General features: G+C 70.4%; 62 protein-coding genes (2 of these 62 running past the window's edge). 45 read left to right on the forward strand and 17 right to left on the reverse strand.

All coding sequences use genetic code 11. The features are described from left to right. The 7 genes in view from gabT to EXE59_RS10385 are tightly spaced (at most 53 nt apart) and all read right to left on the reverse strand, a layout consistent with a single transcriptional unit that may run on beyond the window. On the reverse strand, nucleotides 1-1107 hold the 5' portion of the coding sequence (gene gabT / locus EXE59_RS10355) for a 4-aminobutyrate--2-oxoglutarate transaminase (protein WP_135838835.1). Its footprint begins 246 nt before the window's first position; the window shows 1107 of its 1353 coding nt (coding positions 1-1107); the start codon lies at nucleotides 1105-1107; its stop codon lies beyond the left edge, outside the window. Next, nucleotides 1104-2465 (reverse strand): saccharopine dehydrogenase family protein, encoded by a 1362-nt coding sequence (locus tag EXE59_RS10360; RefSeq protein WP_246056693.1) that lies wholly within the window; start codon nucleotides 2463-2465, stop codon nucleotides 1104-1106. The genes gabT and EXE59_RS10360 overlap by 4 nt, the downstream gene beginning before the upstream one ends. 53 nt (nucleotides 2466-2518) lie before the next feature. Then, nucleotides 2519-3394 carry an ABC transporter permease gene (locus EXE59_RS10365; RefSeq protein WP_135838836.1) on the reverse strand — a complete coding sequence of 292 codons (876 nt, stop codon included), beginning with the start codon at nucleotides 3392-3394 and terminating at the stop codon, nucleotides 2519-2521. A gap of 1 nt (nucleotide 3395) precedes the next feature. Continuing rightward, nucleotides 3396-4316 (reverse strand): ABC transporter permease, encoded by a 921-nt coding sequence (locus tag EXE59_RS10370; protein ID WP_135838837.1) that lies wholly within the window; start codon nucleotides 4314-4316, stop codon nucleotides 3396-3398. Beyond that, nucleotides 4313-5413: an ABC transporter ATP-binding protein gene (locus EXE59_RS10375; protein WP_135838838.1), complete on the reverse strand. Its 1101-nt coding sequence runs from the start codon at nucleotides 5411-5413 to the stop codon at nucleotides 4313-4315. Before EXE59_RS10375 ends, EXE59_RS10370 begins: the two co-directional genes overlap by 4 nt. Before the next feature lies 1 nt (nucleotide 5414). Next, a complete protein-coding gene (locus EXE59_RS10380) occupies nucleotides 5415-6668 on the reverse strand; it encodes an ABC transporter substrate-binding protein (protein WP_135838839.1) in 1254 nt (417 codons plus the stop codon). A 50-nt stretch (nucleotides 6669-6718) separates the two neighbouring features. Next, entirely contained in the window at nucleotides 6719-8164 is a 1446-nt protein-coding gene (locus tag EXE59_RS10385) for a gamma-aminobutyraldehyde dehydrogenase (RefSeq protein WP_135838840.1), read from the reverse strand. A gap of 171 nt (nucleotides 8165-8335) precedes the next feature. Here EXE59_RS10385 and EXE59_RS10390 point away from each other — a divergent pair, with 171 nt between their 5' ends. The 3 genes from EXE59_RS10390 to trmB are packed head-to-tail and all read left to right on the forward strand — an operon-like array spanning nucleotide 8336 to nucleotide 10975. Next, nucleotides 8336-8800 (forward strand): Lrp/AsnC family transcriptional regulator, encoded by a 465-nt coding sequence (locus EXE59_RS10390; RefSeq protein ID WP_135838841.1) that lies wholly within the window; start codon nucleotides 8336-8338, stop codon nucleotides 8798-8800. Next, on the forward strand, nucleotides 8797-10200 hold the full coding sequence (locus EXE59_RS10395) for an aspartate aminotransferase family protein (RefSeq protein ID WP_135838842.1): 1404 nt from the start codon (nucleotides 8797-8799) through the stop codon (nucleotides 10198-10200). The genes EXE59_RS10390 and EXE59_RS10395 overlap by 4 nt, the downstream gene beginning before the upstream one ends. Nucleotides 10201-10252: 52 nt before the next feature. Beyond that, on the forward strand, nucleotides 10253-10975 hold the full coding sequence (trmB, locus tag EXE59_RS10400; protein WP_246056695.1) for a tRNA (guanine(46)-N(7))-methyltransferase TrmB: 723 nt from the start codon (nucleotides 10253-10255) through the stop codon (nucleotides 10973-10975). Between the two features lie 129 nt (nucleotides 10976-11104). On the opposite strand, the gene EXE59_RS10405 is transcribed toward trmB, so the two are convergent. Further along, nucleotides 11105-11815 carry a tetratricopeptide repeat protein gene (locus EXE59_RS10405; protein WP_135838843.1) on the reverse strand — a complete coding sequence of 237 codons (711 nt, stop codon included), beginning with the start codon at nucleotides 11813-11815 and terminating at the stop codon, nucleotides 11105-11107. Nucleotides 11816-12242: 427 nt separating this feature from the next. Here EXE59_RS10405 and rpsJ point away from each other — a divergent pair, with 427 nt between their 5' ends. The 25 genes from rpsJ (at nucleotide 12243) to EXE59_RS10530 (ending at nucleotide 26222) form a co-directional block, all read left to right on the forward strand. Beyond that, nucleotides 12243-12551: a 30S ribosomal protein S10 gene (gene rpsJ / locus EXE59_RS10410; RefSeq protein WP_008360994.1), complete on the forward strand. Its 309-nt coding sequence runs from the start codon at nucleotides 12243-12245 to the stop codon at nucleotides 12549-12551. A gap of 9 nt (nucleotides 12552-12560) precedes the next feature. Next, a complete protein-coding gene (gene rplC / locus EXE59_RS10415; RefSeq protein ID WP_135838844.1) occupies nucleotides 12561-13226 on the forward strand; it encodes a 50S ribosomal protein L3 in 666 nt (221 codons plus the stop codon). A gap of 2 nt (nucleotides 13227-13228) precedes the next feature. Further along, nucleotides 13229-14104 carry a 50S ribosomal protein L4, sunset domain variant gene (gene rplD, locus EXE59_RS10420; protein WP_135838845.1) on the forward strand — a complete coding sequence of 292 codons (876 nt, stop codon included), beginning with the start codon at nucleotides 13229-13231 and terminating at the stop codon, nucleotides 14102-14104. Beyond that, nucleotides 14101-14406: a 50S ribosomal protein L23 gene (rplW, locus tag EXE59_RS10425; protein ID WP_135838846.1), complete on the forward strand. Its 306-nt coding sequence runs from the start codon at nucleotides 14101-14103 to the stop codon at nucleotides 14404-14406. Before rplD ends, rplW begins: the two co-directional genes overlap by 4 nt. Before the next feature lie 24 nt (nucleotides 14407-14430). Then, entirely contained in the window at nucleotides 14431-15267 is an 837-nt protein-coding gene (gene rplB / locus EXE59_RS10430) for a 50S ribosomal protein L2 (RefSeq protein ID WP_129453376.1), read from the forward strand. Between the two features lie 5 nt (nucleotides 15268-15272). Further along, complete coding sequence (gene rpsS, locus EXE59_RS10435) at nucleotides 15273-15554, forward strand: 30S ribosomal protein S19 (RefSeq protein WP_129453377.1); 282 nt, start codon at nucleotides 15273-15275, stop codon at nucleotides 15552-15554. Next, on the forward strand, nucleotides 15551-15985 hold the full coding sequence (gene rplV / locus EXE59_RS10440) for a 50S ribosomal protein L22 (RefSeq protein ID WP_135838847.1): 435 nt from the start codon (nucleotides 15551-15553) through the stop codon (nucleotides 15983-15985). The genes rpsS and rplV overlap by 4 nt, the downstream gene beginning before the upstream one ends. Next, nucleotides 15985-16803, forward strand: a complete 819-nt coding sequence (rpsC, locus tag EXE59_RS10445) for a 30S ribosomal protein S3 (protein ID WP_135838848.1) — start codon at nucleotides 15985-15987, stop codon at nucleotides 16801-16803. The genes rplV and rpsC overlap by 1 nt, the downstream gene beginning before the upstream one ends. Nucleotides 16804-16807: 4 nt before the next feature. Beyond that, entirely contained in the window at nucleotides 16808-17227 is a 420-nt protein-coding gene (gene rplP, locus EXE59_RS10450; RefSeq protein ID WP_135838849.1) for a 50S ribosomal protein L16, read from the forward strand. Further along, a complete protein-coding gene (gene rpmC, locus EXE59_RS10455; protein ID WP_129453381.1) occupies nucleotides 17227-17469 on the forward strand; it encodes a 50S ribosomal protein L29 in 243 nt (80 codons plus the stop codon). The genes rplP and rpmC overlap by 1 nt, the downstream gene beginning before the upstream one ends. Beyond that, nucleotides 17466-17750: a 30S ribosomal protein S17 gene (gene rpsQ / locus EXE59_RS10460; RefSeq protein WP_135838850.1), complete on the forward strand. Its 285-nt coding sequence runs from the start codon at nucleotides 17466-17468 to the stop codon at nucleotides 17748-17750. The genes rpmC and rpsQ overlap by 4 nt, the downstream gene beginning before the upstream one ends. A 103-nt stretch (nucleotides 17751-17853) precedes the next feature. Next, nucleotides 17854-18222, forward strand: coding sequence for a 50S ribosomal protein L14 (gene rplN / locus EXE59_RS10465; protein WP_056599693.1), 369 nt, complete (start codon nucleotides 17854-17856; stop codon nucleotides 18220-18222). 15 nt (nucleotides 18223-18237) lie between these two features. After that, entirely contained in the window at nucleotides 18238-18579 is a 342-nt protein-coding gene (rplX, locus tag EXE59_RS10470; RefSeq protein WP_135838851.1) for a 50S ribosomal protein L24, read from the forward strand. Between the two features lies 1 nt (nucleotide 18580). Then, nucleotides 18581-19147 carry a 50S ribosomal protein L5 gene (gene rplE, locus EXE59_RS10475; RefSeq protein WP_135838852.1) on the forward strand — a complete coding sequence of 189 codons (567 nt, stop codon included), beginning with the start codon at nucleotides 18581-18583 and terminating at the stop codon, nucleotides 19145-19147. A gap of 1 nt (nucleotide 19148) precedes the next feature. Beyond that, entirely contained in the window at nucleotides 19149-19334 is a 186-nt protein-coding gene (locus EXE59_RS10480; RefSeq protein WP_011757321.1) for a type Z 30S ribosomal protein S14, read from the forward strand. A gap of 69 nt (nucleotides 19335-19403) precedes the next feature. Then, nucleotides 19404-19823, forward strand: coding sequence for a 30S ribosomal protein S8 (gene rpsH, locus EXE59_RS10485; RefSeq protein ID WP_135838853.1), 420 nt, complete (start codon nucleotides 19404-19406; stop codon nucleotides 19821-19823). A 34-nt stretch (nucleotides 19824-19857) separates the two neighbouring features. Next, the gene (gene rplF, locus EXE59_RS10490; protein WP_129453386.1) at nucleotides 19858-20400 is read left to right on the forward strand and encodes a 50S ribosomal protein L6; all 543 of its coding nucleotides are present in this window, start codon (nucleotides 19858-19860) and stop codon (nucleotides 20398-20400) included. Between the two features lies 1 nt (nucleotide 20401). Then, entirely contained in the window at nucleotides 20402-20785 is a 384-nt protein-coding gene (gene rplR / locus EXE59_RS10495) for a 50S ribosomal protein L18 (RefSeq protein ID WP_129453387.1), read from the forward strand. Between the two features lie 41 nt (nucleotides 20786-20826). Next, nucleotides 20827-21450 (forward strand): 30S ribosomal protein S5, encoded by a 624-nt coding sequence (rpsE, locus tag EXE59_RS10500; RefSeq protein ID WP_129453388.1) that lies wholly within the window; start codon nucleotides 20827-20829, stop codon nucleotides 21448-21450. Next, nucleotides 21450-21632 carry a 50S ribosomal protein L30 gene (rpmD, locus tag EXE59_RS10505; RefSeq protein ID WP_056599717.1) on the forward strand — a complete coding sequence of 61 codons (183 nt, stop codon included), beginning with the start codon at nucleotides 21450-21452 and terminating at the stop codon, nucleotides 21630-21632. The genes rpsE and rpmD overlap by 1 nt, the downstream gene beginning before the upstream one ends. A gap of 1 nt (nucleotide 21633) precedes the next feature. Beyond that, nucleotides 21634-22074, forward strand: a complete 441-nt coding sequence (gene rplO, locus EXE59_RS10510; protein ID WP_135838854.1) for a 50S ribosomal protein L15 — start codon at nucleotides 21634-21636, stop codon at nucleotides 22072-22074. Between the two features lie 202 nt (nucleotides 22075-22276). After that, the gene (secY, locus tag EXE59_RS10515; protein ID WP_135838855.1) at nucleotides 22277-23572 is read left to right on the forward strand and encodes a preprotein translocase subunit SecY; all 1296 of its coding nucleotides are present in this window, start codon (nucleotides 22277-22279) and stop codon (nucleotides 23570-23572) included. Then, nucleotides 23573-24148, forward strand: coding sequence for an adenylate kinase (locus EXE59_RS10520; RefSeq protein WP_135838856.1), 576 nt, complete (start codon nucleotides 23573-23575; stop codon nucleotides 24146-24148). A gap of 8 nt (nucleotides 24149-24156) precedes the next feature. Continuing rightward, complete coding sequence (gene map / locus EXE59_RS10525) at nucleotides 24157-24981, forward strand: type I methionyl aminopeptidase (RefSeq protein ID WP_135838857.1); 825 nt, start codon at nucleotides 24157-24159, stop codon at nucleotides 24979-24981. 206 nt (nucleotides 24982-25187) lie between these two features. After that, entirely contained in the window at nucleotides 25188-26222 is a 1035-nt protein-coding gene (locus tag EXE59_RS10530; RefSeq protein WP_135838858.1) for a TerC family protein, read from the forward strand. Between the two features lie 33 nt (nucleotides 26223-26255). On the opposite strand, the gene EXE59_RS10535 is transcribed toward EXE59_RS10530, so the two are convergent. Further along, nucleotides 26256-27665, reverse strand: a complete 1410-nt coding sequence (locus EXE59_RS10535) for a serine/threonine-protein kinase (RefSeq protein ID WP_135838859.1) — start codon at nucleotides 27663-27665, stop codon at nucleotides 26256-26258. Then, nucleotides 27662-28810 carry an FHA domain-containing protein gene (locus EXE59_RS10540; protein WP_135838860.1) on the reverse strand — a complete coding sequence of 383 codons (1149 nt, stop codon included), beginning with the start codon at nucleotides 28808-28810 and terminating at the stop codon, nucleotides 27662-27664. Before EXE59_RS10540 ends, EXE59_RS10535 begins: the two co-directional genes overlap by 4 nt. Before the next feature lie 204 nt (nucleotides 28811-29014). On the opposite strand from EXE59_RS10540, the gene EXE59_RS10545 reads away from it, so the two are divergent. From EXE59_RS10545 to rplQ, 11 genes are all read left to right on the forward strand, one after another. Next, nucleotides 29015-35278 carry an Ig-like domain-containing protein gene (locus EXE59_RS10545; protein WP_135838861.1) on the forward strand — a complete coding sequence of 2088 codons (6264 nt, stop codon included), beginning with the start codon at nucleotides 29015-29017 and terminating at the stop codon, nucleotides 35276-35278. Between the two features lie 49 nt (nucleotides 35279-35327). Further along, nucleotides 35328-36299, forward strand: a complete 972-nt coding sequence (locus tag EXE59_RS10550; RefSeq protein WP_135838862.1) for an AAA family ATPase — start codon at nucleotides 35328-35330, stop codon at nucleotides 36297-36299. A gap of 20 nt (nucleotides 36300-36319) precedes the next feature. Next, nucleotides 36320-37489 carry a DUF58 domain-containing protein gene (locus EXE59_RS10555; protein ID WP_168218479.1) on the forward strand — a complete coding sequence of 390 codons (1170 nt, stop codon included), beginning with the start codon at nucleotides 36320-36322 and terminating at the stop codon, nucleotides 37487-37489. Further along, nucleotides 37486-39951: a transglutaminase-like domain-containing protein gene (locus EXE59_RS10560; protein WP_135838864.1), complete on the forward strand. Its 2466-nt coding sequence runs from the start codon at nucleotides 37486-37488 to the stop codon at nucleotides 39949-39951. Before EXE59_RS10555 ends, EXE59_RS10560 begins: the two co-directional genes overlap by 4 nt. A gap of 202 nt (nucleotides 39952-40153) precedes the next feature. After that, complete coding sequence (gene infA / locus EXE59_RS10565; RefSeq protein WP_056599768.1) at nucleotides 40154-40375, forward strand: translation initiation factor IF-1; 222 nt, start codon at nucleotides 40154-40156, stop codon at nucleotides 40373-40375. 30 nt (nucleotides 40376-40405) lie between these two features. Then, nucleotides 40406-40519, forward strand: a complete 114-nt coding sequence (rpmJ, locus tag EXE59_RS10570; protein WP_004008316.1) for a 50S ribosomal protein L36 — start codon at nucleotides 40406-40408, stop codon at nucleotides 40517-40519. 236 nt (nucleotides 40520-40755) lie between these two features. Then, the gene (gene rpsM, locus EXE59_RS10575) at nucleotides 40756-41130 is read left to right on the forward strand and encodes a 30S ribosomal protein S13 (RefSeq protein WP_056599771.1); all 375 of its coding nucleotides are present in this window, start codon (nucleotides 40756-40758) and stop codon (nucleotides 41128-41130) included. Nucleotides 41131-41200: 70 nt separating this feature from the next. Next, on the forward strand, nucleotides 41201-41596 hold the full coding sequence (rpsK, locus tag EXE59_RS10580; protein ID WP_010831742.1) for a 30S ribosomal protein S11: 396 nt from the start codon (nucleotides 41201-41203) through the stop codon (nucleotides 41594-41596). Between the two features lie 28 nt (nucleotides 41597-41624). Next, nucleotides 41625-42233, forward strand: a complete 609-nt coding sequence (gene rpsD / locus EXE59_RS10585; RefSeq protein ID WP_135838865.1) for a 30S ribosomal protein S4 — start codon at nucleotides 41625-41627, stop codon at nucleotides 42231-42233. Between the two features lie 115 nt (nucleotides 42234-42348). Then, entirely contained in the window at nucleotides 42349-43365 is a 1017-nt protein-coding gene (locus EXE59_RS10590) for a DNA-directed RNA polymerase subunit alpha (RefSeq protein ID WP_121141540.1), read from the forward strand. Nucleotides 43366-43431: 66 nt separating this feature from the next. Then, nucleotides 43432-44034 carry a 50S ribosomal protein L17 gene (rplQ, locus tag EXE59_RS10595; protein WP_135838866.1) on the forward strand — a complete coding sequence of 201 codons (603 nt, stop codon included), beginning with the start codon at nucleotides 43432-43434 and terminating at the stop codon, nucleotides 44032-44034. Nucleotides 44035-44289: 255 nt separating this feature from the next. On the opposite strand, the gene EXE59_RS10600 is transcribed toward rplQ, so the two are convergent. The 5 genes from EXE59_RS10600 to EXE59_RS10620 are packed head-to-tail and all read right to left on the reverse strand — an operon-like array spanning nucleotide 44290 to nucleotide 47363. After that, nucleotides 44290-45255 carry a ketopantoate reductase family protein gene (locus EXE59_RS10600; RefSeq protein ID WP_135838867.1) on the reverse strand — a complete coding sequence of 322 codons (966 nt, stop codon included), beginning with the start codon at nucleotides 45253-45255 and terminating at the stop codon, nucleotides 44290-44292. A gap of 44 nt (nucleotides 45256-45299) precedes the next feature. Next, entirely contained in the window at nucleotides 45300-45899 is a 600-nt protein-coding gene (locus EXE59_RS10605; RefSeq protein WP_135838868.1) for a dihydrofolate reductase family protein, read from the reverse strand. Beyond that, nucleotides 45896-46474 (reverse strand): TIGR03086 family metal-binding protein, encoded by a 579-nt coding sequence (locus EXE59_RS10610; RefSeq protein WP_135838869.1) that lies wholly within the window; start codon nucleotides 46472-46474, stop codon nucleotides 45896-45898. Before EXE59_RS10610 ends, EXE59_RS10605 begins: the two co-directional genes overlap by 4 nt. Then, entirely contained in the window at nucleotides 46474-46995 is a 522-nt protein-coding gene (locus EXE59_RS10615) for an SRPBCC domain-containing protein (RefSeq protein ID WP_135838870.1), read from the reverse strand. Before EXE59_RS10615 ends, EXE59_RS10610 begins: the two co-directional genes overlap by 1 nt. Beyond that, nucleotides 46992-47363 (reverse strand): ArsR/SmtB family transcription factor, encoded by a 372-nt coding sequence (locus tag EXE59_RS10620; protein ID WP_135838871.1) that lies wholly within the window; start codon nucleotides 47361-47363, stop codon nucleotides 46992-46994. Before EXE59_RS10620 ends, EXE59_RS10615 begins: the two co-directional genes overlap by 4 nt. A 109-nt stretch (nucleotides 47364-47472) precedes the next feature. Here EXE59_RS10620 and truA point away from each other — a divergent pair, with 109 nt between their 5' ends. From truA to EXE59_RS10640, 4 genes are all read left to right on the forward strand, one after another. Continuing rightward, on the forward strand, nucleotides 47473-48309 hold the full coding sequence (gene truA / locus EXE59_RS10625) for a tRNA pseudouridine(38-40) synthase TruA (protein ID WP_135838872.1): 837 nt from the start codon (nucleotides 47473-47475) through the stop codon (nucleotides 48307-48309). After that, nucleotides 48302-48898, forward strand: a complete 597-nt coding sequence (locus EXE59_RS10630; RefSeq protein WP_135838873.1) for a class I SAM-dependent methyltransferase — start codon at nucleotides 48302-48304, stop codon at nucleotides 48896-48898. The genes truA and EXE59_RS10630 overlap by 8 nt, the downstream gene beginning before the upstream one ends. 283 nt (nucleotides 48899-49181) lie before the next feature. Next, the gene (locus EXE59_RS24140; protein WP_210428957.1) at nucleotides 49182-50132 is read left to right on the forward strand and encodes a hypothetical protein; all 951 of its coding nucleotides are present in this window, start codon (nucleotides 49182-49184) and stop codon (nucleotides 50130-50132) included. Further along, complete coding sequence (locus EXE59_RS10640; protein WP_135838874.1) at nucleotides 50129-51007, forward strand: hypothetical protein; 879 nt, start codon at nucleotides 50129-50131, stop codon at nucleotides 51005-51007. Before EXE59_RS24140 ends, EXE59_RS10640 begins: the two co-directional genes overlap by 4 nt. Before the next feature lie 158 nt (nucleotides 51008-51165). On the opposite strand, the gene EXE59_RS10645 is transcribed toward EXE59_RS10640, so the two are convergent. Beyond that, entirely contained in the window at nucleotides 51166-51888 is a 723-nt protein-coding gene (locus tag EXE59_RS10645) for a class E sortase (RefSeq protein ID WP_246056697.1), read from the reverse strand. A 28-nt stretch (nucleotides 51889-51916) separates the two neighbouring features. After that, nucleotides 51917-53155 carry a cytochrome P450 gene (locus EXE59_RS10650; RefSeq protein WP_135838875.1) on the reverse strand — a complete coding sequence of 413 codons (1239 nt, stop codon included), beginning with the start codon at nucleotides 53153-53155 and terminating at the stop codon, nucleotides 51917-51919. A 113-nt stretch (nucleotides 53156-53268) separates the two neighbouring features. Here EXE59_RS10650 and mgrA point away from each other — a divergent pair, with 113 nt between their 5' ends. Both mgrA and EXE59_RS10660 read left to right on the forward strand, forming a co-directional pair. Continuing rightward, nucleotides 53269-54303, forward strand: coding sequence for an L-glyceraldehyde 3-phosphate reductase (mgrA, locus tag EXE59_RS10655; RefSeq protein ID WP_135838876.1), 1035 nt, complete (start codon nucleotides 53269-53271; stop codon nucleotides 54301-54303). A 55-nt stretch (nucleotides 54304-54358) separates the two neighbouring features. Beyond that, nucleotides 54359-55129, forward strand: the 5' portion of a protein-coding gene (locus tag EXE59_RS10660) for an FAD-dependent oxidoreductase (protein WP_135838877.1). The gene runs 603 nt beyond the window's last position; only the first 771 of its 1374 coding nucleotides appear in the window; it begins with the start codon at nucleotides 54359-54361; the stop codon falls past the right edge of the window.

Consider the following 55129-nt stretch of genomic DNA (forward strand, 5'->3'; position numbering starts at 1 on the left):
GCGGATGTCGCCAACCCGGTCGGGGTGCCGCTCGGCCAGCGCGCGGAGGCGCGGGACGAAGTGCCCCTCGATCGCGCGGGCCCGGGCGCGCAGGTCCTCGGTCTCCATCGTCTCGATGGCCGCCAGCGCGGAGGCGCAGGCGACCGGGTTGCCACCGTAGGTGCCGCCGAGCCCGCCGACGTGGACGGAGTCCATCACCTCGGCTCGACCGGTGACCGCGGCCAGCGGGAGTCCGCCGGCCATGCCCTTGGCCGTGGTCAGCAGGTCGGGGACGACGCCCTCGTGGTCGCAGGCGAACCAGTCGCCGGTCCGCGCGAAGCCGGTCTGGATCTCGTCGGCGATGAGCAGGATGCCCTGCTCGCGGCACCACTCGGCGACACGGGCCAGCCACCCGGGCGGCGGCACGATGAAGCCGCCCTCGCCCTGGATCGGCTCGATGAGCACGGCGGCGCAGTTGTCCTCACCGACCTGGGTGTGGACGGTGGCGACGAACGCGTCGAACGCCTCCTCGGCGCACGCCTCCGGTCCGCCCGGCCACCGGTAGGGGTAGGCCATCGGGGCGCGGTAGACCTCCCCGGCGAACGGTCCGAACCGGTGCTTGTAGGGCATGTTCTTCGCGGTCAGTGCCATCGTCAGGTTGGTCCGCCCGTGGTAGGCGTGGTCGAAGACGACGACCGCGTCCCGGCCGGTGTGGTGCCGGGCGACCTTGACGGCGTTCTCCACCGCCTCGGCGCCGGAGTTGAACAGCGCCGAGCGCTTCTCGTGGCTGCCCGGAGTGAGCTCGGCGAGCTTCTCGCAGACCGCGACGTACTCCTCGTAGGGCGTCACCATGAAGCAGGTGTGGGTGAAGTCGGCGACCTGCCGCTGAACCGCCTCCACCACTCGGGGGGCGGCGTTGCCGACGGTCGTCACGGCGATGCCGGAGCCGAAGTCGATGAGCTGGTTGCCGTCGACGTCGCGCAGGATCCCGCCGCCGGCCCGCTCGACGTAGACCGGGAGCGTCGTGCCGACACCGGCGGAGACCGCCGCGACCTTGCGGTCCTGGAGCTCGCGCGAGCGCGGCCCCGGGATCTCGGTGGCCAGGATGCGTTCCTGGGAGAGGGTCATCGGCTGTCCGTCCTGTCGTTCGGGGTCCCTGCGGCGTTGTTCGGAGGAGCGGAGCGGGGGAGAAGAACGTCGTGGGGTGATCGGTCTTCCATCCCCCACGGGGATCCGTACCCCTCGGGCTTCGGCGCGGCGAGCAGGTCGAGGAACGGCTTGGGCGGGAGAGCCTCGGGTCCGAGCACGCCGGTGCCCGACCAGGTGCCGTCGGCGAGCAGCTCGAGGGCGACGACGGGGTTGATCGCGGTCTGCCAGACCACGCACTGCGCGCCGTAGTCGCGCATGGAGTCGGCGTTGTCGACCACGTGATAGAGGTAGGTCGAGCGGGGCGCCCCGTCCTTGCCGGTGCCGGTGACCCACAGGCCCGCGCAGGTCTTGCCCTCCATCCGCGGACCGATCGTGGAGGGATCGGGCAGGCAGGCGGCGACGACGTCGCGAGGCGAGACCTCGACGCCCTTGACGGTGACTGGCTCGGTCGAGTCCAGGCCGAGGGTGTGGAGGGTGCGCAGGATGCCGATCATCTCCTCACCGAGGCCGTACTTGAAGGTGACCCGGTCCGCCTCGACCCACCGCGGCATCAGGAGCACCTCCTCGTGCTCGACGTGCACGCACTCCACCGGGCCGATGCCCTCGGGGAAGTCGAAGACCTCGGGCTCGGAGAACGGCGGCAGCGTGAAGAAGCCCGAGTCCAGGTCGCCGCCGCCACGCGCGCGCTCCCACACCACCGGCGGGTTCAGGCACTCCTCGATGATCGTCCACATCGAGAAGCCGGGAGCGAAGACCTCGTTGCCGTCGTCGTCGCGGATCACCAGGCTGGCGCCGTCGCGGGTGCCGAGCTCGTCGATGTGGTCGAAGAGCTCGTCGGCGGCATAGCGGGCGAAGACGTCGGACAGTCCCGGCTCGACGCCGATGCCGAGCAGCGCCAGCCGCCCGGCCGTCTCCCACTCACCGGCCAGCGCGAACTGCTCGTCGCCGAGCTTGACGCCGACCTGCTCGTAGGGCGCCTCGGGGTGGCGGACCGACAGGCTCATCGCCATGTCGAGGTAGTCGGCGCCGGCCGCCAGGGCGCCGGTGAAGATCGGCATCACGAAGCGCGGGTCGACCGCGTTGAAGACGTGGGTGGCCCGGACCTGGCGGGCGAGCGTGGCCACGGCCTCGGCGTCTGAGGCGTCGACCTGCCCGGCGCTGAAGCGCCCCTCACCCGTACGGCGCCCGCGCGCGGCCGCGACGGTGCGCTCGGCGCGGTCGAGGTCGTAGTCGGCCACCACCCACGCCTCGAAGAAGTCGCGCTCGACCGCGATCCGGGCAGCGGCGTCGCCGACGCCGCCCGCCCCGACCATCAGGACGCGCATGGGTTCAGGCACTCTCGATCTCTCCTAGGGCTCGCGCGAGAGGCGCGGTTGGTGGGGGCGAGGGGTCAGCTCTTGTACGTGGAGGCCCGCATCGAGGCGACGACCTGCGCGCCCACGACGAGCAGGACGGCGATCACGAACATCGAGAAGCCGATCACGTTGGCCTCGGCCGGGATGCCGCGGCGGGAGGCGACGTAGACGAACTTGGGGAACGTGTTCTCGTTGCCCGACACGAAGTTGGTGATGATGAAGTCGTCGAACGACAGCGAGAAGGCCAGCATCGCCGCGCCCAGGATGCCGGGCAGGATCAGCGGGAAGGTGACCTGCCAGAAGGTCTGCATCGGGCTGGCGTACAGGTCCTGCGCGGCCTCCTCGATGCGCGGGTCGAGCGACTGGATGCGCGCCTTGACCGTCACCACCACGAAGCTCAGGCAGAACATGATGTGGGCGAACACGATCGTGCCGAAGCCCAGGCTGATGCCGATGTTGGAGAAGCCCTGCACGAAGATCGTCAGCAGCGCGGCACCCATCACGATCTCGGGCGTGGCCATCGGCACGAAGATCAGCACGTTGCTGGCCTCCTTGCCGCGGAAGCGGTAGCGCACCATCGCCAGGGCCATCATCGTGCCGAGGACCGTGGCCACCACGGTGGAGATCGCCCCGACCTGGAGCGAGGTGACCAGGGACTCGCAGGCGCCGGTGACGCCGCACGGGTCCTGCCAGTGCTCCCAGGTGAAGCCCTGCCACACGATGTTGGTCTTGCCGTGGTCGTTGAACGAGAACGCGAACGTGTAGGCGACCGGGAGGAAGAGGTAGAGCAGCACCAGGATCGCCGACAGCATGGCGAAGTGCTTGGCCAGCCACAGCTGTGCCCGCTTGGCGGCCGACGGCCGGTAGGCCGGGCTGGACGTGCCGGACGGCGTGGGGGTCATCGTGGCCATGTCACACCAGCTCCTCGGTGCCGAAGCGGCGTACGTACAGGAAGACCATCGCCAGGATCGCGGCCATCAGGGTGAAGGAGAGCGCAGCGGCGACGGGGTAGCCGCCGGGGATCGCGAGGAACTGGTCGTTGATGACGTTGCCGACCATCTTCCCGCGCTGGGGGCCGAGCAGCTCCATGTTGACGAAGTCGCCGGCCGCGGGGATGAAGGTCAGCAGCGTGCCGGCGAGCACGCCGGGCATCGACATCGGCAGCGTCACCGTGCGGAAGGTCGTGAACCCGTTGGCGTACAGGTCGCCACCGGCCTCGATGACGCGAGGGTCGGCGCGCTCGAGCGAGGCATAGATCGGCAGCACCATGAAGGGCAGGAAGTTGTAGGTCAGGCCTGCGACCACCGCGACGGGGGTGTTGATGATGTTCCCGCCCGGCAGCAGGTTGAGGAAGCTGAGCACCCCGACCACCCAGCCCTCGTCGGCCAGGATCTGCGACCACGCGAAGGTGCGCAGGATGAAGGAGGTGAAGAACGGCGCGATGACGCAGATCATCATCAGGTTGCGCCACCTGCCGGCCTTGAACGCCATCGCGTAGGCGAGCGGGTAGGCGATGACGAACGCCAGGAACGTGGCGAGCCCGGCGTAGAGGAACGAGCGCGCGAAGTGGGGCGCGTAGTCGGTGAGCGCGGCGGCGTAGTTCTGGAAGTTGAGGTCGCGGTAGTAGTAGCCCGGGAACCCGGGGTAGCGGCTCTGCAGGCTCACCGATGCCAGCTGCACCAGCGGCAGGATGAAGAAGACGCCGAGCCACAGCACGCCGGGCAGGAGCAGGAGGTACGCCGTCCAGCTCCGCTTCTGCGTCTCGGGGGCGGGCGGCGTCGGGTGCACCGCGGGGTCGCCCGCCACCTGGGAGACGGGGGCGAGGGCGCTCATCCGGCGTCCACGGGGACACCGAAGGCGTGGCCGGGGTTCCAGGTCAGCCAGACCTCGTCGCCGGGACGGAGGTCGAGCGGCTCGACGTCGAGGTTCTGCTCGTAGCAGCTCCAGGTCGTGCCGCTCGGCATGTCGACGAGGTAGCTCGTGGCGACCCCGAGGAACGACACGTCGCGCACCGTGCCCTTGACGTCGTTGCCGACGCCCTCGGGCTGCTTGCGAGACACGGTCACCTTCTCGGGACGTACGCCGAAGAGCACCTCGCCCTCGTGCACCTGGGAGCGATCCTTGAGGATCCTCACCTTGGTGCCGAGCACGTCCGCGACGAGGTGGTCGCCGTCGATGCCCTCGATGGTGCCGACGCCGGTGTTGGCCTGGCCGAGGAAGTTGGCCACGAAGCGGGTGCGTGGCAGGTCGTAGAGCGCTGCTGGCGGGCCGAGCTGCTCGATCCTGCCCCGGTTCATCACCGCGACCGTGTCGGCCATCGTCATGGCCTCCTCCTGGTCGTGCGTGACGTGGATGAACGTGAGCCCCACCTCGGTCTGGATCCGCTTGAGCTCGACCTGCATCTCGCGGCGCAGCTTGAGGTCGAGGGCGCCGAGCGGCTCGTCGAGGAGCAGCACCTCGGGGTGGTTGACCAGCGCCCGCGCCAGGGCGACCCGCTGCTGCTGGCCGCCGGAGAGCTGCGCCGGCTTGCGCCCGGCGAACTCGGTCATCTGCACGAGCTCGAGCGCGTCTGCAGCCCGCTGGGCCGCGTCCTTGTCCTTGCGGCGCTTGGGGCCGAAGGCGACGTTGTCGCGGATCGTCAAGTGCGGGAACAGTGCGTAGGACTGGAACACCGTGTTGACCGGGCGCTCGTACGGCCGGGAGCCGGTGAGGTCGGTGTCGCCGATGCGCACTCGGCCCGACGTGGGCTGCTCGAGCCCCGCGACCATCCGGAGCGTGGTGGTCTTGCCGCAGCCCGACGGCCCGAGCAGGGCGAAGAAGGAGCCCCGGGGGACGAGCAGGTCGATGTCGTCGACGGCGGTGAAGTCGCCGAACGACTTGGTCACGCTCTCGAGCTGGAGGTCGCCTCGCGCCTCGCGGAATCCGGCCATGTCAGTTCCCCATCACCTTCGTGGACCACAGGTCGGCGTACTCGATGTCCTCGTCGGCGTCGAGCGCGCGGAACTGCTGGATGTTCCGCTCCGAGATGAAGTCGGCGGTCGGGAAGATCCAGGGGCTCTCGGCGAGGTCCGGGTCGATCTTCTCCATCTCCGCCTGGGCGCCGTCGACGGGACAGACGTAGTTGACCCACGCGGCGACCTGCGCGGCGACGGCCGGGTCGTAGTAGTAGTCCATCAACCGCTGCGCGTTGCTGCGGTGCGTGGACGTGATCGGGACCATCAGGTTGTCCGACCACAGCGTTCCGCCGGACTCGGGGATCGTGAACGTCCAGCTGGGGTCCTCGGTGTCGTAGGCGAGCACGAAGATGTCTCCGCTCCACGTGATCCCGGCGACGGCGTTGCCGCTGGTGAGGTCCTCCATGTAGGAGTTGCCCTTCACCTTGCGGATGTAGCCCTCCTCGATCTTCTGCTCGATGAAGTCCAGCGCCGCCTCGAACTCCGCGCGCCCCCAGTCACTGTCGATGTCGACGCCCTGTGACTGCATCACGAGCCCGGCGGTGTCGCGGAACTCGGAGAGGACGACGATCCGTCCCTTCAGGTCGTCGGCCCAGAGGTCGTCGAGGGTCTTGAGCTCGCGGCCGACCTTGTCGCGGTTGTAGCCGATGCCGGCGAAGCCGCTCTGCCAGGTGATCGAGTAGTTGCGACCGGGGTCGAACGACACGTCCTTCAGCGGCTGGAGCAGGTTGTTGACCACGTTGGGCATCTGGATCAGCTCCAGCGGCTGGCACAGCTGGTCGCGGATCACGCGCCCGGTCATCCAGTCGGTGAGGGTGAAGATGTCGCGGTCGATGCTCTGGCCGGCGCGCAGCTGGGGTGCCACCTTGGCGTAGTAGGAGTCGTTGTCGTCGACGTCCTCGCTGTAGGTGACCTCGATCCCGGTCTGCTCCATGAACGCCTCGAGCGTCGGGGACTTCGTCTCCTTGCCGTTCATGTCGAGGTAGGCCGTCCAGTTGGCCCACTTGAGGATCTTCTCGGTGTCCGAGACGTCGGTTGGCAGCTCGAGGCTGGTCAGCCCGCCCCCCGACGGGGGCGGCGGCGGGGCGCACCCCGTCAGCGCCGCGCCAGCACCGGCGGCGAGTCCGGTGCCCAGCAGCGCGCGGCGGCTCAGTCCGCCGGAGGCGGCCTGAGACAGCGCCGCGGCCGGGGCCGACAGGTGGCGCCGTGATCGGCGCGGGATCGGTGTCATCAGTTCAGGTCCTCCGCTCAGCCCCCGAGTCGCTCTGGATGTGGGTGCTGTCAGCTCTCGATGTTGGCCATGACGTGCTTGATGCGGGTGTAGTCCTCGAAGCCGTACATCGACAGGTCCTTGCCGTAGCCCGACTTCTTGTAGCCGCCGTGCGGCATCTCGGCGACCAGCGGGATGTGGGTGTTGATCCACACGCAGCCGAAGTCGAGGGCCCTCGACATCCGCATCGCGCGACCGAAGTCCCTGGTCCACACCGAGGAGGCGAGGCCGTAGTCCACGCCGTTGGCCCAGCGCACGGCCTCGTCCTCGTCGGTGAAGCGCTGCACGGTGATCACGGGGCCGAAGATCTCGTTCTGGATGGCGTCGTCGTCCTGCCGCAGCCCGGACAGCACGGTCGGCTCGAGGAAGTAGCCGTCGCCGAGGTCCGTACGCCGGTTGCCGCCGGCCGACACGATCGCGTGCGAGGGGAGGTCCTCGATGAAGCCGCTCACGCGGGCGAGCTGCGTCGCGTTGTTGACCGGCCCGAAGAGCGCGTCCGCGTCGTCGGGCAGCCCGACCGGTGCCGAGCTGCGCGCGTAGTCGGCGAGGGCGGCGACGAAGTCGTCGTGGATGCCGGGGGCGGCGAGCACGCGCGTCGCGGCGGTGCAGTCCTGGCCGGCGTTGAAGTAGCCGGCGATGGCGATGCCCTCGACAGCCGCCTCGATGTCCGCGTCGTCGAAGACGACCACGGGCGCCTTGCCGCCGAGCTCGAGGTGGACGCGCTTGAGGTGGGGCGCGGCACTCGCCGCGACCTCGGCACCGGCGCGTACGGAACCGGTGATGGCGACCAGGGCCGGCGTCTCGTGCTCCACCAGCCGGCGACCGGTCTCCCGGTCCCCGGTGACGACGTTCAGGGTGCCGGCGGGCAGGAACTCCGAGGCCAGCTCGGCCAGCCGCAGCGTGCTCTCGGGGGTGGTGTCGCTCGGCTTCAGGACGACCGTGTTGCCGGCCGCGAGCGCCGGGCCGATCTTCCACACCGCCATCAGCAACGGGTAGTTCCACGGCGTGACCTGGCCGACGACGCCGATCGGCTCGCGGCGGACCCAGGAGGTGTGGCCGGCCATGTACTCGCCGGCCGCCTTGCCCTCGAGGACGCGCGCGGCACCGGCGAAGAACCGGATCTGGTCGACCATCGGAGGGATCTCCTCGCTCGCGGTGAGCGCCTTGATCTTCCCGGTGTTCGCCGACTCGATCGCGATCAGCTCCTCGGCGTTCGCCTCGATCGCGTCGGCGATCTTCAGCAGTGCCTGCTGGCGCTCGCTCGGCGTCGTACGTCCCCACTCGCCGAACGCGGACTCGGCGGCCGCGTAGGCGGCGTCGACCTCCTCGCCGCCGCTGATCGGTGCCCGGGCCACCACCTGGCCCGTCGCCGGGTCGACGACGTCGCTCATCGCTCCGGCATCGCTGTCGACGAAGGTGCCGCCGATGAAGTTGCGCAACGTGCGTGGGCTGGTCACGGATGTCCTCCCGGTCGGGTGCGGTGAAGGGAGAGTAGGACGGGACCGGGGCCAATCTCCATAGCCCTCGACAAAAACATGTGCGGGAATCGCAGAATTTACGGGCTCGAAATGCGGATTCCGCGTCAGTTGACTTGCAAACCCGCACCTCGGCCGTCCACCATGTGTCCCATGAGCGAGCGCGAGGGACCCGTGAAGCTCGATGCGACCGCCAAGCGCATCATCGAGCTCCTGCAGGAGGACGGCCGGATCTCGTACGCCGCGATCGCCAAGGCGGTCGGGCTGTCCGAGGCCGCCGCCCGCGCCCGCGTCCAGAAGCTGCTCGACTCCGAGGTCATGCAGGTCGTCGCGGTCACGGACCCGACCCAGGTCGGCTTCACCCGTCAGGCCATGATCGGCGTGCGCACCGAGGGCGACCCGATGAAGGTGGGCGACCGGCTCGCCCAGGTGCCCGAGGTCGACTACGTGGTCACCACCGCCGGCAGCTTCGACCTCCTCGTCGAGGTGGTGTGCGAGGACGACCCGCACCTGCTCGACGTCATCCGTCAGGTCCGCGAGCTCGAGGGCGTCGTCTCCTCGGAGACCTTCGTCTACCTCAAGCTCAACAAGCAGCACTACAACTGGGGAACACGATGAGCCTCCACTCCACCTCGAGCCCGTCCTACGACGAGTCCTTCGACTACCAGGCAGCGGGTCGCGACCACCTGTGGCTGCACTTCACCCGGCACTCGACCTACGAGAACGGTGGCGAGATGCCGCTGATCGTGCGCGGCGAGGGCCACAGGATCTGGGACAGCCACGGTCGCGAGTACATCGACGGCCTCGCGGGGCTGTTCGTCGTCCAGGTCGGCCACGGCCGCGAGGAGCTGGCCGAGGCCGCTGCCAGGCAGGCCAAGGAGCTGGCCTTCTTCCCGCTCTGGTCCTTCGCCCACCCGCGCGCCGTCGAGCTCGCCGACCGCGTCGCGGCGATGGCGCCCGGTGACCTCAACCGGGTCTTCTTCACCACCGGCGGCGGCGAGGCCGTCGAGTCGGCCTGGAAGCTGGCCAAGCAGTACTTCAAGCTCACCGGCAAGCCCAACAAGCACAAGGTCATCTCCAGGGCGGTCGCCTACCACGGCACGCCGCAGGGCGCGTTGTCCATCACCGGGATCCCGCCGCTGAAGGAGATGTTCGAGCCGCTGGTCCCGGGGGCGCACAAGGTGCCCAACACCAACTTCTACCGCCGGCCCGCGTTCATCGGCGACGACGAGAAGGCGTTCGGTCGCTGGGCCGCCGACCGGATCGCGGAGGCCATCGAGTTCGAGGGCCCCGACACGGTCGCCGCGGTGTTCCTGGAGCCGGTGCAGAACGCCGGCGGCTGCTTCCCGCCGCCGCCCGGCTACTTCGAGCGGGTCCGCGAGATCTGCGACGAGTACGACGTGCTGCTCGTCTCCGACGAGGTCATCTGCGCCTTCGGGCGGGTGGGGGAGATGTTCGGTGCCGCCGAGTTCGGCTACCAGCCCGACATCATCACCTGCGCCAAGGGCATGACCTCCGGCTACTCGCCCATCGGCGCGATGATCGCCAGCGACCGGCTGTTCGAGCCGTTCAAGAGCGGCACGACGGCGTACGCCCACGGCTACACCTTCGGCGGCCACCCCGTCTCCTCGGCGGTGGCGCTGGCCAACCTCGACATCTTCGAGCGCGAGGGCCTCACCGACCACGTGCAGCAGAACGGGCCGGCATTCCGGGCGACGCTGGAGAAGCTGCTCGACATCCCGATCGTCGGCGACGTGCGCGGCCACGGCTACTTCTACGGCATCGAGCTGGTCAAGGACCGTGAGACCAAGGAGACGTTCGACGACGCCGAGTCCGAGCGGCTGCTGCGCGGCTACCTCTCGGGCGCGCTGTGGGAGGCCGGTCTCTACTGCCGCGCCGACGACCGCGGCGACCCGGTCATCCAGCTCGCGCCACCGCTGATCATCGGCCAGCCCGAGTTCGACGACATCGAGCAGCGGCTGCGCTCGGTGCTCACCGGGGCCCTCGACCACCTGTAGACCGCCGGTCGACGATGTGCGTCGGCCCCGGGTGACCGGGGAGGATGGTGGCGTGAACGACGTACGCCCCGCGCGCCCCCACCTCAAGCTGACCGAGGACGGGCGGCGCATGCGCGAGGTCCTGACCTACTCCCGGCGCGGCAGCCGGTTCACGCCCCGGCAGGCCGAGTCGTGGGCCGCCCACCACGCCGACTGGGTGATCCCCGACGAGGCGGTCGACCGGCCCGACTTCTCCCTGGTCGAGTGGTTCGGGCGCGAGGCACCGCTGATCCTCGAGATCGGGCCGGGCATCGGCGAGGCCACCTCGGTCCTCTCGGCGGCCCGCCCGGACCACAACGTCCTCGCGCTCGAGGTGTGGCGCCCGGGAGTCGCCGACTCCCTCTGGCGCGTGGCGGAGGCGGGGGCCGACAACGTCCGGTTCTGCTCGGTCGACGCCGTCTGGTCGCTCGAGCACCTCGTCGCGCCCGGCAGCCTCGCCGAGATCTGGACCTTCTTCCCGGACCCGTGGCGCAAGACCAAGCACCGCAAGCGCCGCCTGGTCAACCCGGCCAACGCCGCCCTCGCGTCCTCGCGGCTCGTCCCGGGCGGCGCGTGGCGGCTGGCGACCGACTGGGCCGACTACGCCGACCAGATGCGCGAGGTCCTCGACGCCGAGCCGTCGCTCGAGGGTGGGCAGGTCGAGCGGTGGGACGAGCGTCCCCTCACCCGGTTCGAGCGCAAGGGCCTCGACGTGGGCCGAGACATCGCCGACTTCTGCTACCGCCGGCGCGCCTGAGGGGCTGGCGGCGCGCGGGCGTACGTCGCCCCCGTCGGCGGTGCGTGAGCCACCTTCGGGGCCGTCGCGATGTCGCTGCACCACCTCCCGCGGGCGTGTCGACGACGGTGCAGGCGGGGAGGCAGTTGACTACCCGAGCAGGTCGAGCTCCTCGTCGACGTGCGGGTCGGTCTCGCCGATGGCGTCCAGCTCGGCCTTGAGCTCCAGCTGCATCTCCCGGGCCAGGTCGACGACTCCGAGCTGGCGCAGCGACCACGCCACCATCCAGCGGGCGACGCGCGTACGGGCCGGGTCGCCTATCCGCAGACGTGCCTCGAGCGCGTCCTCGAACGCCGCCAGCGCACCTCCGTGATCGCCGGCGTCGGCGTAGGCCATCCCGATGTTGTTGAGGATGGAGGCGTCCCAGTCGCGGGCGGCCGGGTCGTCGGCGGCCTTGGCCCAGGCCAGGGCCCGGTAGTGGGCATCGAGGCGGTCCGCAGGCTCGACGACGAGGGCGACCATGTGCAGGGCATCGACGGCCAGCTCGTCGAGCCCGGCCCGCTGCGCCTCGTGCGAGGCCTGCTCGAAGAACGTCCGCGAGGCCACGTCCTCATCCGCTGAGCGGAGCAGCCGCCCTCGCTCGAGGGCCAGGCGCACGCGGGACTCGGCGTCGCCGGGGGAGAGGGCGTCGAGCACCGCGTGGCCCTCGTCGTACCTCTCCTGCAGGCCGAGCGCGCGTGCGACCTGGGTCAGGGCGTGGGCCCTCTCCGGTTCAGGAGCCGTGGCTGCGACGTCGCGGAAGCGCTGCTCACTGCCTGCGGGATCGGCGAAGTCCCACAGGTCACGCAGGTGCTCGGCCATGCCCGGAGCGTAGGCCCACGGGTACGCTGGGGGTGCTCCCCGGGACGAGGAGGGCGTGCCACCGGCACCACGTTCATTGCGATTTGGCGTGGGTGCTCTGCGTCTGCCAAGATGTTCCGGTTGCTCCGGCGGGTTGCCGGGGTGCGGCACACCTTGACTTCTGAATCGCGTCTCCTTGATCGAACCAGTCGTCCTGCGTGCACCGCACCGGATCACATGGTGATCGGAGGCCCGACCAGATCCGCCAGCCGGCGGGTGCCATCCAGAGCAGTACCGCCCCGGAAATTGGGTCATGTCACGAGCAACCAGCGCGACACGCCCGACCGCGGGGGTCGGAGGATCGGCGGAGAGACAGGCGGCACTCGCCCAACGGGGGCTGAGCGCCGAAACCAGACCAGGCGTACGAGATCGAAGAGGACACGGACCTATGGCGGGACAGAAGATCCGCATCAGGCTCAAGGCCTATGACCACGAGGTGATCGACACCTCGGCGCGGAAGATCGTGGACACCGTCACCCGTACGGGTGCGAAGGTCGCCGGCCCTGTGCCGCTGCCGACCGAGAAGAACGTGTACTGCGTCATCCGTTCGCCCCACAAGTACAAGGACTCCCGCGAGCACTTCGAGATGCGCACGCACAAGCGCCTGATCGACATCATCGACCCGACGCCGAAGACCGTCGACTCGCTGATGCGTCTCGACCTGCCTGCCGGTGTCGACATCGAGATCAAGCTCTGAGGCGACGACATGGCTAAGACTTTCGAACGCAACGTGAAGGGGCTGCTGGGCACCAAGCTCGGCATGACCCAGCTCTGGGACGAGAACAACAAGGTCGTCCCCGTCACCGTGATCGCGGCCGCGACCAACGTCGTGACCCAGGTCCGCCAGCCCGAGCTGGACGGCTACAACGCCATCCAGGTCGGCTTCGGCGAGATCGAGGCCCGCAAGGTCAACTCCCCCGACGCCGGACACTTCGCCAAGGCCGGGGTCACCCCGCGCCGGCACGTGGTCGAGATCCGCACCGCTGACGCGACCTCCTACACCGTGGGCCAGGAGCTCGGTGTCGACACCTTCGCCGCCGGCGAGGAGATCGACGTCACCGGCACCAGCAAGGGCAAGGGCTTCGCCGGTGTCATGAAGCGCCACGGCTTCCACGGTGTCTCCGCCTCGCACGGTGCCCACCGCAACCACCGCAAGCCCGGCTCCATCGGCGCCTGCGCCACGCCGGGTCGTGTCTTCAAGGGCACCCGCATGGCTGGCCGCATGGGCAACGACACGGTCACCACCCAGAACCTGACGGTGCACGCCGTCGACGCCGAGAAGGGCCTGATCCTGGTCAAGGGTGCCGTCCCCGGCCCCAAGAACGGGCTCGTGGTCCTCCGCTCGGCCGCCAAGAAGACGCAGGAGGCCTGAGCATGGCTGTCAAGACCATCAAGGTCGACCTCCCCGCCGAGATCTTCGACGTCGAGGTCAACATTCCCCTGATCCACCAGGTCGTCGTCGCGCAGCAGGCCGCTGCTCGTCAGGGCACGCACGCCACCAAGACCCGCGCCGACGTGCGCGGTGGTGGCCGCAAGCCCTACAAGCAGAAGGGCACCGGCCGCGCCCGCCAGGGCTCGACCCGCGCGCCCCAGTTCGCCGGCGGCGGCGTCGTCCACGGCCCGCAGCCGCGCAGCTACGACCAGCGCACCCCCAAGAAGATGAAGGCCGCCGCGCTGCGCGGTGCCCTCTCGGACCGGGCCCGCAACGGTCGCATCCACGTGGTCGACTCCCTGGTGTCGGGTGACAAGCCCTCCACGAAGGCGGCGCTCACCGCGCTGACCTCGCTGACCGACCGCGTGGGCTACCTCGTGGTGCTCGAGCGTTCCGACGCGATCACCTGGCTCTCGCTGCGCAACGCGCCCGAGGTCCACATCGTCGCCGTCGACCAGCTCAACACCTACGACGTGCTGAACGCCGACGACATCGTGTTCACCCAGGGCGCCTACGACGTGTTCGTGGGTGGTGCCTCGGCTGCCAAGGCCGAGAAGCCCGCCGCCGCCAAGGCCGAGAAGCCCGCCGCGACCGAGCAGGACAGCGACGAGCCGGCCCTGCCGGCCGGCGCGAAGGCCCCGCTCAAGAGCGGCAAGAACCCCAAGGGCTACGAGGTCCAGGGTCTGGAGTCCGGCACCTACCTCGTCGAGGGCGACGCCGGCTACGACGTCTCCGGCGGCGACTTCTGGTTCAAGTCCGCCGAGGACGCCGAGACCGCCGGCCTGACCCGCGCCGACGCGAAGGAGAGCGACAAGTGAGCACCCTGCACAAGGACCACCGCGACGTGCTGATCGCGCCGGTCGTGTCGGAGAAGAGCTACGGCCTGCTCGACGCCAACAAGTACACCTTCATCGTCCACCCGGACGCCAACAAGACCGAGATCAAGATCGCGGTCGAGAAGGTCTTCGGCGTCAAGGTCACCTCGGTCAACACGATCAACCGCCAGGGCAAGACGCGTCGCACCCGCTACGGCCTGGGCAAGCGTCCCAACACCAAGCGCGCGATCGTCAGCCTCGCCGAGGGCCACCGCATCGACATCTTCGGAGGTCCGGTCTCCTGACCGGGCTCCTGACTAGGAACTGATATGGCTATCCGCAAGTACAAGCCGACCACCCCGGGCCGTCGTGGCTCGTCGGTGGCCGACTTCGTCGAGATCACCCGGTCCACGCCCGAGAAGTCGCTGACGCGTCCGCTGCCGAAGAACGGTGGCCGCAACAACCAGGGCCGCATCACCACCCGGCACAAGGGTGGCGGTCACAAGCGCGCCTACCGCATCATCGACTTCCGTCGCTACGACAAGGACGGCGTCCCGGCGAAGGTCGCTCACATCGAGTACGACCCCAACCGCACCGCGCGCATCGCGCTGCTGCACTACGCCGACGGCGAGAAGCGCTACATCGTGGCGCCCAAGGGCCTGACGCAGGGCACCGCGGTCGAGTCGGGCCCCAACGCCGACATCAAGCCCGGCAACAACCTGCCGCTGCGCAACATCCCGGTCGGTACGACCATCCACTGCGTGGAGCTGCGTCCGGGCGGCGGTGCGAAGATCGCCCGCTCGGCCGGCAACTCCGCCCAGCTGGTCGCCCGCGAGGGAAGCCGCGCCACGCTGCGCATGCCCTCGGGCGAGATGCGCTTCGTCGACGTGCGCTGCCGCGCCACGATCGGCGAGGTCGGCAACGCCGAGCAGTCCAACATCAACTGGGGCAAGGCCGGTCGCATGCGGTGGAAGGGCGTCCGCCCGACCGTCCGCGGTGTCGTCATGAACCCGGTGGACCACCCGCACGGTGGTGGTGAGGGCAAGACGTCCGGTGGTCGCCACCCCGTCTCCCCCTGGGGCAAGCCCGAGGGCCGTACGCGCAAGCGCAAGGCCAGCGACTCCCAGATCATCCGTCGTCGCAAGTCCGGCAAGGGTAGGAAGTAACCGACATGCCTCGCAGCCTGAAGAAGGGCCCCTTCATCGACGACCACCTTCAGAAGAAGGTGGACGCCGAGAACGAGAAGGGCACCCACAACGTCATCAAGACCTGGTCGCGCCGGTCGATGATCGTGCCCGACATGATCGGTCACACCATCGCCGTGCACGACGGTCGCAAGCACGTCCCCGTCTTCGTGACCGACTCCATGGTCGGCCACAAGCTCGGGGAGTTCGCCCCCACCCGCACCTACCGCGGGCACGTCAAGGAAGACCGGAAGGGACGCCGTCGATGAGCACCACCGAGCGCAGCCGCACCAGTGCGCGCCGCGAGTCGCTGCTCGGCGACCAGCCGGGCGCGTTCGCCAGCGCACGCTACGTGCGGATCACCCCGATGAAGGCCCGCCGTGTCGTCGACATGGTCCGCGGCCTCCAGGTCGACGAGGCCCTCACCCTGCTGCAGTTCGCGCCGCAGGCCGCCTCCGAGACCGTCTACAAGGTGCTGGAGAGCGCCGTCGCCAACGCCGAGACCACCGAGGGCCTCAACCGGGCCGACCTGGTGCTCTCCGTCGCGATGGTCGACGAGGGCCCGACGATGAAGCGTTGGCGTCCGCGTGCCCAGGGTCGTGCGACCCGCATCAACAAGCGCACCAGCCACATCACCCTCGCGGTGCAGCCGGCCGACGCGCTGACCAACCCCAAGGGTAAGAACGGAAAGGGTGCCTGATGGGCCAGAAGATCAACCCGAACGGCTTCCGCCTGGGCATCTCCACCGACCACAAGAGCCGTTGGTACGCCGACAAGCTCTACAAGTCGTACGTCGGTGAGGACGTCGCCATCCGCAAGCTGCTCTCCAAGGGCATGGAGCGGGCCGGCATCTCCAAGGTCGAGATCGAGCGCACCCGTGACCGCGTCCGTGTGGACATCCACACCGCGCGTCCCGGCATCGTCATCGGTCGTCGTGGCGCCGAGGCGGACCGCATCCGCGGCGAGCTCGAGAAGCTCACCGGCAAGCAGGTCCAGCTCAACATCCTCGAGGTCAAGCAGCCCGAGGTCGACGCGCAGCTGGTCGCCCAGGGTGTCGCCGAGCAGCTCGCGGGCCGCGTGCAGTTCCGTCGCGCCATGCGCAAGGCGATGCAGACCTCGATGCGCTCGGGTGCCAAGGGCATCCGGATCCAGTGCTCGGGCCGCCTCAACGGTGCCGAGATGTCGCGCACGGAGTTCTACCGCGAGGGCCGCGTGCCCCTGCACACCCTCCGCGCGGACATCGACTACGGCTTCTACGAGGCCAAGACCACCTTCGGCCGCATCGGCGTGAAGGTCTGGATCTACAAGGGCGAGGTCGCCGGCACCCGTGCCGAGCGCCAGGCCCAGCAGGCCGCCCGCGCCGGTGCCCCCGGCCGCAGCGGCCGTCCCAACACCCGTGGCGGCGACCGCCCGAGCCGTGGCTCGCGTGGCGACCGCGCACCTCGCACCGAGGGCACCGCTGAGGCTTCAGCGGCCCCGGCTGCCGAGGCTGCACCGAGCACCGGACAGGAGGCCTGACCTCATGTTGATGCCCCGTCGCGTCAAGCACCGCAAGCAGCACCACCCCAAGCGTCGTGGCGTCGCCAAGGGCGGCACCTCGCTGGCCTTCGGTGACTTCGGCATCCAGGCGGTCGAGGGTCACTACGTGACCAACCGACAGATCGAGTCGGCTCGTATCGCCATGACCCGTCACATCAAGCGTGGTGGAAAGGTCTGGATCAACATCTACCCGGATCGCCCGCTGACCAAGAAGCCTGCCGAGACCCGCATGGGTTCCGGCAAGGGTTCCCCCGAGTGGTGGGTGGCCAACGTCAAGCCCGGCCGCGTCATGTTCGAACTCTCCGGTGTCGACGAGGTGACTGCTCGTGAGGCCATGCGCCGCGCGATGCACAAGCTCCCGATGAAGTGCCGGTTCATCTCCCGTGAGGCCGGTGAATTCTGATGGCTACCAAGCTGAACGCCCACGAGCTCGACGAGCTCAACGCCACCGAGCTGGAGGCGAAGCTGCGCGAGGCCAAGGAGGAGCTGTTCAACCTCCGCTTCCAGGCGGCCACCGGCCAGCTGGAGAGCAACGGTCGGCTCCGCGTGGTCAAGAAGGACATCGCCCGCATCTACACCGTGGTCCGCGAGCGCGAGCTCGGCATCCGCACCACCCCGGGCACCAACGAAGAGGCGAAGGCATGAGCGAGAACACTGCGACCCAGACGACTGGCGAGCGCAACCAGCGCAAGGTCCGCGAGGGCCTCGTCGTGAGCGACAAGATGGACAAGACCATCGTCGTCGCCGTCGAGGACCGCGTGAAGCACGCCCTCTACGGCAAGGTCATGCGCAAGACGTCGCGCCTGAAGGCCCACGACGAGACCAACCAGTGCGGCATCGGCGACCGGGTCCTGATCATGGAGACCCGCCCGCTGTCCGCCACCAAGCGCTGGCGCCTCGTCGAGGTCCTCGAGAAGGCCAAGTGACCTGAGGCCCCCGGCCTCGAGCTCCACATTTCCACACATCAGTTCGGCCAGGCTCGCCCCCCGCTGAGGGAGCGAGAACCAGCTCGACAACCAGGAGAAATCAATGATCCAGCAGGAGTCGCGACTCAAGGTCGCCGACAACACCGGTGCGAAGGAGATCCTCTGCATCCGTGTTCTCGGTGGCTCTGGGCGTCGCTACGCCGGCATCGGTGACGTCATCGTCGCCACCGTCAAGGACGCGATCCCCGGTGGCAACGTCAAGAAGGGCGACGTCGTCAAGGCCGTGGTCGTACGCACCGTCAAGGAGCGTCGCCGCGCCGACGGTTCCTACATCCGCTTCGACGAGAACGCCGCCGTCATCCTCAAGAACGACGGCGAGCCGCGCGGCACGCGCATCTTCGGCCCCGTCGGCCGCGAGCTGCGTGAGAAGCGCTTCATGAAGATCATCTCGCTCGCCCCGGAGGTGTTGTGAGAGATGGGTAAGAACATGAACATCAAGAAGGGCGACACCGTCAAGGTGATCGCCGGCAAGGACAAGGGTGCCCAGGGCAAGGTCATCTCGGTCCTCCGCGAGGAGGAGCGCGTGATCGTCGAGGGTGTCAACCTCGTCAAGCGCCACACCAAGTCCGTGCAGCAGACCAACACCACCGGCGGCATCATCACCCGCGAGGCGCCCATCCACGTCTCCAACGTGATGCTCGTCGAGGGTGACGGCGTCACGCGTGTCGGCTTCCGCCGCGACGAGGTCACCAAGCGCCGTCCCGACGGCTCGACCTACACCGCCACCCGGTCGGTCCGCGTGTCCCGCAAGACCGGCAAGGAGATCTGAGATGGCCGAGACCCAGACCACTGAGATTCCGCGGCTCAAGTCGCGCTACCGCGAGGAGATCGTCCCCGCGCTGCGCTCCGAGTTCGACATCGCCAACATCATGCAGGTCCCCGGCCTGACCAAGATCGTGGTCAACATGGGCGTCGGCGAGGCAGCTCGCGACTCCAAGCTGATCGAGGGCGCGATCCGCGACCTCACCGCGATCACCGGCCAGAAGCCGGCCGTGACCAAGGCCCGCAAGTCCATCGCACAGTTCAAGCTGCGCGAGGGCATGCCGATCGGTGCGCACGTCACGCTGCGCGGCGACCGCATGTGGGAGTTCCTGGACCGCCTGCTGTCCCTGGCCCTGCCCCGCATCCGCGACTTCCGCGGCCTCTCGCCCAAGCAGTTCGACGGTCGTGGCAACTACACCTTCGGTCTCACCGAGCAGGTCATGTTCCACGAGATCAACCAGGACAAGATCGACCGGTCGCGCGGCATGGACATCACCATCGTGACCACCGCCACCAACGACGACGAGGGCCGCGCGCTGCTGAAGCAGCTCGGCTTCCCGTTCAAGGAGAACTGACATGGCGAAGACTGCTCTCAAGGTCAAGGCCGCTCGCAAGCCGAAGTTCGCTGTCCGCGGCTACACCCGCTGCCAGCGCTGCGGCCGCCCGAAGGCCGTCTACCGCAAGTTCGGCCTGTGCCGCATCTGCCTGCGGGAGATGGCCCACCGCGGCGAGCTCCCCGGCGTCACCAAGTCCTCCTGGTAATTCCCTCACACACGTTGAAGGTCCCCAGGCCGTGAGCCTGAGGAAACCACGACGAGAAAGAACCACATCATGACGATGACTGACCCGATCGCAGACATGCTCACGCGCCTGCGCAACGCCAACCAGGCGTACCACGACGTGGTGTCGATGCCCTACAGCAAGATGAAGGCCGGCCTCGCGGAGATCCTCAAGCAGGAGGGCTACATCACCTCCTACGACGTCGCCGACAACGTCAGCGCCGAGGGCGAGCCCGCCGTCGGCAAGACGCTGACCGTGACGCTCAAGTACGGCCGCAACCGGGAGCGCTCCATCGCGGGCGTGCGCCGCATCAGCAAGCCCGGCCTGCGCGTCTACGCCAAGAGCACCAACCTGCCCAAGGTCCTCGGTGGCCTCGGCGTCGCGATCATCTCGACGTCGCAGGGCCTGCTGACCGACCGCCAGGCGAACCAGAAGGGCGTGGGCGGCGAAGTCCTCGCCTACGTCTGGTGACCCGGACCAACTGAGACCAGGAAGAGAGAGAAGCATGTCGCGCATTGGCAAGCTCCCCATCGCGGTCCCGTCCGGTGTCGACGTCGCGATCGACGACTCGCTGGTGACCGTCAAGGGCCCCAAGGGCACCCTGTCGCACACCATCGCGTCGCCGATCACGGTCGCCAAGGGCGAGGACGGCATCCTCGAGGTCAAGCGTCCCGACGACGAGCGCAACAGCCGCTCGCTCCACGGCCTGACCCGCACGCTCATCAACAACATGGTGGTGGGCGTCACCGAGGGCTACGAGAAGAAGCTCGAGATCGTCGGCGTGGGCTACCGCGTGCTGCCCAAGGGCCCGACGCAGCTCGAGTTCCAGCTCGGCTACTCGCACCCGATCATCTTCGACGCCCCCGAGGGCATCACCTTCACCGTCGAGGGCCCGACCAAGCTCGGTGTCGTCGGCATCGACAAGCAGCTCGTCGGCGAGGTCGCGGCCAACATCCGCAAGCTCCGCAAGCCTGAGCCCTACAAGGGCAAGGGCGTGCGCTACGCCGGCGAGCACATCCGCCGCAAGGTCGGAAAGGCCGGTAAGTGACATGGCGATCTCCCTGAGCAACAACAAGCACACGGCGAACCGTGTCCGTGCCCGTCTGCGCCGTCAGGCGCGTGGTCGCAAGCGCATCAACGGCACCGCCGAGCGTCCGCGCCTGGTCGTGACGAAGTCGGCCAAGCACCTCTCGGTGCAGGTCGTCGACGACCTCAAGGGCGCCACGCTGGCGTACGCCTCCACGATGGAGGCCGACGTGCGTGGCACCGACGGCGACAAGACCGCCAAGGCCAAGAAGGTCGGCGAGCTGGTGGCCACGCGTGCCAAGGCCGCCGGTATCGAGGACGTCGTCTTCGACCGTGCCGGCAACAAGTACCACGGTCGCATCGCGGCCCTGGCTGACGCCGCCCGTGAGGGCGGCCTCCAGTTCTGATCGCCCGACCCCATGATTGTGATTATTAAGGAGCAAGTCTCATGAGCGGAGCCCAGCGCGGACAGCGCGGTGGCGAGCGCCAGTCTGGTGACCGTCGCGGACGCGACAACGGTCGCAACCAGGCTGACAAGACCGCCTACATCGAGCGCGTCGTGGCGATCAACCGAGTCGCCAAGGTCGTGAAGGGTGGTCGTCGCTTCAGCTTCACCGCCCTCGTGATCGTCGGCGACGGTGAAGGTCTGGTCGGCGTCGGCTACGGCAAGGCGAAGGAAGTTCCCGCGGCGATCGCCAAGGGTGTCGAGGAGGCCAAGAAGCACTTCTTCAAGGTCCCCCGCATCCAGGGCACCATCCCGCACCCGGTGCAGGGCGAGAAGGCCGCGGGCGTCGTCCTGCTGCGTCCCGCCGCTCCCGGTACCGGTGTGATCGCCGGTGGCCCGGTGCGCGCGGTCCTCGAGTGCGCCGGCATCCACGACGTGCTGAGCAAGTCGCTCGGCTCGTCCAACCAGATCAACATCGTGCACGCGACCGTCGAGGCGCTGCGGATGCTCGAGGAGCCCGAGGCCGTGGCCGCTCGCCGCGGCATGCGCGTCGAGGACGTCACCCCGGCCGCGCTGCTCAAGGCGCGCGCCGAGGGTCAGAACGAGACCGCGGGGGTGCAGTCCTGATGGCGCAGCTCAAGGTCCAGCAGAAGCGCGGACTGGTCGGCCTCAAGGCCAACCAGCGCGAGACGCTTCGCTCGCTCGGTCTCAAGCGGATCGGCGACGTCGTCGTGAAGGAAGACCGCCCGGAGATCCGGGGCATGATCAACACCGTCCGTCACCTGGTGACGTTCGAGGAGGTGGAGTGACATGACGCTCAAGCTGCACCACTTGCGTCCCGCTCCGGGCGCCAAGACCGCCAAGACCCGTGTGGGTCGCGGTGAGGGTTCCAAGGGCAAGACGGCCGGCCGCGGTACCAAGGGCACCAAGGCGCGCTACCAGGTCCCGGTCGCCTTCGAGGGTGGCCAGATGCCGATCCACATGCGCCTGCCCAAGCTGAAGGGCTTCAAGAACCCCTTCCGCGTGGAGTTCCAGGTCGTCAACCTCGACCGCCTCGGCGAGCTGTTCCCCGAGGGTGGCACCGTGACGGTCGCCGACCTGGTGGCCAAGGGCGCGGTTCGCAAGAACCAGCCCGTCAAGGTCCTGGGTCAGGGCGACATCTCGGTCGCCGTCCAGGTCAGCGCCGACGCGTTCTCGACCTCCGCCAAGGAGAAGATCGAGGCCGCCGGTGGTTCCGTGACCGTGGCCTGAGGCCCCGATCTCGCACATCCGGTGAAGGCCTGGCCGCACAGTGGGAACTGTCGGCCGGGCCTTCGTCGTTCTCTCCCTGATCGTCAGGTGAAGCGGGTCGAAACCCGACTGTTAGGCTTCCCCGGGCCCTCCGCCGTACGACGGTGAGGGTTTCTCGTCAGCCCACCGATCCTGGCTGGGCACCCATACGAAAGAGGAACCAGTGCTAGGCGCGTTCGCCAACGCTTTCCGGACCCCGGACCTGCGGCGCAAGCTGCTCTTCGTCCTGCTGATCATCACGATCTTCCGGCTGGGCTCCCAGGTGCCCACCCCCGGTGTGAACGTCGCGAACGTTCAGGCCTGCATCGATCAGCTGGAGGAGGGCGGGCTCTACAGCCTGATCAACCTCTTCTCGGGCGGTGCGCTGCTCCAGCTCACCATCTTCGCGCTCGGGATCATGCCCTACATCACGGCCTCCATCATCCTGCAGCTGCTCGTCGTGGTGATCCCGCGGCTCGAGGCGCTGAAGAAGGAGGGCCAGGCCGGGCAGACGAAGATCACCCAGTACACCCGCTACCTCACCCTCGGACTGGCCGTCCTCCAGGCCACCGGCATCGTGGCGCTCGCGCGCAACGGCGCGCTCCTCCAGGGGTGCACCCGTGACCTGCTGCACGACAACGGCACCGCGACGTTCCTCGTCATGGTCGTCACCATGACCGCGGGCACCGCCGTCATCATGTGGCTCGGCGAGCTCATCACCGACCGCGGCATCGGCAACGGCATGTCGATCCTCATCTTCACGCAGGTCGTCGCGACCTTCCCGGCGTCGCTGTGGAGCGTCCAGACCTCCCAGGGCTGGCTGACCTTCTCCATCGTCATGGTGGTCGGCCTGATCCTCGTCGCCGGCGTGATCTTCATCGAGCAGGCACAGCGCCGCATCCCGGTGCAGTACGCCCGCCGGATGGTCGGGCGCAAGATGTTCGGCGGCAACTCGACCTACATCCCCTTGAAGGTCAACCAGGCCGGCATCATCCCGGTCATCTTCGCCTCGTCGCTGCTCTACCTGCCGGCGATGGCGGTGCAGTTCAACCCGGAGAGCCAGAACCCGGTGCTGGACTTCATCGGCACCTACCTCGTCGGAGGCGACCACCCGCTCTACATGGCGACCTACTTCGCCCTCATCATCTTCTTCACGTACTTCTACGTCTCGATCACCTTCAACCCTGTCGAGGTGGCGGACAACATGAAGAAGTACGGCGGCTTCATCCCCGGGATCCGGGCGGGCAAGCCGACCGAGGACTACCTGTCCTACGTCCTGTCCCGCATCACGTTCCCTGGAGCCCTCTACCTCGGCCTGATCTCGTTGGTCCCGCTCATCGCCTTCGCGGCGATCCAGGCCAACCAGAACTTCCCGTTCGGCGGCACGTCCATCCTCATCATGGTCGGCGTGGCGCTCGACACCGTGAAGCAGATCGAGAGCCAGCTCCAGCAGCGCAACTACGAAGGATTCCTGAAGTAGATGAGACTGATCCTCATGGGCCCGCCCGGCGCGGGCAAGGGCACGCAGGCCCGCTTCGTGGCCGACCACTTCGGCATCCCCGCGATCTCCACGGGCGACATCTTCCGCGCCAACGTCTCGCAGGGGACCCCGCTGGGCATCGAGGCCAAGCGCTACATGGACGCCGGTGAGTATGTCCCGGACGAGGTCACCAACCGGATGGTCCGCAACCGCATCGACGAGGACGACGCCGCTCCGGGCTTCCTGCTCGACGGCTACCCCCGCACCCTGGCCCAGGTGACCGAGCTCGACGGGATGATCGAGTTCACCGGCCACCGGCTCGACGCCGTGGTCGTCCTGACGGTCGACTCCGAGGAGCTGGTCCAGCGCCTGCTGCAGCGCGCGGTGACCGACGGCCGTGCCGACGACACCGAGGACGTCATCCGGCGCCGCCAAGAGGTCTACCTCGAGCAGACCGCACCCCTGATCGAGGTCTACCGCGAGCGCGGCATCCTCGTCGAGGTCGACGGGATGGGCGAGGTCGACGACGTGACGGCCCGCATCTTCGCCGCGCTCGACGAGATCCCGCAGAGCTGAGCGACCGGGTGGGCTTCCGCGACCGGGGCATCGAGATCAAGACCCGCGAGCAGATCGACCTGATGCGGGTCGCCGGGCGGCTCGTGGGGGAGACCCTCGAGCTCCTGCGCGACGCCGTACGCCCCGGCGTCACCACGCTCGAGCTCGACGCCCTCGCCGAGAGCAACATCCGCGACCACGGTGGCATCCCGTCGTTCAAGGGCTACAGCCACCCGCCGTTCCCGGCGACGATCTGCGCCTCGGTCAACGACGAGGTGGTCCACGGCATCCCCGGCCCGCGCACGCTGGTCGAGGGCGACGTCATCTCGATCGACTGCGGCGCGATCGTCGAGGGCTGGCACGGCGACGCGGCGATCACCGTGCCCGTCGGCGAGGTGCGCGACGACGTGACCGAGCTGTTGCGCGTCACCGAGGAGTCGCTGTGGCGCGGCATGGCCGCCGCCCGCCTCGGTGGCCGGGTGACCGACATCAGCCACGCCGTCGAGACCTACGTCCGAGGCCAGGGCCGCTACGGCATCCTCGAGGACTACACCGGCCACGGCATCGGGACCGAGATGCACATGCCACCCAACGTGCCCAACGTCGGACGTCGCGGCCGCGGACCCACCCTCGTGGAGGGCCTCGCGCTCGCGGTGGAGCCGATGGTCACCCTCGGCACCAAGCACACCGACCTCCTGGAGGACGAGTGGACCGTCGCGACGGTCGACGGCTCGTTCGCCGCCCACTTCGAGCACACCTTCACCCTGACCGACCGGGGTGCGTGGGTGCTGACCGCCGTCGACGGCGGCGAGGCCCGCCTGGCCGAGCTCGGCGTCCCATTCGGCGGACGCTGACGGCCGTTTCGCTCCCGCCTGAGGGTGCGTGACAGACTGGCGCGGTTGGAGGGGAGTATTCCCCGGTAGTGGTGTCGTCAGTACGGCGTCCGCGCGAGCGGGGCCCGGTGCCACTGGTTCGCCTCGGCCTGGCGAGCGGAAGAGACCTCCGGCGCCCGTGCGCTGCGCGCGGGCACCGAACTCGCCTCACTGCTAGGAGCAACAGCGTGGACGTCCCCACCTGGGTCTGGATCGCCACTGGCGTGGTGACCCTTGCGATCTTCACCTTCGACCTCGCCGTCGTCGGCCGCCGGCCGCACGAGCCGAGCATGAAGGAGTGCGCGACCTACCTCTCGATCTACGTCGGCATGGCCCTCCTCTTCGGCCTCGGCGTGTGGTTCACCGCCGGCGGCACGCCCGCGCTGGAGTTCTACTCCGGCTGGCTCGTGGAGTACTCGCTCTCGATCGACAACCTGTTCATCTTCATCATCATCATGGCGAAGTTCGCGGTGCCGCGTGAGCTCCAGCAGTACGCGCTGATGATCGGCATCGTGATGGCGCTGGTCATGCGCGCGATCTTCATCGCGGTCGGTGCCGCGGCGATCAACAACTTCAGCTGGGTCTTCTACCTGTTCGGCCTGTTCCTGGTCTACACGGCGGTCAAGCTCGCCAAGGAGGGCGCCGAGGACGAGGACGAGGACGAGTTCGAGGAGAACAAGCTCGTCGCCTTCGTCGAGCGTCGCTTCCCGGCGACCTCGGAGTGGCACGGAAAGCAGCTGTTCATCACCGGCGAGGGCGCCAAGAAGATGATCACCCCGATGTTCATCGTGATCCTCACGCTCGGCACCACGGACCTGCTGTTCGCGCTCGACTCGATCCCCGCGATCTTCGGCATCACCAAGGAGCCCTACCTGGTGCTCACCGCCAACATCTTCGCGCTGATGGGCCTGCGCCAGCTCTACTTCCTCATCGGCGGCCTGCTGCAGCGCCTGATCTACCTGTCCTACGGCCTCGCGTTCCTGCTCGCCTTCATCGGCGTGAAGCTGTTCTTCCACGCGCTCCACGAGAACGAGCTGCCCTTCATCAACGGCGGCGAGCACCTCGACTACGCGTGGCTCGAGATCCCGATCTGGCTCTCGCTGGTCGTCATCGTCGCCACGCTGGCCGTCACCGCCGTGCTGTCGCTGTGGGCGTCGAGCCGGATGTCCGCCCAGGAGCAGGACGCGGCCACCGGCCCGCGCCGCGACTGGGACAACGACTGACAGCGCAGTCCTGACCTCCCCTGCCGGGGGAGGTCAGGACACGCACTGGCTCGCGCGCGGCGAGCTGTCGGACCCGCGGGTCATCTTCACGTCGAGGCAGACGGGCGCGTCGGTGCGTACGAGCAGCCGCCGCCGCTCGGTGCTGCCGTACTCGTCGGTGTCGTCGCGGTGCCAGCTGAACGAGTCACCGGGCTCGGGCGGCACCGGCGGGCGCCACTCGAACAGCACGCCACGCGGCGTACGGCTCCCGGTGAGCGCCACCGCCTCGGTCAGCACGTCGGGGATGACCGGGTCCGGTGTCTGGGACTCGGTGGGGACGACGACGCCGGGGTCCTCCTCGCGGCCGTCACCGCCGAGGACCAGGAAGCCGACGAGCAGCGCCAGGACGGCGACTCCCACGCCTGCCCAGACGAGCCCGGACCTGGCTGCGGGCTCCTCGGCATCGGGGTCGACCACCGGCACGACGTCCTGGGCCGCGATGCGGCGGGGGCCGCTGGCCGAGATCACCGTCACCGGCTTCATCGCCGTGGCGTCCTCGGGAGCCTCGGCGACCTCGGGAGCCGTCACGGACGCGTCGGGGCGGTCGCCCTCGACCGCCACTGCCGTACGGGCCCAGCCGGCCGCGGACTCGATGCGCTGGAGGGCGCGGGCCAGCTCGAGCGCGCTCGCCGGCCGGTGCTCGGGCCGCTTGGCCAGGCACTGCTGCAGGAGACGGTCGAGCGCCGGCGGGACGTCGGGGCGTTGGGTCGCCGGGGGAGTGGCGTGCAGGATCCGCGCACTCAGCGCCCGCGTCGAGTTGTCGCCCGACGGGATGGAGAACGGGGAGCGTCCCACCAGCAGGTGCCAGATCGTGGCGCCCAGCGAGTAGACGTCGGAGGCCACGGAGCCGTTGGAGCGTCCGTCGAGGAGCTCCGGCGGCGACCACGGGTAGGAGATGCGGACGTCGTTGTCGCGGTCGACGTCGGCCATGTGCCCGGCGATGCCGAAGTCGGTCAGGGCCGGCTCGTGATAGCTGGTGACCAGCACGTTGCTGGGCTTGATGTCGCGGTGCAGGATCCCGGAGCGGTGCGCCGTCTCGATGGCGCTCGCGAGCTTGATGCCGGTGGAGACCGCGTCCACGGGCGCCATCGGGTTGGAGCGCACCCGCACGCCGAGGTCCGGCGGCGGGCAGTAGCGCATCACGAGGAAGGGTCGCCCGCCCTCGGCGGTCACGCCGGCGGTGATCACCGACACGATGTAGGGGTGGTCGGCCAGCCGGGCCATCGCGTTGGCCTCGGCGGTGAAGAGGTACTTCTCGCGGTCGGTCAGTGGCACGTCGGGACGCACGACCTTGACCGCCACCCGCTGGCGGGGCCACTGCTGCTCGTAGAGGAACACGTCGGCGAACCCGCCGCTGCCCAGGTGCTCGACGAAGGCGAACCCCGGGATGGTCGGGGCGCTCACCGGGCGACCGCCCCCGTCTCGAAGCGGACCGCGTAGACGTGGGCCATGTCGAGGACCGTGCCCGGCTCGAGGACGTACGCGTCCCCGGGCCGCATCCGCTCGGCGTCGCGACCGGGCGGGGCGATGGTGGTGCCACCCCGGCTGTCGAGGTCACGGGCGACGACGTCCCAGCCGTCGAGCTCGATCTGGAGGTGCCGACGCGAGACGAAGGAGTGGTCCGAGGGCAGGTGGACGAGGTGCGGCCAGTCGCTGCTGCCGGTGGCCGGGGCCGGCTTGCGGCCGAGCACGACCCCGCGGTCCAGCGGCACGACCTCGCCGGTGGGCAGCCGCAGGCCACCCAGCGCGGGCCGGTCGACGCGCCTCGGCTCCTGCGGCGCGACCCGCTGGTGGCAGACCCGGCACTGCGGCGCGACCGGTGGCGTCAGGTGGCCGAGCGGGCAGCTGACGGCAAGCACCGTCGGCACGGTTCCGTGCGCGAGGTGGGCCGGGCGCATCGTCGTGGCGCCGTCGTGGTCGTCGGGCTCGGGAGTGCCGTGCGGGTCGGACGCGGGCCGGATGGTGGTGTGGGTGCCCTCCTCGATCCGCTGGACCACGAGCGGGTCGGGCTCGGAGGTGTCGATGAGCGAGCCGGTGTCCTCGACCCGCTGGCGCACGCGGGTGCGCGGCGGAGGACCCTCTGGCCCCTTGGCGGCGAGGATCGACTCCGGGATGCCGTCGATGAGCGCCGCGGAGGCCGGCGGCGCCGGCACCTCGCGGGCGTGGGGCGTGGGGGCGGGAGCGGTGCGCGCCGAGATCGGGGTCAGGTCCACCCGGTCGGCCGAGACGACCCCACCCACGAGGCGGCGGGTCGACGGGAGCTCCGCGGGATCCGCCCCGCCGTCGAGGCTCAACACCCTCGACGGACCGGCGAGGCGTACGTGCCCCGAGCCCCGCGAGATCGTCGAGGACGCCCCTGACGTGAAGTCGACGGCCGCGAGAGCGGGCGGATCACCCTCGAACGCCTTCTCCACGATCGCCGTCACCCGCTCGAGCACGCCGGCGCCGGACGTCGCGGGCATCACCAGCACGTCCCAGATCTCCTGCACGACCTGCTCGTCGCCGGGGTCGGCGAGCAGCACCCAGTGGGCACCACTCCCGACGAGCACGCCAGACCCCCTGGCGTACCGCGCTTCCACGATCAACGTCGGCTCCCCTCGTACACGCCCACCGCTCCATCATCACCCATCGCGCCCGTCCCGCGCACATGGTCGGGACTTGTCGGAAACTTGTCGGAACCTCCGTGACATACATACCCTCCTCGGGGTGACTGCGGCGGGCGCACGTCATTCGTGGGGCCAAGGGGGACTGGCGTGGCACGTGTGACTGCTCTGCGTCGCCACCGGGTGGGCATCGCCTCGGGCGTCGCCCTGGCCGTCGCCACCGCTGCGGTCGTGACCTACGCGCTGTCCGCCGAGGGCTACAAGAAGCACGAGGCCGAGCTCAACGACGGCGGCGTCTGGGTGGTCAACGGCAAGCTCGGCTGGTCGGGGCGGCTCAACAAGCCGATCAACCAGCTCGACGGCGTCGTCCCCGGCCAGGACGCCAAGGCGCGGCTCGACGTGGTGCAGGACGGCGCCGCGGTCGTCACCCTGAACCGCAACGCTGCCCGCGGCCAGGCCATCGAGACCAGCCGCCTCGAGGCGCAGGACGGCGGCTCTGCCGCGGTCCCGGTCAACGGCGACGTACGGATGGCCGGCGGCACGCTCGCCACGGCCGACGCGCAGACCGGTGAGGTCTGGGCCGTGCGCTACGACACCCAGGTCGGCGAGCCCCTGATGAGCGCGGTCGACCGGCAGGCCGACCCGCTCGCCGAGGCCGGTGAGGGCGCAGCCCTCGCCGTCGGCCTCGACGGCACGGTCGTGGTCACCTCGACCGAGGAGCGCACGGTCACCACCCTCGCACCGCAGGGCACCGCGTTCGGCAAGCCCGTCGTCGAGGACCTCCCGGGCGACGCGGGCCGCGTCTCGGAGGTCACCACGGTCGGCGACCGGGTCATCACCCTCGACGCCGACGCCGGGGTCCTCGCCGTCGTCGGGGGCGCGACGGTGTCCGTCCCGCCCGACAGCGTGCTGCAGCAGTCCGGACCGGCGTACGACGCCGTGCTGGTCGGCGCTCCCGACGGGCTGCTGAGCATCGACCTCGAGTCCGGCGAGGACACCTACGTGTCCGACCTGTCGGGCAACCCGGCCGAGCCGGTGAGGCTCGGCGCCTGCGTCTTCGGCGCATGGTCCGGCGGACTGGGTGCCGTGGCGGTCCAGTGCGGGTCGCAGGAGGTCAACGAGAAGGACCTCACCGGCAACGCCACCAGCCTCGCCTTCCGGGTCAACCGCGGCGAGATCGTGCTCAACGACGCCAACAGCGGCACCGTCTGGGACGTCCAGGACGAGAAGCCGGTCCGGATCGACAACTGGGACGCGTTCACGTCGAAGAAGAAGAAGGACGACGAGGACGACGAGAACGAGAACCAGAGCGACGCGGATCGGCGCCCGCCCCGCGCCAAGCCCGACTCCTACGGCGTGCGCGCCGGACGCACCACCGTGCTGCACCCGCTCGACAACGACTCCGCCCCCGAGGGGCGGCTCCTGAGCATCGTCGACGTCGACCAGCCCTCCGGCGGCGCCCGCGTGGAGATCAGCCCCGACGGGCAGACCCTGGTGCTGCAGATGCCCGAGGATGCCCGTCCGGCGACCTTCGACTACTACATCGACGACGGTCGCAACGGGGTGTCGGCCCAGGCAGCCGTCGACATCGAGGTGCGCGCCAACAGCCAGAACGAGTCGCCCGCGCTGCGGGAGGGCTACGAGAAGCCCACCTACCAGGTGCCGCACGGCGGCGCGCTCTCCGTCCCCGTGCTGTCCGACTGGCGCGACGACCGCGACGGCGACACGCTGCTGCTCGACTCGGCGACGGCGGTCGGCGGCGAGCAGTCCGGCGCACGGGCGCGTACGACCGCCGACGGCCGGATCCGCTTCACCGCCCCGACCGGCGACGCCGCCGGCCAGCAGCAGCTGGTCCGGGTGGAGTTCGGCGTCACCGACGGCCGCTCGGCGCCGGTCCGCAAGGCGATCAGCTTCCAGGTCCAGGCGCGCTCGGACCAGAAGGCGTTCGCGCCCAGCGCCGAGCCCGACGTGGTCCGGGGCGAGGTCGGCAAGCCGATCAAGATCCGTCCGCTGCTCAACGACCTCCCCGGCTCGGACCCCACCGACATCGACGCCGAGCTCGTGCTGGGGGCCAAGGTCCCGCAGCAGCCCGGAGCGAAGATCGTCTCCGACCTCGACTCGGGCCAGCTGACCTTCACCGGTGAGCGCGCGGGCACCTACTTCCTGAGCTACGACGCGGGATACGGCAACGCGCCGCTCGACCCGGGCACGATCCGCGTCGACGTGAAGCCCGCGCCCAAGCGCGTCGCCCCGCCGGTCGCGATGCCCGACACGCTCACCCTCTACGGCCAGGCCCCCGGCATCGTGGACGTGCTGGCCAACGACCTCGACCCCGCCGGCGGCCTCCTGACCGTCCAGCGGGCGGCGGGGGACAAGGCCGGCCAGCTCGACGTGGCCATCGTCGACGGTCGCTGGCTGCGCATCTCCGCGGTCCAGCCCGACCTGCTGCCGAGGACCCAGACGGTGTCCTACACCATCACCAACGGCGCCAGCTCCGGCGTACGCGGCGAGGTCGTGGTGACCCAGCGCGCCGAGCCCGAGGACAACACCCCGATCACGGTCGCGGACAAGGTCGTCGTCCGTGCGGGTGCCGCGGTCTCCGCCCCGGTCCTGGACAACGACGTGTCGCCCGCCGGCGATCGCCTGACCCTGCTGGCCGACCTCGTCGACAGCGACACCCCGGGACGGCTCGACGTGGTGGCCCCGATCGACGTCACCGGCGACGTCGGCACGGCCTTCGTGTCGGGTCGCGTGGTGCGCTACGTCGCCCCGGACAAGGTCAAGGAACGCGACACCTTCTCCATCACCTATGTCGCGCAGAACCTCGAGGGCAAGCGCGCCAACGGCCTGCTCGAGGTCACCGTCGTGCCCGCCGACGACCCGAACGACCCGCCCGAGCCCCCGACGCTCGAGGGACGCGTGGTCTCGGGCGACACCATCAAGGTCCGCGTGCCCGGCGTCGGCGTCGACCGCAACGGCGACCCGGTCACGGTCACCGGCGTCACCTCGGCCCCCCGCCTCGGCCGGATCGTGTCCTACGGCGGCAACTTCCTCGAGTACCAGGCCTACCCGCGCACGGTCGGCACCGACGAGTTCACCTACTCGGTCGTCGACTCCCAGGGTGCGTTCGCGACCGGCACCGCCCGCGTGGCGGTCGTCAAGCCCGGCCAGCCGCAGCCCCCGCTGGCCGTCGAGGACCGGCTCACCGTCGAGCCGGGGCGCACCGCGACGTTCGACCCGCTCGCCAACGACTTCATCGCGCCGGGCGACGCCGCCGACATCGAGCTCCTCGACGCGCCGGACGGCGTCACCCACGACCAGGACACCAACCTCGTCACCGTCCCCGCACCCGACTCGGTCGACGCGCCGCCGGTGGTCATCGTCTACAGCGTCTCCAACGGGCTGAGCGAGTCCCGCGCCACGATGACCCTGCAGACGGCGAGCTCGTTCAACAACCCGCCCGTCGTCTACGACGCCTTCGGTCGCGCCGACGACAGCGGGAGCGTGCTCGTCGACGTGCTGGAGGGCGCGTACGACCCCGACGGCCCTGCAGAGGCACTTGAGGTCACCGATGTCGGCGCGGGCGCGACCGTGGTGGACGGGGTGGAGGTGCGTGCCGACCGGGGCGCGGCACCCAAGGTCCTGCCCTTCGTGGTCGAGGACGCCGACGGCGCGTCGAGCGCGGCGTCGGTCTACATCCCCCCGACCGGCAACGGACTGCCCTACGTCCCCGACGGCACGCTCATCGAGCTCGACCCGGGCGATACGACGACCGGCAGGCTCGGCGACTACGTCGAGGCACCCGGTGACGCCGAGGTGCGGCTCGCCTCGGGCCGCCGCTCGTGGTCGGGCTCCCCGTCCGCGCTCCAGGTCGGTCCCGACGGCGAGCGGGGCTTCACCCTCACCGCCGCCCCTGGCTTCCGCGGCCCCGGCGCGGTCCTGGTCGAGGTCACCTCCGCCGCCGACGCCAGCGGCAACGAGGACACGTCGACGACCGCCGACGGTGCGACCGTCCTGCTGTCGATCCCGGTGCAGGTCGGGGACGACAGGCCGACCCTCGAGTGCCCCGACACCGTCGTGCCGATCGCCGCCGGCCAGCGCTACGACCTCGACATCGCCAGCTTCTGCAAGGTCTTCACCGTGGACCCGCGCGACGCGGCGGGTCTCTCCTACGCCGCCGAGTGGAGCCAGGGCCGGAGCGGTGTCGACGTCGGCGACGCAGCCGGGTCGGTCGTCGCGATCACCGCCTCGGACGTCGCGACCCAGGGTGGGGAGGCCGTCCTGTCCGTCCGTGCCGGCGACAGCAACACCGAGGACGTGCGCTTCCGGCTCGCCCAGGCGCCGCCGCCGACCATGCTGCCCATCAAGGTGGAGACGATGGAGGCCGGGCAGACTCGCACCTTCGACGTGGGCGCCTACCTCCGCGCAGGCGTGGCAGACCCCTCCCCGAACATCGTCTCGGTCGAGAGCATCGGCAACCCCGGGGTGCGAGCGACGGCCGACGGCAGCCGGCTGACCCTCACCGCGGCCAAGGACACGCGCGGGGTGCAGGCAGGCTTCCGCCTCGTCGTCAGCGACGTCTCGTCCTCGGACCCGCCGCCCGAGCGCCGTGCCGACGCACGCATCCAGTTCCAGGTGATCGGCACGCCGTCCCAGCCGGGCGAGCCGCGCCCCTACCCGGTCTCCGACGAGGTCGGCACCATCAAGATGTCGTGGAAGCCCCCGGACGACGACGGGGGTGCGCCGATCACCCACTACGTCGTGCGCGAGGAGCGCAAGGGGTCGACCCAGCGCTGCGCCACCAACGAGTGCGTCTTCCGCAAGCTCGACGCCGCCGGCAACTACAGCTTCCGCGTGCAGGCCGTGAACCGCGTCGGGGCGAGCGAGTGGAGCGAGCTGTCGCGCTCCGCGCGGGCCGACACCGCGCCAGGGCGCGTGCAGAACATCCGGATGAAGAGCCGCGGCGACGGCACGATCACGATCGCCTGGGACAAGCCGGCCACCAACACCTCGCGGATCCTCAACTACTCCGTGACGTGGGTCGGGGGCGGGTCGTCCGAGATCCCCGGCGACGACACCGAGTTCACCGCCACCGGTCTGAACAACAACGAGAAGTACGTCTTCACCGTCCGGGCACGCAACCGCATCGAGTACTCCCTGCCCCGGTCGTCGCCGGAGTTCCAGCCGCTCGGCACCCCGCCGGCGCCTGCCGCGCCCGCGGTGACCGACCTGCAGTCGGGTGCCAACCAGACCGACGTACGCATCGGTTGGCAGGCGGTGCAACCGGAGGGCCCCGGGCCGGCCGTCTACACCGTCACCTACTCCAACGGCCAGGCGTCGGGCGCGGTGCCGGGATGCCAGAAGCTGGCGTCCCTGACGTGCACCCACTCGAACCTCCCGTACGACGGCCTCACCTACACCTACCGCGTGGTCGCCGCCAACCAGCCTCCCGGCGAGCCGGGCAACCGGTCGGCACCGAGCGAGGGCGGGTCAGTGGCGCTGGTGGGACGTCCGGCTGCGTGGACGGACTGGTCCGTCGCCCCCACCGGCACGAGCCAGCAGCTGCAGCTGACCTACACGGTGCCCGACTCGCGCGGCACCGTGAGCAACGTCGACGTCCTCGTCGGCGGTGTGGCCCACGCGTTCCCCAACCAGACCGGCCAGAACACCGTCCGGGTCCCGACGCCCAGCAACGAGCAGGCCTACAACGTCGAGCTGCGGGTGTGCAACGAGAAGGCCCCCGCCGGGTGCACGCTCAGCGGGGTGAAGTCCGCGCAGAGCTACGGCCCGCTCGGGGACGCGCTCTTCGACATCCGTCCGGTCGTCAGCGGAAAGAACATCTACTGGGTGATCACCGGGACCGCCACCGGGGCGCCCGTGTCCGTGCGCTACGACCTCGACGGCGACGGCGAGCAACCTGTCACCACCCAGCCCGGCGTCAGCGGTCAGTTCAGCGTGCAGACCAAGACCTACACGACGCAGAACTACAACCAGGACGTCCGGCTCAGCGTCGCGGTCTTCGACCCGGTCAGGGGCGGACGTGGGGAGGACTCCGGCGAGAACCGGACCAAGTCCGGTCCGCCCCCGCAGCCGAGCCTGGCACTGAGCGAGTGGACCGCCTGCGGTGACCTGCCGCAGTCCGACCCGAAGTGCCAGGGCGCCGGCGCCCAGGGCCAGTCCTGCACGGAGAACTCGTGCGGCAAGCTGCGCATCGTCACCTCGGACTTCGTCGAGCCGTACACCTGCGAGGCGGAGGATCCGTGGCCGTGGGTGCTGACGTTCGAACGGCGCGGCTTCGGTGCGACGGACACAGCCGACAACACACCGTGGTACTTCTACGCCGGCCAGAGCGTCACCGTCCGGTGCTTCTCGGACAACCAGAGCGTGACCGCGACGACCACCTGGCCCCAATGAGGGACCTCTCGAGGGCCCACCGCCAACGCCCGAACCGACGAGGAGCAGCATGACGATCAGCCACGAACAGGCCGAGTGGTTCAAGACGACCTTCGACCAGCTCACCGACAACATGGAGAAGGCCGTCCTCGGCAAGCGCCACGTCGTACGCCTGGCGCTGACCTGCCTGCTGTCAGAGGGCCACGTCCTGCTCGAGGACTTCCCGGGCACCGGCAAGACCATGCTCGCTCGGGCGCTCGCCAACACGGTCCAGGGCAGCCACGCCCGCATCCAGTTCACGCCCGACCTGCTGCCCTCCGACGTCACCGGCGTGACGGTCTACGACCAGCACAAGGGCACGTTCGAGTTCCACCCGGGACCGATCTTCCACACCATCGTGCTCGCCGACGAGATCAACCGGGCCTCGCCCAAGACCCAGTCCGCGCTGCTCGAGGTGATGGAGGAGGGTCGGGTCACCGTCGACGGCGTCGCGCACCCCGTCGGCCGCCCGTTCCTCGTGATCGCCACCCAGAACCCCATCGAGCAGGCCGGCACCTACCGCCTCCCCGAGGCGCAGCTGGACCGCTTCCTGATGAAGACGTCCGTCGGCTACCCCGACCGGCAGGCCACCGTCGAGCTCCTCAACAACGCGGCGGTCCGTGACCGCGCCGCGCTCGTCACCCCCGTCATCACCGCAGCCACGATCGCCCAGATGAGCGGCCTCGCCGACGAGGTCTACGTCGACCCCGCCGTCGTGGGCTACGTCGCCGAGCTCGCCGAGGAGTCGCGCCGCCAGCCGCACGTCAAGCTCGGCCTCTCGGCGCGCGGCTGCCTGGCGTTCGTCCGGGTCGCGAAGACGTGGGCCGCCGCGGACGGTCGCGACCACGTCGTCCCCGACGACATCAAGGACCTCGCCGAGCCCGTGCTCTCGCACCGCTTGCTGCTCGACGCCGAGGCGCAGTTCAGCGGCGTCGACGTCCAGACCGTCATCTCGCGCCTGCTCGACGCCGTCGCTCCGCCGACCGACCGCGTGGGGGTCTGACCACACCGATGAGGCAGCGGTTGAACGACGCGCTGGAGGTCATCAAGCCGATCGGCTGGCTGGTCCTCGCCCTGGGCCTGGGTGCGCTCCTGGTCGCCACGCTCACGCAGTGGCGCGAGCTGGCGGTGCTCGGTACCGCCAGCCTGGCGCTGATCGTGCTGGCGCTGCCGTTCCTGCTGGGTCGCACCTCGGTGTCGGTCGACCTGCGGCTGCAGCCCGAGCGCGTCGCGGCGGGGGAGTCAGTGGCGGCCGGTGTCCTCGTCGTCAACCGCGCGACGTCCCGCCTGGTCCCCACCACGCTGGAGGTCCCGGTCGGGTCGGCCGTGCACCGCTACGGCATCAGCTCGCTGGCCCCCGGTGCCGCCCACGAGGAGTCGTTCACCATCCGCACCGAGCGGCGCGGGGTGATCGCGGTCGGACCGGCGATGACGCGGCGCGGCGACCCGGTCGGCATCTTCTCGCGCGACGTCGTGTGGACCCCGGTGCGCGAGGTGCTGGTGCGCCCGCACCTCGTGCCGATGGAGTCCCTCGGTGCGGGACTGCTCCGCGACCTCGAGGGGGTCTCGACCGACGCGGTCAGCCAGAGCGACCTGGCGTTCCACGCGCTGCGCGAGTACGTCCCCGGCGACGACCTGCGCCACATCCACTGGCGGTCGTCGGCGAAGGTGATGGCGTCCACCGGCGAGTCGTCCCTGCTGGTGCGCCAGTACCTCGACACCCGCCGCAGCCACGCCACGATCGTGGTCGACGACCGGCTCGCCTCCTGGGCCGACCCCGAGGACTTCGAGACCGCGATGGCGGTGGCGGCCTCGATCGCGGTGCGGGCGGTGCTCGACGAGTTCGACGTCTCGTTCGTGTGCGGCGCGCACGCCTCCTCGGGCTCGGACGGACACCTCGCGCTCGACGCGGTGTGCCGCGCCGACTTCGGCGACCGGGGGCTCGTGGAGTCCGGGCGCCAGGCCACCATGCTGGCGCCCGACACGAGCCTGGCCTTCTTCGTCGGCGGGAGCGAGTCGGCCTTCACCGACCTGCTGCGCTCGGCGGCCGCGTTCCCGCCCGAGGTGCGACGCTTCGGCATCATCGTCGATCCCGCCGGGACCAGCCGGGTCACCGAGACCGGCGGCCTGCCGGTGCTGCACCTCGCCGCCAAGGAGGACCTCGGCGGCCTCCTGCGCTGGAGCGTGAGGTGAGGGCCACCGCCGGCGCGACCGGCACCCGCACCCGCGTCCGGTCGCACACGCTCGTCCCGGACCGCCACTCGTGGATCGACATCGCGTTCACGATCGCGCTCGCGGGCGTGGCCCAGTCCGCGTTCGGGACCTCCTTCACCGGCAGCACCTACCTGGTGGTGGGACTGCTCGGCACCGTCATCGCGGTGGCCGTGACCCACCTCACGCGCGCGGCCGGATGGCCGATCATCTCGGCGGTCGTCATCTGCCTGGTGCTGTTCTTCCTGCTCGGCGGCCCCCTGACCCTGCGCTCGCTCGGCGACACGTACGCCCTGCCGGGCGCCACGACCCTGGCCAAGGTGGCCGACCAGGCGATCTTCGGCTGGAAGGACCTGCTGACCACGCTGCCGCCCGTCGACGGCGACGGCCCGCTGCTCGTCCTGCCGTGGCTGTCGGGGGTGCTGGCCGGCCTGGTGGGACTCGCGCTCGCCCACCTGCCCGTACGCCGGGCCTGGCTGGCCGCGATGCTCCCGGTCGTCGGCATGACGGTGCTGCTCTCGGGAGCGGTGCTGCTCGGCGTGCGCCACCCCCAGTCCCTGCTCGTCCAGGGCTCGGTCTTCGCCGGACTCGCCCTGGCGTGGCTGGCGGTCCGGGCGCGGCGCGCCAGCGCGACCGTGCAGGGCGGCAGCACCTCGTACGTCCGCGGGGTCGGCGCCGTGGCGATGCTCGGCCTCGCCGCCGCCGTCGCCTACCCGGCCAGCGCACTGTTCACCGATGACGACGCCGACCGCGCGGTCGCGCGCAACTGGGTCGAGCCGCCCTTCGACGTCGGTCGCTACCCCTCGCCGCTCGCGGGGTTCCGCAAGTACGTCGACCTCAAGGGCAAGTCCGACCCGACCAACGTCTACGACAAGACGCTGCTCGACGTCGAGGGGGTCCCGGCCGACACCAGGGTCCGGTTCGCCACGATGGACAGCTACGACGGGATGGTCTGGGGGGCGACCGACAACGCGCTCCCCGGGCCGGCCGACGACTCCTTCCAGCGCGTGTCCTCGACCATCGACAACCCGGTCGAGGGCAAGGACGTGCAGGCCACCGTCACCCTCGGCGAGGGGTGGACGGGCGTGTGGCTGCCGACCGTCGGCGCCCTCACGTCCATGGAGTTCGAGACCGGGGACACGCGCGCCAAGGCCGAGGTCTTCCGCTACAACCTCGCGACGTCGACCGCGGTCGTCCCGAGCGGCATGCAGCCGGGTGACCGCTACTCCTTCAGCGCCGTCGTGCCCGACGACGAGCTGTCCGAGACGACCGTCGGATCCTCCGAGCTGACTCCGCTGCCGACGGGTGCCGGGTTCATCCAGGGCCCCACCGACAACTGGACCGAGGACGCCGGACCCGACCCGATGGACCGGGTCCTGGCCGCCGCCGAGCACCTGCGGTCGGAGGGCAAGTACTCCGACGGCATCGGGCGCACCGAGCGCATCTACGTCGCCGGCCACAGCGTGTGGCGCCTGGCTGACGAGTTCGTCAACGCCCCGCAGATCGTCGGCAACGACGAGCAGTACGCCGCCACGATGGCGCTCATCGCCAACGACATCGGCGTCCCGGCCCGCGTCGTGCTCGGCGCGGTCGTGCCCGCGGGCGGCCGGGTCACCGGCAAGGACGTGTCGGCCTGGGTGGAGCTGCGGGCCGCGGACGGCTCGTGGAAGACCCTGCCGACCGAGGCGTTCATGTCGACCACCCCGCCCGCCGACCAGGTCCCCGAGACCAACACCCCGATGTCCGGCACGGTGATCCCGCCGCCGAACCCGATCCCGCCGCCGTCCGACGCGGGGGAGCAGAGCGACGCCGACCTCAAGGAGCGCAAGGCCACCCGCAAGGAGGCCGACGAGGAGGACGAGGGCCTGATCCCGGGCCTGCCGGCCTGGGTGGGCATCGTGCTGACCTACGTCGGCGGTCCGCTGCTGCTGGTCGCGCTGCTGCTCGGCGCGGTCGTCGGGCTGAAGGCACTGCGCCGGCACCGCCGACGCAGCGCAGAGTCGCCGTCGGCACGCTTCGTCGGGGCGTGGCGTGAGCTCGTCGACCACGCCCGTGACCTCGGGCAGGTCGTCCCGCTCGGTCCGACCGTCACCCGGCGCGAGCAGTCCGTCGGCATCGTGTCGGGCCAGGCGGTCGTGCTGGCGCGCCGCGCGGACAGCTTCGTGTTCGGCCCGGCCGCGCCCGAGGTGGCCGCGGCGACGACCTACTGGGAGTCGATCGACGCCGAGCGCCGGGCGATGTCGCACGAGGTCGGCCGCTGGCAGCGCTTCCGCGCTGCGGTGAGCCTGCGGTCGCTGAGGCGTACGGCTGCCGGCCCGGCCGCGCCGGCCGACCCCGGCCAGGACGACGAGGCGGCGCCGACCCCCGCGACCGGGCGTGTCGCATCGGCCGCCGGTCGCTTGCGCGGCCTCGCTGATTGGCGTTCTCGACGTACGCCTGACTAAACTGGTGCGTCGGCCCAACGTGGGCTGTGTTTCGTGGTGCCTCGCGGCTGCCCGGGATCTCGTGTGATCGTCGTCAGACGGTCGCGCGCGTGCCTCGGGAAGAGGTCCCCGGATCCGCCTCACGAGGTCCACCGGCCACCCTCGCGGGTGCCGGGCGGTTCCCGGGCCACGGTAGACAACAGACGAGAAGATTGTGGAGGACATGCCGAAGAAAGAAGGCGTGATCGAGATCGAGGGCACCGTCGTGGAGGCCCTTCCCAACGCCATGTTCCGTGTGGAGCTGGCCAACGGGCACAAGGTGCTCGCGCACATCAGCGGCAAGATGCGACAGCACTACATCCGGATCCTCCCCGAGGACCGGGTCGTGGTGGAGCTCTCGCCGTACGACCTCACGCGGGGTCGCATCGTCTACCGCTACAAGTAACCAGCCAGCCGAGTAGCAAGGATCGTTGACATGAAGGTCAACCCCAGCGTCAAGCCCATCTGTGACAAGTGCAAGGTCATCCGCCGTCACGGCCGGGTCATGGTCATCTGCGAGAACCCCCGCCACAAGCAGCGGCAAGGGTGAGGGATCTCGTCCAGATCCGGCGGAGCCGGAGCTGGACGAGCAGCCCCGAGCCTCGCAGCCGCTTGCGGCAAGAGGGCCTGTAGCTCAACCACACAACTGAAACACCACAACGTGATCGCTAGGTCCGCGCAAGCGGGCTGAATCCACCTCCGGCGCTTTGGCCGGAGCTCACCCGAGGCGGGATGGGACGCGACACGACCAGAAACCAAAGCGACGAACAGACAAGGAACCGCCACATGGCACGCCTCGTTGGTGTTGACCTCCCGCGCGACAAGCGCATCGAGATCGCACTCACCTACATCTACGGCATCGGCCGTACCCGCGCCCAGCAGCTCCTGGCCGCCACCGGCGTCGACCCGAACGCCCGGGTCCACACGCTCGGTGACGAGGAGCTGGTCAAGCTTCGCGACGAGATCGAAGCCAACTTCAAGATCGAGGGTGACCTCCGACGTGAGGTCCAGGCGGACATCCGCCGCAAGATCGAGATCGGCAGCTACCAGGGTCGCCGCCACCGCATGGGCCTCCCGGTCCGCGGACAGCGCACCAAGACCAACGCGCGCACCCGCAAGGGTCCCAAGCGCACCGTCGCCGGCAAGAAGAAGGCGAAGTGACCGGCGCCCTGCGCTGATCCTCGCTGCCTTCCCAGAAGCTTCCAGACCAGACCTCATCAGGAGTTAGTGAATGCCTCCCAAGAGCCGCGCGACCAAGGTCCGCCGCAAGGAGAAGAAGAACATCGCTCAGGGCGAAGCCCACATCAAGAGCACGTTCAACAACACCATCGTCACCATCACGGACCCCACCGGCGCCGTGATCTCGTGGGCCTCTGCCGGCACCGTCGGCTTCAAGGGCTCGCGCAAGTCCACCCCCTTCGCCGCCCAGATGGCTGCGGAGGCCGCCGGCCGCCGCGCCATGGACCACGGCATGAAGAAGATCGACGTCTTCGTCAAGGGTCCGGGGTCGGGCCGCGAGACCGCGATCCGTTCGCTGGGTGCCATCGGCCTCGAGGTCGGCACCATCCAGGACGTCACGCCCACCCCCCACAACGGATGCCGGCCGCCCAAGCGCCGCCGCGTCTGACCCGAGACTGAGAAAGAGAGACTGAAACATGGCCCGCTACACCGGTCCCATGACCCGCAAGTCGCGCCGTCTCGGTGTCGACCTCGTCGGCGGCGACGCTGCCTTCGAGAAGCGTCCCTACGCCCCCGGCCAGCACGGCCGCGGTCGCATCAAGGAGTCCGAGTACCTGCTGCAGCTCCGCGAGAAGCAGAAGGCTCGTTTCACCTACGGCGTGATGGAGAAGCAGTTCGTCCGCTACTACAAGGAGGCCAGCCGTCGCCAGGGCAAGACCGGTGACAACCTGCTGCAGCTCCTCGAGTGCCGCCTCGACAACGTGGTCTACCGCGCCGGCTTCGCCCGTACGCGCCGCCAGGCTCGCCAGCTCGTCGTGCACGGCCACTTCCTGGTCAACGGCAAGAAGGTCGACATCCCGTCGTTCCAGGTCACCGACCACGACATCATCGACGTCCGCGAGAAGTCGCTCGAGCTGACGCCGCTGATCGTGGCCCGTGAGACCCACGGCGAGCGCGTCACCCCCGCGTGGATGGAGGTCATCCCGTCCCGGATGCGCATCCTGATCCACCAGGTCCCGGTCCGCGCGCAGATCGACGTGCCGGTCCAGGAGCAGCTCATCGTGGAGTACTACTCCAAGAAGTGATCCTCTGCCGGTGGTCGCCCGTCCTGCAGGCGGCCACCGGCGCCCCTCTTCCACATCACTCCTCACCATGTTCGGATCCGTCAAATAGCGGGTGGATCCGGAAAGGAAAAACTCCGTGCTCATCGCTCAGCGCCCCACCCTCACGGAAGAGACCGTCGACGAGTTCCGCTCGCGGTTCGTCATCGAGCCCCTCGAGCCCGGCTTCGGCTACACGCTCGGCAACTCGCTGCGTCGTACGCTCCTCAGCTCCATCCCGGGTGCCTCGGTCACCAGCATCAAGGTCGACTCCGTCCTCCACGAGTTCTCCACCATCGAGGGCGTCACCGAGGACATGACCGAGATCATCCTCAACCTCAAGGGCATCGTGGTGTCCTCCGAGCACGACGAGCCGGTCGTGATGTACCTGCGCAAGTCGGGTGCCGGCGACGTCACCGCCGCCGACATCACCCCGCCCGCCGGTGTCGAGGTGCACAACCCCGAGCTCAAGATCGCCACCCTGTCCGACAAGGGCAAGCTGGAGATGGAGCTCGTCGTCGAGCGCGGCCGCGGCTACGTGTCGTCCGTGCAGAACAAGGGTGCCGACAACGAGATCGGCCGCATGCCGGTCGACTCGATCTACAGCCCCGTGCTGAAGGTGACCTACAAGGTCGAGGCCACCCGAGTCGAGCAGCGCACCGACTTCGACAAGCTCGTCATCGACGTCGAGACCAAGCCGTCGATCCGTCCCCGTGACGCGATCGCCTCGGCCGGCAAGACCCTCGTCGAGCTCTTCGGCCTGGCCCGCGAGCTCAACGTCGAGGCCGAGGGCATCGACATCGGCCCGTCGCCTGTCGACGAGCAGCTCGCTGCCGACCTGGCCCTGCCGGTCGAGGACCTGCAGCTCACGGTCCGCAGCTACAACTGCCTCAAGCGCGAGGGCATCCACACCGTGGGTGAGCTCATCTCCCGCTCGGAGCAGGACCTGCTCGACATCCGCAACTTCGGCGCGAAGTCCATCGACGAGGTCAAGGCCAAGCTCGTCGAGATGGGCCTCTCGCTGAAGGACAGCGCGCCCGGTTTCGACCCGCACGCCGCCCTCGCCGCCTACGGCGACGACGACGACGACGCGTTCATCGAGGACGAGCAGCTCTGACAAATCGACCGGCGCCCGCCGGTCGTCTACCCGGGTACCTGACACGGCCCGAGAGAAGGAAATGACATGCCCAAGCCCAAGAAGGGTCCCCGCCTCGGCGGCAGCCCCGCCCACCAGCGCCTGATGCTCTCGAACCTGGCGACCGCCTTGTTCGAGCACGGCCGGATCACCACCACCGAGACCCGCGCGCGCCTGCTGCGCCCTGTCGCGGAGAAGCTGATCACCAAGGCCAAGCGGGGCGACCTGCACAACCGTCGCGAGGTCCTCAAGACCATCCGCGACAAGTCGGTCGTGCACACGCTGTTCACCGAGATCGCGCCGACCTTCGCCGAGCGTCCCGGTGGCTACACCCGCATCACCAAGATCGGCCCCCGCAAGGGCGACAACGCCCCCATGGCGGTCATCGAGCTGGTGACCGAGGCCTACAGCCCCAAGGCTCCCTCCACCAAGAAGACCGAGGCTGCTGCCGCTCCGGCGCCCGCTGCCGAGGAGACCGAGGTCGAGGACACCACCGCCGAGGACGCTGCCGCCGAGCACGAGGCCGCCGCCGAGGAGCACGAGGCTGCGGCCGAGGCCCACGAGGCTGCCGCCGAGGAGCACGAGGCCGCTGCCGCCGAGCACGAGGCCGCCGCCGAGGCTGCCGAGGAGTCGGACGAGAACAAGGCCTGATCCACGCATCATCGCGAGGCCCGTCACCCCACCGGGGTGGCGGGCCTTCGTGCGTCTCCAGCACGCGCCGGCTGCTGGGCGAGCGGTGGCCCTGCCACATGTCCGGGCCGTCGAATGTGGCTCTGCCACCGCCCCCGGGCGGGGCGTACGCCGACACGAGGGTGAGCGGTGGCCCACCCACGTTCCAGGGCCGAGGAATGTGGCTGGCTCACCGCTGCGGCGGTGAGCACGCAGGTTCCCGTCGAAGGACCTGCGTCACTCGCCCCTCAGGGAGAGCAAGACGTCACCGGCGTCGAGGCTGCGGGCGCGACCCCCGGCGCACGCGAGTGTCCGGGTCGCGGCGACGACGGCCTCGTTGACGGGGGTGGGGATGCCAAGCAGCCGGCCCTGGAGCACGACCTCGCCGGCGAGGTAGTCGATCTCGGAGTCACCGGTGCTGCGCGCGAGGCTCTGCCAGGTCGAGCCACCGGAGCGCTCGAGGTCGGGACGCCTGCGCAGGACGGAGCCGCGTCGGTCGCGGTCCTCCTCGGCGCTGACGATGGCGGCTCCTGCCGCTGCCAGCACCCGCTCGCCCTCCTCCTGGGCGAGCCGCGCGAGCTCGTCGGCGGCCTCGCCGGAGGCGAAGGACGCGTCGACGCCGTTGCCGAGGTTCATCACGAGCTTGCGGCGCTTCATCGCCATGATGTCGGGGCGCTCCTGCGAGTCGATGCCCGCGGCGCGGAAGTCGGCCGACACCGCCGCGGTGGTCGCGTCGGTGCCGCCGGGGAAGCGTCCGACGTCGAGGATCGCCGGTGTCGGGTGGCACGCGGCGACCACGACGCCCGGCTCGAGGTGGGTGGCGGGGAGCATGACGCACACGGCGTACGTCCGGGCGAAGAGCCGCAGTGCCGCCCTCTCGGTGGCGAGGCCGTTGGTGGCGCAGACGACCGGTACGTCCGCCGGGGCGTGGGCGCGCAGGTCCGCGAGCGCCGCGCCGGCCTGGTGCGACTTCACCGTCAGCAGCACGACGGTGTCGTCGGTCCACCCGGCCTCGGCGGCCGTGTCCGTGGCCGGGGCGGCGATGCGGTGGCGGCCGTCGCCGGCGTCGAGGGTGAGTCCGCGGTCCCGGATCGCGGCGAGGTGGTCGCCGCGGGCCACCAGGGTCACCTCGCGGTCGGCCAGGGCCAGCCGTCCCCCGATGACGCCACCGACCGCACCGGCGCCGTACACGACGTAGCGCATGGACTCACCCTAGATGGCGGCCGGGCGCACCCGACGGCCTCCGTTCAGCGACGCACGCGGAAGCGCAGGTGGAGCACGCGGTCGCCCTGGACCACGACGTACGGGTCCTCGAGCAGGTGCTGGGTCGCGACCGGGCCGAAGTAGCGCTTGCCGGTGCCGAGCACGACGGGCGCGACGTCCATGGCCACCTCGTCGACGAGACCGAGCGCGAACGCCTGTCCTCCCACATCGCCGGCCGCGACCGAGACGGTGGCGTCCCCGGCCAGCTCACGCGCGGTCGCGACGGCGGCCGCCACGTCGTCGACGAAGTGGTAGGACGCCTCCGGGTGCCAGCCCTCCGGCCTGGGGCGGTGGGACACCACGACGACGTGCTCGCCGGTCGGTGGTCGCCCCTCCCACCCGTTCGTGATGTCGAACAGGTGGCGGCCGATCACCATGCAGCCGATGGAGTCCCAGACCGGGCGGACGTGGTCGTAGGAGGCCTGCGAGACCCGCAGGCCGCCCGGGGACGGGTCGTCCATCTCCTGCGCGCCGAGGTGCTGGTCCCCGTTGAAGTACCAGTCGAACAGCGGACCGGGGTCGTCGTCGAGGCCCGCGACGAATCCGTCGAGGGAGACCACGTTGTGCATCACGACGGTGCTCACGGCGTGCCTCCTCTCTCGGGGTGCCAGCCCGGATCGCGGCCGATGAAGGCCATCAGCCGGTCGACGACGGGAGCGTCGGCGGCCACGGGCACCGCCGGACCGTACTGCCCGGAGTCGCGCAGGAGCTGCTCGATGGGGCGCATCCCCTCCAGCAACCGCGCGGCGAAGTCCTCGTCGAGCCCGGCGTCCTGGCCGCCGGCGCGGGCGAGGTCCCACGAGTGCATGAAGACGTCGGCGGTGTAGAACCGGTCGACCGCGTCCGCGAGCCGGTGGCTGCCGGCGTGGGGGTGCGTGAACGGCTCGTCGCCGCGCTGTTCGACCAACGCCTGCACGGCGCCCGCGTGGTGCTGCCAGGCGGCGACCGGGTCGTCCGCCACCGGGGGACCGGTCGGCAGGTCCACGCCGCCGCCGGCCAGGAAGCCCGCGAACCACTCGACGAGGTGCGCCACGACGTCGCGCGCGGTCCATCCGTCGACGGGCGCGGGAGCCGACCAGTCGGGCGTGCCTGCGACGAGCCGGGCGAACTCCCCGGCCACCATCGCGTGGCGGGCGGCCGGGGCGTCGGGGAGGGTCATCAGATCGCGCCCTCAGCGAGCATCCGGTCGACCGCGGCGTAGCCGTCGTTGACCCCGACCTCCATCCCGCTGCGCAGCCACGCGTCGCGGTCCTCGAAGGAGTCGCACAGGCTCACCGCGTGGAGGCGGGTGCGCCCGTCGCCGAGGTCCTCGATGGTCAGCGTCTCCAGGGCGACGCCGTCGGGCATGCCCTCCCACGTGAAGGTCTGCACGATGCGGTCCTCGCGCACGGTGTGGAAGCAGCCGCGGAACGACGTCTCGAAGTCCTCGCGACCGTCGTTGCCCCGTGCGGTGTAGCTCCAGCTGCCGCCGTCGCGGGCGTCCCAGTGCGTGATGTCGGCCCCCACGTCGACGGGGCCGATCCACTGCGCGAACACCTCGGGGTCGGTGTGGGCGCGGAAGAGCTGGGCGGGGGTGGCGGTGAAGTCGCGCCAGATGTGGATGGCGGGCACGTGCTCGTCGGCCAGGATGGCGGCCTCGGGGAAGCGGGTGGCCGTGTCGGGGGTCTGCGTGGTGGTCATGATGCGGTTCCTTCCGTGCGGTTGTCGCTGGTGTGGGTGGGGTCTTCCTCGTCCTGCATCCGCGCGAGCACGGCGTCGAGCGCTGCGTAGCGCTGCTCGGCCTGTCGGCGGTATCGCTCGATCCACTTCGTCATGAGGTCGAACACCTCGGCTTCCAGGTGCACGGGCCGGCGCTGGGCCTGCCGGCTGCGCGTCACCAGTCCGGCCTCCTCGAGCACCTTGAGGTGCTTGGAGACCGCCTGGAGGCTCACGTCGTACGGCGCCGCCAGGTCGTTGACCGTGTGGTCGGCCTCGGTGAGGCGGGCCACCATGTCGCGGCGGGTGGGGTCGGCGAGGGCGGCGAAGACCCGGGAGAGCTGGTCGGTCACTGGGCACCTTCTTCAACTGATTGGTTGAATAAACCCTACGGCAGCCGCTCCGTCTTGTCAACCGTCTGGTTGAACACGCACGGTGGGGCCTGCGCCTAGGATCGCTGCCGTGCGCCTGCGGATCGACTGTGCCTACGACGGCGCCGACTTCTCCGGCTGGGCCGCGCAGCCGGGGCGGCGCACGGTGCAGGGCACCCTCGAGGCCGCGCTGGCCACTGCGCTGCGGGTGCCCGAGGTGCGGGTGACCGTCGCCGGGCGTACGGACGCCGGTGTGCACGCGCGCGGGCAGGTCGCCCACGTCGACGTCGCTCCCGACCTCGTGGCAGCGTCCGCCGGCAGGTCCAGCGACCCGCCGCTGGATGCCCTCGCCCGCCGCGTCGACGGCATCCTGCCGCCCGACCTCCGCGTACGCCGGGTGGTCGAGGCGCCCGACGGGTTCGACGCACGGTTCTCGGCGACGTGGCGTCGCTACGCCTACCGGATCGCCGACGCCCAGGAGCTCGCCGACCCGCTCGTGCGCGGCCACGTCCTGACGTGGGGCCGCCGGCTCGACCTCGACGCGATGAACGAAGCCTCCTCGCCGCTGGTGGGTCTCCAGGACTTCGCATCCTTCTGCAAGAAGAGGGAGGGCGCGACAACGGTGCGTACGCTGCTCGACCTCGCCTGGCGCCGCGACGACGCCGGCCTCGCCGTCGGCACGGTGCGCGCCGACGCGTTCTGCCACAACATGGTGCGCTCGCTCGTCGGGTGCCTGATCGCGGTCGGTGAGGGGCGCCGGCCGACGTCCTGGCCGGCCGAGGTGCTGGCCGGGCGCCGCCGCGACCAGGGCGTGCGAGTGGTGCACGCCCACGGCCTCACGCTGGAGGAGGTCGGCTATCCCGACGACGACGAGCTCGCGGCGCAGGCCGAGCGGGCACGAGCCAGACGAGAGGCGATCGATGCCTGAGCACTACTTCTCCGCGGACCCCGCCGTCCCCTTCGAGCGCGAGGCGTTCACCGCCGAGCTGTGGGGCCACGAGCTGCGGTTCGACACCGGCTCGGGTGTCTTCAGTCGGGGCCACCTCGACCACGCGACGGCGGTGCTCTTCAAGGAGCTCGAGCCGCCGGTGCAGGGACAGTTCCTGGACCTCGGCTGCGGCTACGGCGTCATCGGGCTCGCCATCGCGAAGGCCGTGCCCCTGGCCAACGTGACCGCCGTCGACGTCAACGAGCGCGCGCTGCTGCTGGCCAACGACAACGCCCGCGCGGCGGGCCTGGACTCCCGCTTCGTCGCGTGCCTCCCGGAGCAGGTGCCCAGCGACCAGGTCTTCGACGAGATCTGGTCCAACCCGCCGATCCGGATCGGCAAGGAGGCGCTCCACGAGCTGCTGCTCACCTGGCTGCCCCGGTTGGCGCCCGGCGGCCGGATGGTGATGGTCGTCGGCAAGAACCTCGGCGCCGACTCCCTCCAGCGCTGGCTGGGTGAGCAGGGCTGGCCCACCGAGCGGCTGGCCAGCCACAAGGGGTTCCGGGTGCTGGAGGCACGGCGGGGCTGAAGGTCCGCACGTCGGCGGTCCCAGCCGGGTCGCAGACCAGGGTTGATACGGGCCGGTCCGAGATCGAGCAGGACTCGCGCTCTCCGAGCGGTCCCCGCCCCGAGAGGTGCTCGGGGGCCTGTCACGAATGCGCATCATCGGACTAGTCCGCGTCCGACCGCGCTCGCCACCCGTCGCTCGTGGGACGAGAATCGACGTCACCGACAGTGGTGATGGTCTGCGCGGCCGAGAGGCCGGTCCGACGTTCGGGGGCGACATGCGCGAGCCAAGGGTGTACGCAGCGATGGCAGTCCTGCTCATGCTGTGCGGCTGTGGCGGAGGCACAGCCGAGCCGGAGGAACAGGGCAACCCCGTCTCCAACGCAGCTGATCCGATGCCGACGGACCCCGGCGACGAGGTGCCCGCCGAGTCCGACGACGGGCCGGTGGCCGAGGAGTCGGATCGTCCGGCAGAGAGCGACGAGGACGGAAACGGCAACGGGAACGGGGACGGGAACGGCAACGGGAACGGCGACGGCGAGGACGACGGCGAGGGCGACGGGGACGGGGACGGGGACGGGGACGGCGAGGACGACCGGGTGCTCGTGGTGGGTGGGCCGACGCTGGACAACACCTTCCCGACCAACCCGTTCGCGCTGCCCGACGTCGGGCGCTCGAGCTGCGTGATGCTCACGAACCGCACCTCCGATCTGACCGTGACCGTCGAGTCGGTGCGTCTGGTGAATCTCGAACCCGCGGGGAATCCGGGTCTGCAGCTTGGCTCGCAACCGGATGCGCATCCTCAGTGTGGGACCGCCCCCGGCTTCCCCGGCCATGTCGAGGGAGCGGAGACGTACTACGCAACCTGTGTCGGCGCGGAGCTGGAGCCGGAGGAGGGGTCCGCATGTCCCGTCGAGGTCAGGTCCGTGGGCGTCGAGGGCACCGACTACACCGGGCGGCTGGTGCTGGTGCTGTCTGCGACCTGCACGTCAGCGGTCGGCGAGCCGTGCGACCGGCTGGTGGGCCGGGCGACCCCGACCGTCGAGAGCCCGGTCACCGTTGTCTGGGAGTTCAGCCGCCGCTACTCCTCGTGCCTGGCCCCGCACGACCGTTCAGGAGCCGAGTTCCTCTCCGAGGAGTCCGAGGGGCGCTGCCCCACCGGCCCAGCGCCGCCGCCCTCGTCCGGTGCCACGGAGAGCCCGTCGGAGCCGGGGACGGAGACTGAGCCGGGGACGGACACCGAGGCTCAGCCGTGACCGGACCTGAGAGGGGGGCAGGGGCCGACGCCGACGCCGAGGCGGAGACGGACCGGCTGAAGTGGTTGGTCGAGATTCTGGCACCGACCGGGGTGTTCGTGGGCCTCCTCTACTACTTCGGCTATGTCACGACGGCTGCGTGGTTCCGGTACTTCGGCCTGGAGCTGGGCCAGGTCGACCTGGCACAGCAGGCCGTGGTGTTGCAGAGCATTGCGGCGCTCTACCTTCCCGTAGGTGCCCTGGTCGTGCTCGGACTCGGTCTGCTCCTCGTCCGGCGCGCCGAGATCGCCGTGTTGGCGAGCGGCTGGCGCCCGGTGCTGGTGCGCCGGGTGGGTGCCGCCGCGATCCTGGTCGGCGCGGTGCTCCTCGTCCGTGCGGTGCTCGGCGTCGTGGTCCCCGACATCTCCCGAACCGAGATCCTGGCCGCCAGCCCGCTGGCGCTCTGCGCAGGAGTGCTGCTCGTCGTTGGCGGACTCGACGCGGTCCGCAGTGCCGGCAGGGGCGCGCCTGTCGGGACCCGTTCACTCCCGGTACGTGCCGCGATCGTGGTTCTCGTGGTGATGGGCCTGTTCTGGGCGACGAACTCGGTTGCCGCCGCCTACGGGCGGGGCCGCGCTGCGGATTTCGCCCGTACGCTCCCGTCGCGGCCCGCCGTGGTCGTCGACGTGCCGGAGCGGCTCTTCCTGGTCCGAGGTGCTGTCGAGGAGACCAAGCTGGCCGACGACGCCTTGACCTACCGTTACCGCTACCGCAACCTCCGCCTGCTGGCGGCCTCGCGGGGTCGCCTATACTTCGCGACCGCCGACTGGCGGGTGGGGGACGGCACAGTGGTGGTACTGCCGGAGGATCGGGTCAGACTGCAGTTCTTGAGGTGAGAGGCCACACCGGCGCCGCGGTCGGAGGCCGGAACCACGCGACTGGGGAACGGCCGGCACCTCAGGAGACCCGAACGAGGTGTCTGACGTTCCCCACGAGTGGGAATGGCTGCCGACGAGGAGCAGGCGGGAGCCTTCTCGACGCCGACCCCCGTCGTTCAGGCCGGGCGCGTCGCCACGAGGACGCCGATCTTGTCGATGCGGTGCTCGGGGTTGTCGAACTCGTCGGACCAGTAGTTGCCGCTGGCGTGGTCCTCGAGGGTCGCGCACGTCGACAGCGTGATCATCGCCTGCGTGGCGGTCTCCCCGGGGCGCCCCGGCACCTCGGCGCGTTGGGCTCGCAGCGAGGCCGGTTGCCGGAAGGACGTCCACCGGGTGCGGCGCACCTCGTAGACGTAGACCGTGTCGCCGGTGCGGACCCGGATGCGGTCGCCGCGGCGCAGGGAGGGGGAGTAGCGCAGCGGTGCGGTGCCGGTCAGCCGGTGCCCGGTGACGATGTAGTTGCCGACCTCGCCGGGGCCGGTGCCGCCGCGGGGTCCGCGGGGCGACGCCATGTCCCCGGCGTTCTGCAGGGCAGTCCCCGGGGCGTCGTCGGGCGACCCGCGGTAGCGCACGACGGGGAAGTCCCTCAGCCCGATGGCCGGGATGGTGACGAACGAGCGCCGCGGCTCGGGGACGACCGGCTCGGGGGGCTCGCTGGTCGGCTCCGCAGCGGGCGTCGGGCTCGCGGTGGCCGGACCCTCGGTCGTCGCAGGGGCGCTCGGCGTACGTCGCTCCGCGGGCGCGGGCGCCTGGCTCGTGCCGCGCGGGTCCTCGGCGGCGCAGGCAGACGTCACCGCGACGAGGGCCGCGGCCAGGAGGACGACGACTCTGCCTGCCACCCGCTCCACGGTACGCAGCCGGTGGGCGTCACCCCAGCCGCACCGGCAGCTCCTCCAGCCCGTGGACGATCGCGAGCTCGGTGAACCGCAGGTCGCGCGGGTCGCACGCGAGCGCGAGGTCGGGGAAGCGGCGGGCCAGCCCGACGAGAGCGGTGCGAAGCTCCATCCGGGCGAGCTCCGCGCCGACGCACCGGTGCAAGCCGTGGCCGAAGGCGAGCGTCGCCGCCGTGGCGGCCGTCGGATCGAAGCGTCCCGGGTCGACGTGGCGGGCCGGGTCGCGTCCGGCGCCCGTGAGCGAGACGACGACGATGTCGCCGGCGCGCACCGGCTGGTCCCCGACGAGGACCGCCCGGCGGGCGATGCGCGGGAACGCGACCTGCACCGGGCAGACGAACCGCAGCAGCTCCTCGACGACACGGTCGACCTCGGCGGGCTCGCCGTGCTGCAGGGTCACCCATGCCCCGGGGTGCTGGAGGAGGACCAGGGTCCCGAGGGAGAGCATGCTCGCGCTGGTCTCGTAGCCGCCGAGGAACACGCCGTCGGCGAGGCCGCCGAGCTCGACGTCGTCGAACCCGGCGCCGTGCTCGGCGACCATCCGGGCCAGCAGGCCGTCGGGCAGGTGCGGCGAGTCTCGCTCGGCGGCGACGAGGTCGATGAGGAACTGCCGCGTGCCGGCGGCGGCCGCGAAGATCCTCGCCCCGCCGTCGCGCAGGTCGAAGCGCGCGGCGCCGCGGCGGCGGAACTCCTCGCGGTCGACCTCCGGCATCCCGAGCAGGTCGCAGATGACCCCGAAGGGCACGGCGAAGCCGAAGCGGGCGACCAGGTCGACCACTGGTCCGTGGTCGGCCAGGTCGGCGAGGGCCGCGTCCACGACGCGGTCGACGTCGTCCTGCAGGTCGGCCAGGCGGCGGCGGGTGAAGACGGGCGTCAGCACCCGCCGCAGCCGCTCGTGGTCGGGGGAGTCGGTCATGCCGAGCCCACCGATCCGCTCGGCCGGCGCGCGGTCCTGGCGACCGATGAGCGCCCGCACGTCGTTGGCGAAGGCGTCGGAGTCGGCCAGCACGTCGCGCGCGACGTCGTACCCCGTGACCAGCCAGACCCGGGTGCCGAGCAGGCTGGTCAGCCGCACCACGTCGCCCCGGGCCCGGCTGGCCTCGAGCCGCGGCACCGGGTCGACGCCTTCGCGCTGGAGCGGGTAGCGCACGCCCGCCGGCACCCGGTGGGCAGACGCGACCGCGAGCCTGAGTGCGGTTCCGCGCAGCGACATGTCTCCAGTGCACGCCCGGGTACGGGACCCGGCCATCGGGCATCGCCCCGGTCCGTCCCCGGGGACACCCCCGGCCGGCCCCATCCCGTGGACGCAGACGGCAGGATGGGGCCATGGCCTACGACGCAGCCGACGACAGGTACGACGACTCCACCGGGATGCACTACCGGCAGACGGGGCGGAGCGGGCTCAGGCTCCCGGCGCTGTCACTGGGCCTCTGGCAGAACTTCGGGACCGACCGGCCCGAGGAGACGCAGCGGGCGATCCTGCGCCGCGCCTTCGACCGCGGTGTGACGCACTTCGACCTCGCCAACAACTACGGGCCGCCCTACGGCCGCGCGGAGGAGAACTTCGGCCGCTACCTGGCGGACGACTTCAAGCCCTACCGCGACGAGCTGGTCATCTCGACCAAGGCCGGCTACGACATGTGGCCGGGCCCCTACGGCCAGGGCGGCGGCTCGCGCAAGTACGTCCTGGCCTCCCTCGACCAGTCGCTGGGACGACTCGGCCTCGACTACGTCGACATCTTCTACAGCCACCGCTTCGACCCCGAGACGCCGATCGAGGAGACCATGACGGCCCTGGACGCGGCGGTTCGGTCGGGGCGCGCTCTCTATGTGGGGATCTCGTCCTACTCGCCGTCGAAGACCCGCGAGGCGGCCGAGGTCGCCCGCGACCTCGGCACGCCGCTGCTGATCCACCAGCCGTCCTACTCGATGCTCAACCGCTGGGTCGAGGGTGGGCTGCTCGACGAGCTCGAGCAGCAGGGGATGGGCTGCATCGCGTTCACCGCGCTCGCCCAGGGCCTGCTCACCGATCGCTACCTCGACGGCGTGCCCGAGGACTCCCGCGCTGCTCGAGACGGCTCCACGCTCACGGGTCTCGACGACGAGACCCTCGAGCGGGTCCGGGCGCTGAACGGGATCGCCGAGGCGCGCGGCCAGAAGCTCGCCCAGCTCGCCCTCCAGTGGGTGCTGCGGGACCGGCGTGTGACGAGCGCGGTCATCGGAGCATCGAGCGTGCAGCAGCTCGACACCAACCTCGACGCCCTCTCGGGGCCGCCGCTCACCGACGACGAGCTCGCCGAGATCGACCGTCACGCCGTGGAGTCCGGGGTCAACCTGTGGGCGAAGCAGACCGAGGAATGAGCGAGCGCCACGAGCGAGAGCGCTCCTGGACGCGGGCCGTGAAGCGAGCGCGCACATGAGTCCGGCGCAGCGGGTGGTCGTCGTCGGTGCCGACGCGGCCGGGATGTCCGCGGCGCACCAGGCGCTGCGCACGGCACGGCGTACGGGGCGCGAGCTGGCGATCACGGTGCTCGACCGCGGCACCCACACGTCCTACAGCGCCTGCGGCCTCCCCTACTGGATGGCGGGCGACGTCGACGGCGGCGACGACCTCGTGGCGCGCACGGCCGAGGAGCACCGGGAGTCCGGGATCGACCTGCGGCTCGGGGTCGAGGTGGTCGCGGCTGACCTGTCCGGGCGTACGGTCACGACCGCAGACGGCGAGGCGGTCGGCTTCGACGAGCTCGTCGTCGCGACGGGTGCCCCCGCCGTGGTGCCCGACTGGGCGCTGCGACCGGACGGAGCGGCGTACGCGGGGGTCGGGGTGGTGAAGACGCTGGACGACGGTGCCGCCTGGGTCGAGAGGTTCGCCGAGACCGGCGACGGCGCCCACGTCGTGGTGGTGGGCGCGGGCTACGTCGGGGTCGAGGTCGCGGAGGCCGCCCTGCGCCAGGGGTTCGGCGTCACCGTCCTCACCCGCACGCGCGGCATGGGGATGCTCGAGGACGAGATGTCCGACCGGGTCAACGAGGCGCTTGTCGACGCCGGCGTCGAGCTCGTGCTGGGCGCCGAGGTCACGGGGCTCGACCTCGACGACGACCGGGTGACGGGCGTGCACTGGGACGGCGGCAGCCGCGAGGCGGACCTCGTGGTCGTGGCGATCGGCGTGCGTCCGGCGACGGACTTC

The sequence above is a fragment of the Nocardioides eburneiflavus genome (assembly GCF_004785795.1).
GTDB lineage: Bacteria > Actinomycetota > Actinomycetes > Propionibacteriales > Nocardioidaceae > Nocardioides > Nocardioides eburneiflavus.

Coding starts and splice junctions, on each gene's coding strand:
- EXE59_RS10365 (WP_135838836.1), bottom strand. CDS start 3,394: ATGGCCACGATGACCCCCACGCCGTCCGGCACGTCCAGCCCGGCCTAC.
- EXE59_RS10370 (WP_135838837.1), bottom strand. CDS start 4,316: ATGAGCGCCCTCGCCCCCGTCTCCCAGGTGGCGGGCGACCCCGCGGTG.
- EXE59_RS10375 (WP_135838838.1), bottom strand. CDS start 5,413: ATGGCCGGATTCCGCGAGGCGCGAGGCGACCTCCAGCTCGAGAGCGTG.
- EXE59_RS10380 (WP_135838839.1), bottom strand. CDS start 6,668: ATGACACCGATCCCGCGCCGATCACGGCGCCACCTGTCGGCCCCGGCC.
- EXE59_RS10390 (WP_135838841.1), top strand. CDS start 8,336: ATGAGCGAGCGCGAGGGACCCGTGAAGCTCGATGCGACCGCCAAGCGC.
- EXE59_RS10395 (WP_135838842.1), top strand. CDS start 8,797: ATGAGCCTCCACTCCACCTCGAGCCCGTCCTACGACGAGTCCTTCGAC.
- EXE59_RS10405 (WP_135838843.1), bottom strand. CDS start 11,815: ATGGCCGAGCACCTGCGTGACCTGTGGGACTTCGCCGATCCCGCAGGC.
- rpsJ (WP_008360994.1), top strand. CDS start 12,243: ATGGCGGGACAGAAGATCCGCATCAGGCTCAAGGCCTATGACCACGAG.
- rplC (WP_135838844.1), top strand. CDS start 12,561: ATGGCTAAGACTTTCGAACGCAACGTGAAGGGGCTGCTGGGCACCAAG.
- rplD (WP_135838845.1), top strand. CDS start 13,229: ATGGCTGTCAAGACCATCAAGGTCGACCTCCCCGCCGAGATCTTCGAC.
- rplB (WP_129453376.1), top strand. CDS start 14,431: ATGGCTATCCGCAAGTACAAGCCGACCACCCCGGGCCGTCGTGGCTCG.
- rpsS (WP_129453377.1), top strand. CDS start 15,273: ATGCCTCGCAGCCTGAAGAAGGGCCCCTTCATCGACGACCACCTTCAG.
- rplV (WP_135838847.1), top strand. CDS start 15,551: ATGAGCACCACCGAGCGCAGCCGCACCAGTGCGCGCCGCGAGTCGCTG.
- rpsC (WP_135838848.1), top strand. CDS start 15,985: ATGGGCCAGAAGATCAACCCGAACGGCTTCCGCCTGGGCATCTCCACC.
- rplP (WP_135838849.1), top strand. CDS start 16,808: ATGTTGATGCCCCGTCGCGTCAAGCACCGCAAGCAGCACCACCCCAAG.
- rpmC (WP_129453381.1), top strand. CDS start 17,227: ATGGCTACCAAGCTGAACGCCCACGAGCTCGACGAGCTCAACGCCACC.
- rpsQ (WP_135838850.1), top strand. CDS start 17,466: ATGAGCGAGAACACTGCGACCCAGACGACTGGCGAGCGCAACCAGCGC.
- rplN (WP_056599693.1), top strand. CDS start 17,854: ATGATCCAGCAGGAGTCGCGACTCAAGGTCGCCGACAACACCGGTGCG.
- rplX (WP_135838851.1), top strand. CDS start 18,238: ATGAACATCAAGAAGGGCGACACCGTCAAGGTGATCGCCGGCAAGGAC.
- rplE (WP_135838852.1), top strand. CDS start 18,581: ATGGCCGAGACCCAGACCACTGAGATTCCGCGGCTCAAGTCGCGCTAC.
- EXE59_RS10480 (WP_011757321.1), top strand. CDS start 19,149: ATGGCGAAGACTGCTCTCAAGGTCAAGGCCGCTCGCAAGCCGAAGTTC.
- rpsH (WP_135838853.1), top strand. CDS start 19,404: ATGACGATGACTGACCCGATCGCAGACATGCTCACGCGCCTGCGCAAC.
- rplF (WP_129453386.1), top strand. CDS start 19,858: ATGTCGCGCATTGGCAAGCTCCCCATCGCGGTCCCGTCCGGTGTCGAC.
- rplR (WP_129453387.1), top strand. CDS start 20,402: ATGGCGATCTCCCTGAGCAACAACAAGCACACGGCGAACCGTGTCCGT.
- rpsE (WP_129453388.1), top strand. CDS start 20,827: ATGAGCGGAGCCCAGCGCGGACAGCGCGGTGGCGAGCGCCAGTCTGGT.
- rpmD (WP_056599717.1), top strand. CDS start 21,450: ATGGCGCAGCTCAAGGTCCAGCAGAAGCGCGGACTGGTCGGCCTCAAG.
- rplO (WP_135838854.1), top strand. CDS start 21,634: ATGACGCTCAAGCTGCACCACTTGCGTCCCGCTCCGGGCGCCAAGACC.
- EXE59_RS10520 (WP_135838856.1), top strand. CDS start 23,573: ATGAGACTGATCCTCATGGGCCCGCCCGGCGCGGGCAAGGGCACGCAG.
- EXE59_RS10550 (WP_135838862.1), top strand. CDS start 35,328: ATGACGATCAGCCACGAACAGGCCGAGTGGTTCAAGACGACCTTCGAC.
- infA (WP_056599768.1), top strand. CDS start 40,154: ATGCCGAAGAAAGAAGGCGTGATCGAGATCGAGGGCACCGTCGTGGAG.
- rpmJ (WP_004008316.1), top strand. CDS start 40,406: ATGAAGGTCAACCCCAGCGTCAAGCCCATCTGTGACAAGTGCAAGGTC.
- rpsM (WP_056599771.1), top strand. CDS start 40,756: ATGGCACGCCTCGTTGGTGTTGACCTCCCGCGCGACAAGCGCATCGAG.
- rpsK (WP_010831742.1), top strand. CDS start 41,201: ATGCCTCCCAAGAGCCGCGCGACCAAGGTCCGCCGCAAGGAGAAGAAG.
- rpsD (WP_135838865.1), top strand. CDS start 41,625: ATGGCCCGCTACACCGGTCCCATGACCCGCAAGTCGCGCCGTCTCGGT.
- rplQ (WP_135838866.1), top strand. CDS start 43,432: ATGCCCAAGCCCAAGAAGGGTCCCCGCCTCGGCGGCAGCCCCGCCCAC.
- EXE59_RS10600 (WP_135838867.1), bottom strand. CDS start 45,255: ATGCGCTACGTCGTGTACGGCGCCGGTGCGGTCGGTGGCGTCATCGGG.
- EXE59_RS10610 (WP_135838869.1), bottom strand. CDS start 46,474: ATGACCCTCCCCGACGCCCCGGCCGCCCGCCACGCGATGGTGGCCGGG.
- EXE59_RS10615 (WP_135838870.1), bottom strand. CDS start 46,995: ATGACCACCACGCAGACCCCCGACACGGCCACCCGCTTCCCCGAGGCC.
- EXE59_RS10630 (WP_135838873.1), top strand. CDS start 48,302: ATGCCTGAGCACTACTTCTCCGCGGACCCCGCCGTCCCCTTCGAGCGC.
- EXE59_RS24140 (WP_210428957.1), top strand. CDS start 49,182: ATGGCAGTCCTGCTCATGCTGTGCGGCTGTGGCGGAGGCACAGCCGAG.
- EXE59_RS10650 (WP_135838875.1), bottom strand. CDS start 53,155: ATGTCGCTGCGCGGAACCGCACTCAGGCTCGCGGTCGCGTCTGCCCAC.
- mgrA (WP_135838876.1), top strand. CDS start 53,269: ATGGCCTACGACGCAGCCGACGACAGGTACGACGACTCCACCGGGATG.